The organism is Paenibacillus sp. EKM10P, assembly GCF_011800655.1.
Lineage (GTDB): Bacteria > Bacillota > Bacilli > Paenibacillales > Paenibacillaceae > Paenibacillus > Paenibacillus polymyxa.
Genome location: NZ_JAALET010000001.1, coordinates 57,672 through 115,342, shown reverse-complemented (window position 1 = coordinate 115,342; position 57,671 = coordinate 57,672). Strand labels below are relative to the sequence as shown.

At 47.4% G+C, this 57,671-nt stretch carries 39 protein-coding genes and 1 pseudogene (2 of these 40 cut by a window edge); 8 read left to right on the top strand and 32 right to left on the bottom strand.

The genetic code is table 11. The features are described from left to right. From HFE01_RS00415 to melA, 8 genes are all read right to left on the bottom strand, one after another. A protein-coding gene (locus HFE01_RS00415) for a PstS family phosphate ABC transporter substrate-binding protein (protein ID WP_107734095.1) crosses the window boundary here: on the bottom strand, positions 1-76 show its beginning. It extends 1,379 nt beyond the left edge of the window; the window shows 76 of its 1,455 coding nt (coding positions 1-76); the start codon lies at positions 74-76; its stop codon lies beyond the left edge, outside the window. 151 nt (positions 77-227) lie between these two features. After that, positions 228-992, bottom strand: a complete 765-nt coding sequence (locus tag HFE01_RS00410; protein ID WP_107734096.1) for a class I SAM-dependent methyltransferase — start codon at positions 990-992, stop codon at positions 228-230. Positions 993-1,206: 214 nt separating this feature from the next. Next, positions 1,207-3,303, bottom strand: coding sequence for a DUF6449 domain-containing protein (locus HFE01_RS00405; protein ID WP_025364177.1), 2,097 nt, complete (start codon positions 3,301-3,303; stop codon positions 1,207-1,209). Then, entirely contained in the window at positions 3,278-4,180 is a 903-nt protein-coding gene (locus tag HFE01_RS00400; protein WP_090888269.1) for an ABC transporter ATP-binding protein, read from the bottom strand. The genes HFE01_RS00405 and HFE01_RS00400 overlap by 26 nt, the downstream gene beginning before the upstream one ends. Beyond that, positions 4,173-4,562, bottom strand: a complete 390-nt coding sequence (locus HFE01_RS00395) for a GntR family transcriptional regulator (protein WP_107734097.1) — start codon at positions 4,560-4,562, stop codon at positions 4,173-4,175. The genes HFE01_RS00400 and HFE01_RS00395 overlap by 8 nt, the downstream gene beginning before the upstream one ends. Positions 4,563-4,724: 162 nt before the next feature. Beyond that, a complete protein-coding gene (locus HFE01_RS00390; RefSeq protein ID WP_107734098.1) occupies positions 4,725-7,400 on the bottom strand; it encodes a PAS domain S-box protein in 2,676 nt (891 codons plus the stop codon). A gap of 352 nt (positions 7,401-7,752) precedes the next feature. Beyond that, complete coding sequence (locus tag HFE01_RS00385) at positions 7,753-9,906, bottom strand: glycoside hydrolase family 6 protein (protein ID WP_103042238.1); 2,154 nt, start codon at positions 9,904-9,906, stop codon at positions 7,753-7,755. Between the two features lie 586 nt (positions 9,907-10,492). Next, positions 10,493-12,007, bottom strand: coding sequence for an alpha-glucosidase/alpha-galactosidase (gene melA / locus HFE01_RS00380; protein ID WP_016821399.1), 1,515 nt, complete (start codon positions 12,005-12,007; stop codon positions 10,493-10,495). A gap of 218 nt (positions 12,008-12,225) precedes the next feature. Between melA and HFE01_RS00375 the strand changes: the two genes are divergently transcribed. From HFE01_RS00375 to HFE01_RS00360, 4 genes are all read left to right on the top strand, one after another. Further along, on the top strand, positions 12,226-13,224 hold the full coding sequence (locus tag HFE01_RS00375) for a substrate-binding domain-containing protein (RefSeq protein ID WP_167438316.1): 999 nt from the start codon (positions 12,226-12,228) through the stop codon (positions 13,222-13,224). Further along, entirely contained in the window at positions 13,221-14,666 is a 1,446-nt protein-coding gene (locus HFE01_RS00370; RefSeq protein ID WP_167438317.1) for a sensor histidine kinase, read from the top strand. The genes HFE01_RS00375 and HFE01_RS00370 overlap by 4 nt, the downstream gene beginning before the upstream one ends. Then, positions 14,641-15,981: an AraC family transcriptional regulator gene (locus tag HFE01_RS00365; RefSeq protein WP_016821402.1), complete on the top strand. Its 1,341-nt coding sequence runs from the start codon at positions 14,641-14,643 to the stop codon at positions 15,979-15,981. Before HFE01_RS00370 ends, HFE01_RS00365 begins: the two co-directional genes overlap by 26 nt. Positions 15,982-16,205: 224 nt before the next feature. Then, positions 16,206-17,606: a sugar porter family MFS transporter gene (locus HFE01_RS00360; RefSeq protein ID WP_167438318.1), complete on the top strand. Its 1,401-nt coding sequence runs from the start codon at positions 16,206-16,208 to the stop codon at positions 17,604-17,606. Positions 17,607-17,712: 106 nt separating this feature from the next. Here HFE01_RS00360 and HFE01_RS00355 read toward each other — a convergent pair whose 3' ends face one another. The 11 genes from HFE01_RS00355 to HFE01_RS00305 form a co-directional block, all read right to left on the bottom strand. After that, positions 17,713-18,624, bottom strand: coding sequence for an AraC family transcriptional regulator (locus HFE01_RS00355; RefSeq protein WP_107734101.1), 912 nt, complete (start codon positions 18,622-18,624; stop codon positions 17,713-17,715). Between the two features lie 109 nt (positions 18,625-18,733). Next, positions 18,734-19,390 (bottom strand): TetR/AcrR family transcriptional regulator, encoded by a 657-nt coding sequence (locus HFE01_RS00350; protein ID WP_107734102.1) that lies wholly within the window; start codon positions 19,388-19,390, stop codon positions 18,734-18,736. Next, the gene (locus HFE01_RS00345; RefSeq protein WP_107734103.1) at positions 19,383-20,582 is read right to left on the bottom strand and encodes an MFS transporter; all 1,200 of its coding nucleotides are present in this window, start codon (positions 20,580-20,582) and stop codon (positions 19,383-19,385) included. Before HFE01_RS00345 ends, HFE01_RS00350 begins: the two co-directional genes overlap by 8 nt. A 110-nt stretch (positions 20,583-20,692) precedes the next feature. Then, a complete protein-coding gene (locus HFE01_RS00340; protein WP_167438319.1) occupies positions 20,693-21,349 on the bottom strand; it encodes a DJ-1/PfpI family protein in 657 nt (218 codons plus the stop codon). Positions 21,350-21,602: 253 nt separating this feature from the next. After that, positions 21,603-23,441, bottom strand: a complete 1,839-nt coding sequence (locus HFE01_RS00335; protein ID WP_031463012.1) for an ABC transporter ATP-binding protein — start codon at positions 23,439-23,441, stop codon at positions 21,603-21,605. Next, a complete protein-coding gene (locus HFE01_RS00330; protein ID WP_181955912.1) occupies positions 23,422-25,158 on the bottom strand; it encodes an ABC transporter ATP-binding protein in 1,737 nt (578 codons plus the stop codon). Before HFE01_RS00330 ends, HFE01_RS00335 begins: the two co-directional genes overlap by 20 nt. 233 nt (positions 25,159-25,391) lie before the next feature. Next, entirely contained in the window at positions 25,392-28,649 is a 3,258-nt protein-coding gene (locus HFE01_RS00325) for a GH32 C-terminal domain-containing protein (RefSeq protein WP_167438321.1), read from the bottom strand. A 41-nt stretch (positions 28,650-28,690) separates the two neighbouring features. After that, positions 28,691-30,148, bottom strand: coding sequence for a glycoside hydrolase family 32 protein (locus tag HFE01_RS00320; protein WP_167438322.1), 1,458 nt, complete (start codon positions 30,146-30,148; stop codon positions 28,691-28,693). A 25-nt stretch (positions 30,149-30,173) separates the two neighbouring features. Continuing rightward, on the bottom strand, positions 30,174-31,763 hold the full coding sequence (locus HFE01_RS00315) for an ABC transporter substrate-binding protein (RefSeq protein ID WP_167438323.1): 1,590 nt from the start codon (positions 31,761-31,763) through the stop codon (positions 30,174-30,176). A 63-nt stretch (positions 31,764-31,826) separates the two neighbouring features. Continuing rightward, complete coding sequence (locus HFE01_RS00310) at positions 31,827-32,708, bottom strand: carbohydrate ABC transporter permease (protein WP_013369666.1); 882 nt, start codon at positions 32,706-32,708, stop codon at positions 31,827-31,829. 15 nt (positions 32,709-32,723) lie between these two features. Further along, positions 32,724-33,686, bottom strand: coding sequence for an ABC transporter permease (locus HFE01_RS00305; RefSeq protein ID WP_016821412.1), 963 nt, complete (start codon positions 33,684-33,686; stop codon positions 32,724-32,726). A 512-nt stretch (positions 33,687-34,198) separates the two neighbouring features. Between HFE01_RS00305 and HFE01_RS00300 the strand changes: the two genes are divergently transcribed. Continuing rightward, positions 34,199-35,245, top strand: coding sequence for a substrate-binding domain-containing protein (locus HFE01_RS00300; RefSeq protein WP_167438324.1), 1,047 nt, complete (start codon positions 34,199-34,201; stop codon positions 35,243-35,245). A 568-nt stretch (positions 35,246-35,813) separates the two neighbouring features. Then, the gene (locus HFE01_RS00295; RefSeq protein WP_107734106.1) at positions 35,814-36,314 is read left to right on the top strand and encodes a hypothetical protein; all 501 of its coding nucleotides are present in this window, start codon (positions 35,814-35,816) and stop codon (positions 36,312-36,314) included. 470 nt (positions 36,315-36,784) lie between these two features. Here the strand turns inward: HFE01_RS00295 and HFE01_RS00290 are convergent, their stop codons facing one another. Next, on the bottom strand, positions 36,785-39,301 hold the full coding sequence (locus HFE01_RS00290; RefSeq protein WP_107734107.1) for a rhamnogalacturonan lyase: 2,517 nt from the start codon (positions 39,299-39,301) through the stop codon (positions 36,785-36,787). Between the two features lie 368 nt (positions 39,302-39,669). Between HFE01_RS00290 and HFE01_RS00285 the strand changes: the two are divergent. Both HFE01_RS00285 and HFE01_RS00280 read left to right on the top strand, forming a co-directional pair. Continuing rightward, a pseudogene (locus HFE01_RS00285) lies at positions 39,670-40,247 on the top strand (RNA polymerase sigma factor). After that, entirely contained in the window at positions 40,219-41,421 is a 1,203-nt protein-coding gene (locus HFE01_RS00280) for a DUF4179 domain-containing protein (RefSeq protein WP_107734108.1), read from the top strand. Before HFE01_RS00285 ends, HFE01_RS00280 begins: the two are co-directional and overlap by 29 nt. A gap of 159 nt (positions 41,422-41,580) precedes the next feature. On the opposite strand, the gene HFE01_RS00275 is transcribed toward HFE01_RS00280, so the two are convergent. The 12 genes from HFE01_RS00275 to HFE01_RS00220 form a co-directional block, all read right to left on the bottom strand. Next, complete coding sequence (locus HFE01_RS00275; protein ID WP_107734109.1) at positions 41,581-44,862, bottom strand: DUF5704 domain-containing protein; 3,282 nt, start codon at positions 44,860-44,862, stop codon at positions 41,581-41,583. Positions 44,863-44,867: 5 nt separating this feature from the next. After that, positions 44,868-45,812, bottom strand: coding sequence for a copper amine oxidase N-terminal domain-containing protein (locus HFE01_RS00270; protein WP_107734110.1), 945 nt, complete (start codon positions 45,810-45,812; stop codon positions 44,868-44,870). 429 nt (positions 45,813-46,241) lie between these two features. After that, the gene (locus HFE01_RS00265; protein WP_102998671.1) at positions 46,242-48,566 is read right to left on the bottom strand and encodes a glycoside hydrolase family 127 protein; all 2,325 of its coding nucleotides are present in this window, start codon (positions 48,564-48,566) and stop codon (positions 46,242-46,244) included. 61 nt (positions 48,567-48,627) lie between these two features. After that, complete coding sequence (locus HFE01_RS00260) at positions 48,628-49,854, bottom strand: NAD(P)/FAD-dependent oxidoreductase (protein WP_107734111.1); 1,227 nt, start codon at positions 49,852-49,854, stop codon at positions 48,628-48,630. Next, complete coding sequence (locus HFE01_RS00255; RefSeq protein WP_017426336.1) at positions 49,851-50,186, bottom strand: (2Fe-2S)-binding protein; 336 nt, start codon at positions 50,184-50,186, stop codon at positions 49,851-49,853. Before HFE01_RS00255 ends, HFE01_RS00260 begins: the two co-directional genes overlap by 4 nt. Next, positions 50,183-50,590 carry a (2Fe-2S)-binding protein gene (locus HFE01_RS00250; RefSeq protein WP_167438325.1) on the bottom strand — a complete coding sequence of 136 codons (408 nt, stop codon included), beginning with the start codon at positions 50,588-50,590 and terminating at the stop codon, positions 50,183-50,185. The genes HFE01_RS00255 and HFE01_RS00250 overlap by 4 nt, the downstream gene beginning before the upstream one ends. Further along, positions 50,583-52,019 carry an aldehyde dehydrogenase family protein gene (locus HFE01_RS00245; protein WP_107734112.1) on the bottom strand — a complete coding sequence of 479 codons (1,437 nt, stop codon included), beginning with the start codon at positions 52,017-52,019 and terminating at the stop codon, positions 50,583-50,585. Before HFE01_RS00245 ends, HFE01_RS00250 begins: the two co-directional genes overlap by 8 nt. A gap of 15 nt (positions 52,020-52,034) precedes the next feature. Further along, positions 52,035-52,922 carry a dihydrodipicolinate synthase family protein gene (locus HFE01_RS00240; RefSeq protein ID WP_102998675.1) on the bottom strand — a complete coding sequence of 296 codons (888 nt, stop codon included), beginning with the start codon at positions 52,920-52,922 and terminating at the stop codon, positions 52,035-52,037. Between the two features lie 54 nt (positions 52,923-52,976). After that, a complete protein-coding gene (locus HFE01_RS00235) occupies positions 52,977-53,978 on the bottom strand; it encodes a proline racemase family protein (protein ID WP_107734113.1) in 1,002 nt (333 codons plus the stop codon). After that, positions 53,975-55,183, bottom strand: coding sequence for an NAD(P)/FAD-dependent oxidoreductase (locus HFE01_RS00230; RefSeq protein WP_107734114.1), 1,209 nt, complete (start codon positions 55,181-55,183; stop codon positions 53,975-53,977). The genes HFE01_RS00235 and HFE01_RS00230 overlap by 4 nt, the downstream gene beginning before the upstream one ends. A 152-nt stretch (positions 55,184-55,335) precedes the next feature. Beyond that, on the bottom strand, positions 55,336-56,859 hold the full coding sequence (locus HFE01_RS00225; RefSeq protein ID WP_107734115.1) for an Ig domain-containing protein: 1,524 nt from the start codon (positions 56,857-56,859) through the stop codon (positions 55,336-55,338). 69 nt (positions 56,860-56,928) lie between these two features. Further along, positions 56,929-57,671: the 3' portion of a M24 family metallopeptidase gene (locus tag HFE01_RS00220; protein WP_107734116.1), read on the bottom strand. It continues 364 nt past the right edge of the window; only the last 743 of its 1,107 coding nucleotides appear in the window; its start codon lies beyond the right edge, outside the window; its stop codon occupies positions 56,929-56,931.

Sequence of the window (57,671 nt, the reverse complement as noted above, 5' to 3'; positions counted from 1 at the left end):
GCCATGGCCAAAACCATGCTATCCGCACAGAATTGCCCTCTTTCGGCTTGCTTATAACTTCCTTTGGTTCAGACATGTACATCCCCCTATATCTTATAAATGAAATGAGTCTGTAAGCTATTGCTTCTTCATTGTACAATTATGGTAAAGATTAGTATACGAAAGGGTAGTGAAAATGGCAAAAAGGCCTCCCCTATGGGGAAGGCCTCTTTCGTATCGAATCTTCTCTATATCGCTCTGGCATGGATCAAAAAACGATGCTGCTTCACGTCCCAATAACCATCACGTTTAATATCCAAATACAGACTATACAGCTGTTCTATATATTTCTCTGGCTGGAAGTCTGCAATTTGCCATTCAATAACTTTTAAGTAATAGACAATCGCTCCAATATCGTAAAAGCGCTGGATCGGAAACTGTTCCCGCTGCTCTACGATTTCAAAACCATTACTTTTCAAACCTGCAATTGCTTGAGGAAGAGTCCAGTCCGCATACACGTAATCAGGTGCTCCCAAGCGGGCGTTAAGGCCTGCACAATCCAAGCCTCCTGCCTGTTGAGTCAAAAACGTACCTCCTGAACGCAAAATACGGTGCACTTCCGCTGGCGAAAATGACTCATGCTTGTTCAGCACAAGGTCGAACCCAGCATCGTCAAACGGAAGGGAATCGTCATCATGAATAGCCATCACGCGTACACCCAGCGGCTCCAATCTTTGCTTGGCGATAGGTACGTTCGGTGCATATGCCTCTGTCGCACATATGATCTCTGGAAAAGGGCACAACTGCGACAAGAACTCTCCCCCGCCTGTTCCCATATCCAGCATCGCCTTCGAGGCATGCATCAACGCCAAAGCCTTGCTGGCATAAGACCAGTCCAAAGGTTCGCTCGCCACTCGTCCCGTGTCCGAAATGAATGAAAAATCCCATCCGGAAAATGACTGTTTATGATGATCCAACAACTGTAGAAATTCACGATCTTCTGTATATTTCATATTTTTTTGCTCCTCCACTATTGGACTGTACAATATTGAACTCTTCTCTCTGTATGTTCTACGTTGTATCACTCTGGTCTCTATTTATGTCCGTTCTAATGTGGAGGAGCTCTTGCCCGTCGATGAGGTTGTTATATGTCGTGTCCGAACCATCCCATGTTCATCTACCTCCGTCCATATTCCCTCTAAACCAGATACTGTCCCTCGTAGGAGCTTAAGGAACTGCCGGTAATGCCTTGGCAAGCTCCGGTGTCATATCGTTCGGAGTAAAATAGTAATAGCGTGTATGGGGATCTGAACTAAATAAAGGTTTGATCTTGACTTGAACCAAGTAAGTGCCTTTCGCCATATCTGGAGTATAGCTATTAGATCTACGCTTTTCCAGTACAGTGCTCCACAGCTTCGGATCTTCAATCGTTATTGCTTTGTGCTTTTGTTGAATGCTTCTAAATATTTTATAGTCTTCAATATATTGATTGGGTTGATAAGGCTCCATTTCCTGAGAAATAATAGGAACAGCCCGTATCGAAAAAATATCCTTGGAATCAATGATGACCTTATCCGCATACCCTTTTTGCTCTAGCCAATCTGTAAGCTTGTGATATGAAGCCGGCCAATTAAATGAAATTTCACGATGCCAGCTCGGTTCGTTATTGGTAGAGGATGACTCTTTATTTGTAATAGAAACATTCCCCAGAGGGTATCGATGTGATTGCATTTCGCTATAACTCATATTTAATACTTCTTCTCTGAGTACAGCTTCAAATTCACGAGTTTCTTTGGGATTGGTTAAAACCACTCGTCTTTCATTATCATCTACGGATTCGATATTGATCGTCTCTGCTTTTCCTTGCAGCTTATCCAGCTTGTATCTTACCGTTTTATAAGGCTCTGCTTCCATCACTTTAGTCAGTTCTGTCCGGAAAGGCTTCTCCGGGAATGTATAGCGGCGAGTCATGGTGGAACCATCATCCAAACGGTAGACTATGAATGCCGATTCGACGGCCAGGTTTTTAGACAACATTTTCTCGCCAGCTGCATGTGCACGTACGAGTTCTCGATGTAAATTCAGTACAGAGGCGATATAGGCCCTATCTTGGGAGTAATAAGCTTCTTTTTCTGCATCTCCCCCTAGAGGCTCCTCTTGCCCGACATAAACTTTTTCTACGGAGTGTGCTGTTGGAATCCGTCCCTCATAACCCAACCAACCTGAAATCGGGATATACAGTACCAGCCCCATGATCACACCGTAAACGACCATTTCCACCAAAGCACGAACACGCACAATTTGCCACGTCTTGCGGACGACCATTTCTACAACGATATAGCCTAAAATAGCTCCAAGTGCATACCCGAAAATCGACCAATTAGCTCCTCTTGTACCTGCATTATAAAAATAATCGCCTAGTACAAGCATGGCGCATAGTATAACCCCTGCCTTGAACAAAGGTTGAAAGAAAGAAAACGCTATAGCCTGAGTCGCCTTTTCGACCAAGCGTTTACGATACAAACCATAACTCAAGGCGACAAATAGCACAGAGATACCTAGATAGGCGAGTAGCTCCATGTAAGAAAAGGCGCGCTGTGGCAAGTTGTCCATAATGCGTACAAACGGCGATAAGTTTTCCCAAACATTATTATTGCTGCGAAACTCCGAGCCATTAATATATTGAACAATGGTTTCTCGCACCCGCACATATCCGTATAAATTACGTTCCAGAAAACGCCCTATCATCATGAATAGAAACTGAGGCAATAGCAGCAAAACATACACTACTACGGTCTGTAGCAACGATTGTCCCACACAAATCCCTACAAACACAGTAAAAGTAAACAAGAAAATCGTAAGGACGGACACAACCAAAGCCCACGATCCAACGTCATTAATTTGAAAAATATAAGGCAGTTCGACTGACGTGTTAACCCAAGCAGTTACTCCCGCAGTCAGCCATACAGGTACAAGTAAAAGAACAAGACCGCTAATTAAATGTGACGTTAATAGATGCTCTCTACGCAAAGGTAGGCTATGATACAAATCGGATGGCCCCTGTCGCTGAACAAAACGAAGCAGCATCACACCTGCCAGCACGGGTACGGTCATTAAAATTAATTTTTGCAATTCATTACCCGAGTTTGTGCTATCGAACAAGCTTTTTAAAACCACTCGCGGTTGTTCATCACCAGTGCTCATAAACAATGGCAGCGGTACTGTAAACAGCAATCCTGCCAAGTACAATAGACCGATCCAGCCATGCTGTCTCAGGCATTGGCGAATTACGCCGCCGCTACAGAAGAATCGGTTGGATGTCATAACCTGCGTCCTCCATTTCATAAATGAAAATTTCTTCAAGCGTCAACGGCAGCAAATCGAACACATGCGGCTCATACGCTTCAATCGTTTCTGCAATCCGCTCTCGCTCACCCCGGATGATAAGCAGCAGAACACTGCCCCTCCGCTCCTTATGTACAACCGAAAGTTGGCCACAGACAGCTTCCTCATGCATGCTGTCCCGAAAGGCAACCTGCACCTTATGCGTATCGGATTTAAGGTCATCCACCTCTTTTTCCAACAGCATCCGACCTTGGTGCATAATGCCGACATGATCACACATGTCTTCAATCTCACGCAAATTATGAGATGAGATCACGACGGTCATCTCACGTGCTGCGGTTTCCTGGAACAAGAGATTTTTGATCATTCTACGCATCACGGGGTCCAGACCATCAATGGGTTCATCCAAAACCAGCAGTTCTGGCATGCAGCTCAAGGCAAGCAAAAAAGCGGCTTGGCGCTTCATCCCCTTGGAAAAACGGTGAAGTTTGCGCTTCGGGTCCAGCTTGAAAATCTCCGTAAGCTGTGTGTAGCGTTCTTCACTCCAACTTGGATAAATGGAGCGGTAAAACCGGGCCATCTGACGAATTGTCGCTTGCGGGAAAAAATAAGGGGTATCCGGCAAAAACAGAATGTGCTGCTTGACTTCAGGCTGCTCATACACCGGCTGTCCACCGATTAGCACCTTACCAGTATCCGGCCGGTAAATCCCGGCAATGATTTTGAGCAAGGTCGTTTTCCCTGCCCCGTTCGAGCCCAGCAGTCCAAAAATGGAGCCCTTCTTTACCGTCAGGGCGAGCTGATCGACAGCCTTTTCTTCCGTAAATGTCTTTGTGACTTCCCTTAATTCAATCAAGGGACACCCCCCTTTCCTTTGTTTGCATAGCTTCCACGTATATGTCGTCCACTTCCTGCTGTGTAAAACCGAAATGGACAGCTTCGATCATCAGTTTTAACAATGCCGCCCGAATCTCATCCCGCTTTATTTGTTGCGGCTGCTGCTGGGTAGGCGTGACAAAGCTGCCTTTGCCCTGGACGGAATAAATATATCCTTCGCGTTCCAGCTCGCGATACGCTTTCTGAATCGTATTCGGATTCACCGTAAGTTGAGCGGACAATGCCCGTACAGAAGGCAATTGCTCATCCGGCTGAAGCGATCCGTACACGATCATTTCCTTAACCTTCTCCATAAGCTGTTCGTAGATCGGCTTACGGCTGCGGATATCCAGCTCGAACATGGACTTCCTCCTTTCAACACTGGCTCAAATTCATGTATACATGTTCAACTGTTCTAACTGTACTATCATTAATAGTACAGTTAGAACAGTTTGTCAATCTTTTCTTTGGACATTTCTTACAAAAAATAGCCGCGATGCAGAATGCATCACGGCTATTTCTTTTTAGCCTTCCTTTGAATCATAAGGCTGATCACGGCTTATATTCGCAAGTGTGTGCCCTTCCGGCAGTTTTAGATCCAGTTGGAACCGGAATGTTGCTCCTCTGGCCTCGTCACTATCTACACCAATGGAACCCCCCATTAGCTTGACCAGGTTTTTGCAGATGGACAAGCCAAGACCTGTCCCTCCATATTTCCGGTTCAGTGCCGGATGAAGCTGGGAAAAAGGCTGAAACAACAAATGCTGACGGTCTGTCGGGATGCCGATTCCAGTATCCGTTACACTAAACTCAATCAGGCATTTCTTTTTACGGCGGCTGTAAGCCTTTCTCTCCACAAAAATATTTACACGCCCTCGCTCCGTAAATTTGATCGCATTGCTCACCAAGTTCACCAATATCTGTCGGATACGCACATGATCACCGACTAGCATCCCTGGCATTTCCTGATCTATATGCCATTCTAGCTGGATGCCTTTTTCCATAGCCTGCGTCATAAATAGGTCAGCTACACTGCCAACCACATCCTCCAGCACAAAAGACTCATGCAGCAACGACATTTTGCCAGCTTCGATTTTGCTCAAATCCAGTATCTCATTCAATATCTGCATCAAAGCGTTGCTACTGCTGGTAATAATATCGATATAGCTACGCTGCTCCTCATCTAATTCCGTATCTGCCAGTAACCCTGCCATGCCTATAATGCCGTTCATCGGTGTACGGAGCTCATGACTCATCACAGACAGGAATTCTGACTTGGCTCGGTCGGCGCGTTCGGCAGACTCCTTGGCCCGAATAATCTCCTTTTCATTCGTCCTGTCTACAAAAACCATCACCGCTCCTTTTCGCTCGCCGTTATCCATCAAAGGGCTGATTCGATAAGAGGCCAGAAAACTGGACCCGTCTTTTTTCCAAAATACAGCTTCCTCTGCCTGATAAGAAGCGCCGCTGCGAATCGCTTGGAGAATAGAAGCCTGCTCGTCCGGAAAATGGCTGCCTATTTCGTCAGCATGGCGAATGACGTCTATACATGAACCGTTCAGCGGGTTGGCTGATCCTATGCCGAACATCTCAACAGCTGCCGGGTTCATAAAGCGGACATGTCCTTCGGTATTCAAACCCACAATTCCTTCGGATACTGCATTTAAAATCAGCGAATGCTCGTTACTGAGCTTTTCAATCTGAGCAATGTAGTTTTTAAGAGGGGTAACATTCTCTATAATCCCGTAACAGCCTACAATTTCTTCTTGCACGAAAATCGGGATATTCGTCATCTTGATGAATAGACGCTCCCCCTCCTTATGTATGAATTCCGATTCATAGGTTTGTGTCTCCCCCTGTTTGGCCATTTCGATATGTCGTTTGATTTTGTCCTGTTCCTCAGAGGAAGCCATGACAAGTATTTCAGCTCCAAGAAGCTCATCCCTCGTATAACCCGTAAGCTTCTCCAAACTCGGATTCACGCTCAAAATATGACCTTCCATATTCATGGCGCATATCCCGAGTGGATTATGCTGAAATAGTGACTTATAACGGTTTTCACTTTCACGAAGACGTTGCTCGATTTCCCGGTGCTCTGTAACGTCCTGTATCATCCCGACTACTTGAACAGGCTTGCCTGCATGCTCGTCCATCTCAGCTTCCCAGATCGAGCGCAGTACCTTCTGTTCCCCATTGGGCAATACAATCCGGTAAAAGGTTTCTTCGTGAATTCCCTTTAAGATCACGTTGTTGATAATTTGCTTCATCCGTTCAGTATCTTCGGGATGAACTGCCTTCATGAAAGCGTCAATACTTGTTTCAACCGGCTTGACACGATAGCCAAATATGCTGCGAAATTCCTTGGAAAAATGCATAACATTGTTGACCAGATCCCAGTCCCATGAGCCGAACATCGCCAACTGTTGAGCTTTTGCCAGGTTCTCCTCGCTCTTCTGGCGCTCTGTGATATTTCGTCCGATGGATAGAACTCGCTTGATCTTGCCCTGTTCATCCCGAATAATACGGTACGATACTTCCAGCCACAAATAATGCCCGTCCTTATGACGTACACGCCGCTTCATGATGCCTGTTTCCTTGAACATTCCATGTACACGCATGTAATCGGCATCTTCGATATGGTAAAATTGAAGCCGTTTTTTGCCGAGCATTTCCTGCTTCGTATAGCCAAGGAGTTTTTCCACCGAAGGGGAAATATATTGAAGTATGCCGTCTGCCGTGCTGTAAGAGATGACATCCGGCGTATTTTCGGTAATCAACATGTACAAATCCTCATTGTCCGAAAGTACCTGCTCCATGTCCTTTTTCTCCGTGACATCCATTGCATACGCAATCAAATAAGATTGTTCGGTAGCCTCATCATCAAATATGGTTAATTCCAGCGATAGCCAGACAGTTGTTCCCCGTTTATGCTTTAAACGCAGCTCTGTCTTGTAGACTTGATCCGTAGCCTTTAGCCAACCTGCATAGGCCTCCCTCAGCCCTTGCTGATCCTGAGCCTCATTATACAAGAGATGGTAATATCGGATATCCAGTAATTCCTCCTGCTCATATCCGACCATTTTGCAAAAGGCGGGATTGACATAAAGACACTTCCCCTCCCTCGACAAAATCACGATTCCTGTCGGGGCATGATTATACATATGTTCCAGCAAAGGCAGTCGTTGAGCAGCAGAAAACAAATGAATCTCCTCCTCTATATGAAAGACATTAAAATATGTATGCACAAAAGATTGCCGATGCAGGTTCATCGGCAATCTCTAGATTATTTTTTTATACCACCCGGCTAAGAAAATGACGCAAAAATCGCTCAGCAGTGAGTTGCAATTGCCTTCTCTACCGAGATGTTGCCAAAAGTGGTTGTTGACCCCCACAGTAGATCAGTATTCTTTCTTCATTATACACAATTTGAATGCTTATTCCCTTGGTCATCGAATTCTTTATTTGAAGACGTTAAAAAAAGGCTACAGCAGTTGTGCCGCAGCCCTTTTTCAAACAATTATCAGTTATTCAAGTGTATATATTCACCTATTCCTAAGGCTCGATTCCCCATACCAGCTTATCGTTGTGGAACAATGTTACTTTGTTCCATTCAGCATAAGAGGTTTTGGTTGGATCGAAGGAATAGTCATTGGATTCGTTCAGATTAGACCAGTCGCTATTGTTCATGCGGATCTGAATATCACCTGTTTGCGCCCCAGCAGCAAGCGTGCCGGCAGCAGCACTGAATCCAATTTCAATATAGTTGTCTTTAATGGTACGCAGCACGTTATCATTACCTACTTGCGCCCAGTCTACCGCAGATTGCAGCTCTTGGCTGCCATCTTTCGTGAAGTAATAGCGGATTTTGAGCTCGCTCAGCTTCACTGGTGTTGTACCTTTATTTTTCAGGTTAAAGAACGGCTTGGCAGCGTTATTCGCTGGATCCGTGTCCCCAGCACGATACATTACAACCAGATCGCCCGTTGGATCTGTAGGATTCGTTGGATCTGTCGGTGTACCTTTTGGCGCAGCGCTTACCGTTGCGGAATCCTTACTTGTTCCTTTCGCATTCGTAGCACTTACAACATAGAAGTATGTTGTTCCGTTCGTCAGCCCCTTATCCGTGTACTCTCTTGCAGTTACAAGAGGCGCCACGGCTGTAAAAGGACCTGCTTCGCTAGTAGCACGTTTTACGGTGTAGCTGTCAGCACCAGTAGACGCATCCCAAGTCAGCGTCACTTGTGCATTACCCACAACAGCCTTTAAGCCTGAAGGTACAGCTGGAGCTGTAGGCGCCGGGTCCACACCACCACTGGAAGGCACGATTGCAGGGTACGCATTTTGTACCAGCATTACAAACTGATCATGGAACCAAGCTCCTGAAATAGGCGCATTCGGCAAAGCATCTGTTAATGTGCCATCCTTGGTTGTATAGGTAGGATCACACATACGGTCAAAGCCTTTACCCTCATCGTTCGGAATGAGTGAGCTGGAACCATCGGAATCCCCTGGAGGTTTCGCCCAGACATAGGCATCGATATGACCAGCTGGAGCCGTTTGTGGCGGCGTTCCCATACCCGCTCCGCTGCTATTACACCAGTTACCACGGTGCAAACGTTTGTCCACACGACCTGAGTTTACATAGGAGTTAATATCATTGCCGACTGCGGAAGTCGGACGGTTAGGTCCTCCCCATCCATTACGGCCTGTATCAATTAACATACCGAGCGAGCTCGGCCAGCCTGCGCTGACAAAATCTCTATGCAAGGACTCTGCAAAATCCGATTCATCAAAATTAGGATTCCATTCGTAGAATTTGGACGATTTGATCGGCTGTCCGCCGATATTCAGGTTTGGATCAGGCAGATTCGGTTCTGTCAGCGGTGAAGTATTGGCTGTATTCGTGATAAAGCCATCCACACTGGACAGACCTTTGCTAGTATCTTTGAAAATAGTTGTAAACAGAGATACCGTCGCTGAACGGTTGTTATCCCAGCCTAACCAACCGGAGTGACCGATATCTACGTATTTGTACACGTTAGGAATCTCGTTCAGCTTATTCATTGTGTATTTAACGCCAGCCTCATAAATTCCTGTAGATTTGGCTTGTCCACATTGGGGGGTATCAAGATTGGTTACCAGATTTGGCAAACTATCTGGTTCAATGATCGCTACGATACGAATATCCTTATATTTGGGATTTGCAAAAATAGAAGCTATTTTGTCAATATAATCCTTTTTATACGTTTCCAGACCTGCCTGGGTCAGCGGCAATTCACCATTGGAGGCCAAGGCATGACAATCCCGTCCGGGCAAATCATACACAATGAACTCCGCCGTAATCGGTGTGTTGCCTTTCTTTTGCGCCAATACCTGGTCCAAATGTGCTTCCAAGCCAAGCTTACCTCCACCGCCGTTAATAGCGGCGATACGATCAAGCCATACGGCTGTCGGGAACGTTTTGACCGTTTGCATTTTTGCCTTCAGGTTCGCATCCGTAACCTTGGCAATTGATGTGTCGACACTAGCCGCATAATCAGGGTTAACGTATTTTGTCGCTCCTGAGTAAGGATTATCGACATGGGACTCTGCATGTATTTTATCCGTAAATCCTGCACCTGGTAGAAAGCTGCTTGCGACGAGTGATAGCGCAAAAGCATACTTCATTCCTTTACGAAGCACTTGCTTTGTTTTCAATTGCTTCACCTATCTTTCCGTAGATTTTGTTGAATCTTCCTATGTCGGCACCTGATTGTTATATGATTAAATGTGTGTTACGCCTACTCTCTCCCTAGAAAAAGTAGCGTTCATAGTTGCGAAAGGTAAGCGCTTTCTATTTGTTCATGCGCTCACATTTTCCCCTTTTTGTCACCTCCTATGTTAGATTATAGTGAGCTGGAAATCTGCTGTAAATTGAATAAATTAAGGACTACAATTATTAATTAGGCATATGAATTGCCACACCGACGGTTCGGGATGGTCTCTCTTTTTTTGAGATTGGTTCTATCATTTGTTGAACTTCCCTACTATGACAAGCTCTCAGGAGATTCAAAGTCGACAGTAAAAGAGCGGATGCATAAAAAACAAGACTGTATTCTTTAATTTCCGTCAGCCCAAATCGACAAGAATAAACTTTAGGCTGCTATCTATGTCAATCGTTGAACCTATCGACAGCAAAAAAGGATGTTTCAGGCCTACGACCATGAAAACACCCTTTTATTGTTGTTCAATCCCCCTCTGCTCATTAGCAGGTCCATGGAATGAGCGTTACTGCAATTGTACCAAGTAGCTGTTACGCATTGCTGTTCTGTACTTTTTCGCGATCCTTGCCTTTGTCAGATTGTCCTGCGTTTTTATTGGCGGCATCCCGATCCAGCTGCATTTCTTCAACTGTCTTCACCTTAAGCCGTGCTGCTCCCTCATAAGGTCGGGTTGGAATCAGATCGTCTGTAGCCAAGCGTTGGCGCGCCTCGGCAATCGCTGCCCCGTATTGCGGCAACCATGCTTCCTGTGCCACCAGCATCTCATCGACCAGCTGCCAAATTTCTTTCGGATTACACACAGCGCCCACTAACGGGTCCATCATAAACGCTTGGCGCAGCAGCTTATCGTCTCCATGTACAGCCGCTTCAACAGCCAAACGCTGAACGGAAATACTAACATTGCACACGGCAGCAGGACCCAGCGGCAGTTCTCCAACTTGCGGCATAGAAATACCGTTCCGATCCACATATCCAGGAGCTTCAATAATCGCATCGTCCGGCAAGTTGGAAATTACACCGTTATTCACGACATTAAAGTGCCCCCGGTACACACGCCCGGTTTCCAGGCTTTCAATAATGTATGAGCCGTGCTCTTCACCTCGATGCTCTGCCTTGTACTCCAGTGGATCTTCCTTCATCCAGTTAGGGAAATCTGTTTCAAACCAGTTACGTCCTTCCGTACATACACGCAAATAGCCGCCTGTTTCTCCGTTGATCCAGTTGCCCAGATCAATCCAGTCCAGAATTTCATTCGGACGCTTCCGATACCAAGGCACATATTCACTGAGATGACCATTCGACTCTGTGCTGTAATAGCCAAAACGACGAAGCATATCGATGCGTACCTTTTCGGTGCGGCTAAATTCAGGATGTTGTTCAAAAGCCTCCAGCAGTCCGGCTGTCAGATCCTTACCCTTATGCGAGGCCTGAATGTACCATGTTTGGTGATTGATTCCGGCGCATACAATGTCCACATCCTGCTTCTCCAGACCGTACGCCTCGGCAATTTGGTGATGCCCATTCTGGACGCCGTGACATAGACCAACCGTACGCACGCCACCGTACTTGTTGCAGGCCCAGGTCATCATCGCCATTGGGTTCGAGTAGTTCAGCAGCAGCACATCCGGTGCACTTAGCTCACGGATATCTTTGCAAATCTCCAGCATTTCAGCGATACCACGCTGGCCATACATGATGCCTCCTGCACATAATGTATCGCCCACGCATTGATCCACACCGTATTTTAGCGGAATATCCACATCGGTCGCAAAGGCTTCCAGACCGCCGACACGGATTGTACAAATGACGTATTTGGCATCCTTTAGAGCTACCTTTCGATCCGTAGAGGACTGTATTTGTATGGACAACCCATTCTCACGAATATCCCTCTGACACAGTTCAGTAACCATATCCAGATTGTGCTGACTGATGTCCGTAAAAGCCACTTCAATATCGTTAAACTCCGGTACTGATAACAGATCTCGCAAAATTCCACGGGTAAAACCGATGCTTCCTGCTCCAATAAAAGCTACTTTAAATGACACGGCATTCAACCTCCGGTAATTAGAATTGTAATATACCGTCATTGTAGCAATATGCCTGTAGAAAGCGTTATCAAAATCATGACCAGATTCGAACTTAGGTGTCAAAAATCCTAACTTTCGCATCAACAGATGCTACTTGCCGTTGACGAAGCTGCGTGTGCTTCTCTTGTTTACTGTATAATGATTTGTGTCTTTAAATATTCCCAAAGGAGCAAGACATGTCAAACCGTAAATGGACATTGATCCTTATTCCCGTCTTCCTGCTATTTGCCTGGCTGTTGTTTCAGTTCACTCTGTCTTCTCTTCAAATTCACCAATTTTCAGAACAATTGAAGACGGTTTCACCAAACGACGGGGGTTCCGATACAAAAGTGGTATTGATATCACAAGAGCTGGACAATTATTATTGGCGGTCCATTGAACAAGGAGCTCGAAAGGAAGCGGAGCTGTACGGTATGAGACTCGATTATATCGGACCGGACCGCATTAATCCGTCCGAGCAGATCAAACTGCTGGATAAAGCGATCGCCGCCAAGGCAGATGCGATTCTGGTTCAAGGGATAAATGATCCAGAGTATCGACGATTAATCAACAAGGCTGCCGCACTTGGCATACCTGTCATCACGATCGATACGGATGAGCCGGACTCCCGAAGGCTGGCTTACGTCGGAACGGATAACGAAGGAGCAGGAAAACAGATGGGCATGCTGTTGGCGAAGGCCTCTGGGGAGCATGGCGATATTGGAGTTATGATCAGCAGCGAGCGCGTCGAGAATCAGCGGCTCAGGCTTGCGGGATTTCGTTCTGTGATCAGCCACTATCCCAAGCTCCGCATTGTGGAGATTCGCTCCTCAAATATTTCACGGCTTCAGGCAGCCCAGCAAGCTCAGAACATGCTCACCCATTATCCGCAGATTCACTACATGGTCGGATTCAGTGCGCTGGACGGCCTTGGCATTCTGGAAGCCTCGGAGCGGCGCGGCGTGCGGAATTTGCAGATTTTCGCTTTTGACGATATGGCCGAGACGTTGAAAGCTATCAAACATCGCAAAATCGAGCTCACCCTTGTTCAACAGCCAATGGAAATGGGGGCTAAGGCTATAAAATTGCTGAATGTTTATCTAAAGGGACATGATCCCCAGGAATTAACATACACCAGGGTATATGAAGTGCATGCGGACACTCCCGACAACATGTCTGGAGATGACAGACGATGACGATCAGAACGAAGTTGCTTCTGTTCATCCCTCTTCTAGTTGTGTTCGCCAATATCATCGCTTACTTTGTATTCCAAAGCGGGAAGGTCGTCCAACAGAGCTACGATGAAATGCTTGGCCGAATTCTTCTCATCGAGCAAACCTCCGAATCGGCGGAGAGCAACTTAAATCTCCTCTATACCTATCTGCTCAATCCAAGAGACGATACGGGTGTGCAGGGCCCGACGGAATACCAATTGAAACAGCTGAAAGGCAGAATCCAAGAAGTCTCTGACTCGACCGATCCTTCTTTTGCCGAGGAGGACTACATGAATCTGTTAGCCACATTTCTTGAACAGAAGCAAGCTGCAGTTCTGGATGCAAAGGCACAAGATCCTCAATCGGCTTTTGAGCATTACATTGAAGCGGAGAAAACCGTCGGCTATATTCATGAGGAGGGCCAGCGACTGATCGATGCTGAACTGGCTTATTACCGGCCGCTCATCGAGAACATTCGGAACAAGAATGAGCAAATGAACGGATTGGGAGTGGCGTTGTTCGGCATGAACGCGCTGATGGGGGTTTTGCTTGCCATCTGGGTCTCGCGCAGCATTACGGGCCCTGTCGGCAGACTGGTCGGACTGGCGAAGCGAATCGCCACAGGTGATCTGAATATCGAGCCCCAACCGCGGCGAGATGACGAGTTAGGCGTATTGGCAGACGCCATTTTGCAAATGTCTGCTGACTTGAGCATCCTCATTGAAAAGGATAAACAAAGTCTGGAAATGCGGCGACTTGTGAAGGAGCTAGAGCTTTTGGCCCTGCAAAATCAAATTAACCCGCACTTTTTGTTCAATACCTTAAATGTGCTCTCCAAATTGGCGATCCTGGAAGGAGCGGAGAAGACCAGCGACCTGATCGTTTCGCTGTCCAATCTACTACGGTACAGCCTGCAAAAGCTGGACAAACCTGTAACGCTCCAGGAAGAACTAGACCATATAAGCGAATACGTAACCATCCAGCAGGCGCGTTTCCGGGACAGAATTCGCTTTGATCTTCACTTTGACGCTTCCGTACTTCAGCAGCAAATTCCAGCCTTGACGATCCAGCCATTTATTGAAAACGCCTTTCTTCATGGTGTAGCTGATTTGGAAAACGGAGCCATTATCACATTGACGCTGTCGAGAGCGGGCGAAGATGTGCAAATTGAAATTTCAGACAACGGAAAGGGTATGACGGAGGAAACCCGACTGTCCGTGCTCCGTTTAGAAGGTGGAGCTGAAAGCAGCAGTTCAACAGGACTTGGAATGCAAAACGTGTTTAGGCGGCTGCAATTGTTCTACGAAAAGGAAGGAATGGTTGAAATCCGAAGCCATATCGGATTAGGTACTACCATAACAATACGAATTCCAGTCAAGAAGGAGAGTGAGCAGACGAATGTATCGGTTGTTGATCGCGGATGACGAAGCTTTGGAGAGGGAAGGACTGGAATTGATAGTGGAACGGGCAATGCCGGGGGTATTTCGGTTTATTCATGCCGACAACGGCCGCATGGCGATCGAATGTGCGGAAGAGCACCGGCCTCATATTGCCATTCTGGATATCAACATGCCCGGAATCGACGGGCTTGGGGCGCTTCGTGAATTAAAGGAGCGTCTTCCTGATACCCGTTTCGTGCTCGTCACCGCCTATGATTATTTTGCTTATGCACGTGAAGCGCTCTCTTTGGGCGTAAAAGAATATATTCTGAAGCCAGCGAAGCGAGAACTAATCATCAGTACACTGAAACGACTGATTGAAGAAATTGAATGCGAGAAGCGAGCACGCACGGAAGAATTGGAGCTTAGGCACAAAATCTCACAGCTGATGCCGCTCGCAGAAAATGAGCTGGCTTTAATGCTTATGGTCGACCAGACGGTGGATTCGAGCGCTTCTCAACTGTCGGAATGGCTGGACTTTCCTCTTGATCAGGGAAGCGCCATCATTGCTGCCTTTGAAGGATATGCAGACGAGCAGGACAAAAAGAAAATTTACGATCATTTCCGAAGCTATGTAAAAACACATGGCCCCAATTCCATTGTGAGCTCCCTGATCGACCATCATGTGGCCACTTTTTTACAAAAGCCGCCTGCCACCAGCGAAAACGACTGGCAACAGCGGATTAAGCATCTTGTTCAACAGCTCTCCGAGCTGGCCCAGCAGCAATTTGGCATAAAGACAGCTATTGGAATCGGCTCGCTTCATAGCGGCGAGGAAGGACTTCGCAAGTCCTATTTCGAAGCCGTCTTTGCCTCCACCCTACGCAAGCGCGATGGAGGTTACTGCCACTTTGATGAACTGAAGTCGTCAGAGGCTGGAAACGCCTCTGTGCTTGCCGTCAAAGAGGAGAATGGAATGCTTCAGCAGACGTACGTCATGTCAGCATTACAACGGATACGCGAACAGCGGGAGGTTCAAACACTGACTATGCTGGGCAGAGCAAAGATGTATATCGAGGAACGGTTCAACGATGACCTTTCACTGGAAGAAGTGGCTGATTTCGTCCACTTGAATCCTCACTACTTCAGTAAAATTTTCAAACAGGAATATGGAGAAACGTTCATCGACTTCGTAACCAGGTTAAGGATTGATAAAGCTATTTCTTTGATTAAGGAGGGCAACCTTGCCCTGAAGGAAATCAGCTTTGAAGTGGGTTATAAGGACCCAAACTATTTTAGCCGTGTCTTTAAGAAGATAACGGGCGTTCCTCCCACGGAGTTCAAAGGTCAAAAATCGTAGAGCTTCGTCCATGCCGACCATCGGCATGGATTTTTTTAAGCTCGAATGACAAGGTAATGCTAGATTTAGCCCCTCCGTCTCCAATTCGGGAAGCGAAGCCAAAATCGTGCGTGAAAAGGTCCGTTTATTGAAGACGATCACCGGCCTTTCTTTTATAAGCGCATGTTATACTTCTCCTCGAAGAACGGAATGAGGTTCTAGGAATCTGGAGGGGAGATGATCATATGGGAGTAATCATCCATAATGAAAGCGCTCAACAGAAAGCGCTTCAATCAGAAAAACCCAATATGCTTTTTGTGACGTTGGTATCCATCGTAGCTGCGCATGGAGGCATACTGTTCGGTTTTGATATCGCGGTAGTTTCGGGAGCAGTTGAATTCCTACAGCAGCGTTTTTCGCTGAGCGAATTTCAGGTCGGTTGGGCAGTGTCGAGTCTGATTGTAGGGAGCATCACGGGTGCGGCTCTCTCCGGCTACATGAGTGAAAGGATCGGCAGAAAAAAGGTATTGCTGGCCGCCGGATTTTTATTTGTCGTCGGCTCGATCTGCTCTGCAATTCAAGATACGTTCACCGGGTATGTTATCTTTCGTATGATCGGCGGCGTCGGCATAGGAATCACTTCCACTATTTGTCCGGTGTATAACGCGGAGATCGCTCCCGCCAAATACCGTGGCCGTTTGGTTGCTTTAAATCAGCTGGCGATCGTAACGGGTATTTTCCTTGTTTATTTTCAGAATTCGTGGATCGTCAGCCTGGGGGATGAAGCCTGGGGTGTCTCAACAGCCTGGCGCTGGATGTTCGGAGTGGGAGCTGTTCCGGGACTGATCTTTATGCTCCTGATGCTCTTCATACCCGAAAGCCCGAGATGGCTTATCAAAAAGAATCGGCCTTATGAAGCGCTGCCAATTCTGCTGAAAATCCACGGTGAAGAAGCCGCTAAACAGGAAGTACTTGATATCAAGGAATCGTTCAAAAATGAGAATGACTCATTGAAACAATTGTTCGCTCCCGGTATTCGGGTCGCTCTCTTTATCGGTATCATGCTCGCCATTATGCAGCATATTACCGGCATCAATGCCATTTTGTATTATGCACCGGTTATCTTTAAAGGAATGGGGCTCGGTACGGACGCTTCTTTGACCCAGACCATCTGGATCGGGTTGATCAATGTGTTGTTTACCATCGTATCCGTATGGCTGATCGACAAAGCGGGACGAAAAGTTCTACTAATGATCGGTACCTCGTTGATGACCCTCTGCTTGATCATTATTGGAGCCGCATTCAAAATGGGTCTAACCACTGGACCGCTCGTGCTCATCATGATATTGATCTACGTGGCCTCCTACGCTATATCACTTGGGCCAATCGTATGGGTCATGATCTCGGAGATCTTTCCGAACCGCATTCGCGGCAAAGCTGTCGCCATTGCTTCGATGGCATTATGGGCCGGCGATTATCTGGTCTCCCAGGCATTCCCCCCTCTGCTGAGTTCAGCTGGTCCGTCCAATACCTTCTGGATATTCGGAGCCATCTCGCTGTTCGTCGTAGTCTTTATATGGCGCAAGGTTCCCGAAACCAAGGGGAGATCACTTGAACAGATGGAAAATATGTGGCTCGAAAAATGATCCAAACTCTAGCTCTCAAGAAGCCCGATACGTTTTATAATGCTTGAAATCACACGACCTCTGAATTCATACCGACCTAAATCGGTAATGGTTCAGAGGTTTCTTTTTAGCTTCCACCCTCCTCCGCATAATTCCTCACATCGCGCTCGACGGCGGTGCGGTATTCAACAGGAGTTTTGCCTGTGTGCTTTTTAAACAACATGTGGAAATACTGTCTGCTGGCGACGCCAACATAATCGGCAATTTCCTGAATGGGAATGTTCGTTTGCTGAAGCAGCATACAGGCCTTGTCCATTCGCAGCATCGTTAAATACGCTGTAAGCGTTAGCCCCGTATGTTTTTTGAAAATTCGATGCAAATACCCCGGGTGCAGATTGACGGCTGCGGCCATGTCCTTGACTGCAATATCCCGGTCATAGTTCAGATGGAGAAATTCAATGCATCGCTTGACGTACATATCCGTTTGCTGCGTATTGCTGCGCTCTGCCTCTTCCCGTAAACGTGCAATTCGTACAAGCAATTGCATAAAAAGCATTTCTGCCATGGCACCCGGCTGTTCTTTACGTTGATCCAGCTCCAGCACGAGACTTTTGAGCGCATAATATACCTCTTCCGGGTCTGATAGCACCAGATATGGGAATGGACGCGACATAAAGGCTGTGACTTCCTGCTCCTCCGCTGCTATTTGTTGGATAGATGGTCCTACCCTCACCCCTTCCTTAAAACCAAACTCTACATTCAGCATCCGGCACGGTTGTTCTCCTTCCACCACCAACCGATGTGGGACGCCTGCATCCAGCATAATAAACTCGCCTTTGCGCAGCGTAATGCTTTCTTCCGTATTCTTTCCGGTTTGTACATCTATCCTGCACAAGCCAGAAATCATATACATAATTTCAGTGGAATGATGATCGTGGTAAGACATCGTATAGTCACGCCATTGCTTGTAATAGTAAGCAAAAAAACGGGGAATATAATCCCCGTCCCGCAGTCCTGGCTCAAACAGACTTCCGTTCATCCCCGCACCTCCGCAAAAAAAATCAGGCTAATATGGCAAAGTATATGTACCCGTTCTATTTTCACAGTTTAGCAGACTGAGCCTTGTTATTCTATGGCGTCCACCTGTCTTAAATAGAGGATTCATCACTTTCTGAACTTAGATACTGAACCAGCATCCCTACAAATCGGTTAGCAACGTTTATATCCTGAATTTTGTTATTCGATTCGTCATTGGAAGTTAGACTCATTTTCTGGAGTAAACCCATCATAGAGGTAAAGACAAAATGAGCAGTCTGTAAAGGTTCAGCATCCGACTTTAAGGATCCATCTTGGATTCCAGCTTCCAGAGCATCTATCAGGAAATGTCGTTCCTTTCCTTGGTTAACAAAATGTTTATATCGTTCTTTGAGTTCTTCATTTGAATCATAACCTTCGTAATGCAGGTCGAATAACAGAATAAACTTGATATATTCCGGGTGTCGCCCCGCATAATCAATCCATGCATCAAGCATCGAAGTAAGCATCTGCTTACCATTCATTTCGGCTGTAGGTGCTCTTCTAACAAATTCAGTCATGCTTTCAAGGATCTCCATTTGGACCTCAAAAACCATTTCATTCATGGACTGAAAATGCTTATAGAATGTAACCCGGCTTACACCAGCCACATGGCATACATCCTTAATATTCACTTTGAGAAAGCTCTGCTTCATAAAAAGTTCCTTCGCAGCCGCAATGAGTTCTTCCCGATTTTTGTTTTTCAAGTTCTGGTGCCAGTTCTCAGTCATTAGCAACCATCCGTTTCTCATTTTTTGATGTTTGAAAGGTTAAGAAAAGGGCAGATGCAAGGATTAATGCACCAAAAATATAAGGAATATGAATGTGTTTGTCAAACAACAAACCCGCTAAAATAGGCCCCAATATACTGCCTAGGCTGGTATACGTCGTATTCAGTCCGGCGGCATATCCTTGACGATCTCCAGCCGAGTTGGCAATCATTGTACTTACTGTGGGCCTTAAGAAGGCATTAAAAGCAAAGAACAGAGCCGATACCAACAGCAGATAACCTAAATTGATCTTAATAAGCATGAACAGTAAAGCAATGGCTGTCATGATCAAAGAGAGGCGTATAAGCTTCATCTCGCCAAGTCTCTTGATGAGGTAATCAAGCAGCCATACCTGCACCACGATGCCTATGATGGCACCAACCGTAATGATCATTGAGATTTTAGTGGCATCAAAACCGTATTTTCGTTCCACAAAAAGAGCATACACCGTTTCGTAATTCATCAAGCCTAATGTCATGATCAATATGAGGAGAAGATAACGAAAATAGGACGTTCGAAATGAATTCAGAATTTGCTTTCGAATCGGCTCCCTACGGACCCGTTGGCCAACGGGTTTTCGTTGTTCCTTGGGCAGTGTCTCTGGCATATATAAGCTAAGCAGCGTTGCTACAAGTCCAAGTCCACCAGCAAAAAAATAAGGCACCCTAATGCCCAACTCAGCGATCATACCGCCTAACCCCGGACCAAGTACCATCCCCAAATTCATGGAAGCACCCAAGTACCCCATTCCTTTAGCGCGAGTTTCAGGAGTGGTAATATCAGCGACATAGGCCATATTGGAAGGAACCATTAATCCAATACCTATCCCTCCAATAAACCGAGCAATATATAGAAGGGGCAATGTCGTAGATACAGCAAACATGAGATCCGAAATGACGGTTAAAAACAGACCGGTGATGATCATTGATTTACGCCCGTATCTATCCGAAAGTTGCCCACCCAGAGGTGAAAAAATAAACTGTGCTGCTCCAAAAGCGGCAATAAGATACCCCGCAGCAGCTCCTGCCGCATTAAATTGTTTCAAATATTCAGGCAGAATGGGAATCACCATGCCTTGACCCAATAAAGCAATAAACAGATTCAGCATCAAAATGAAAAGCGGAAATGTAGCAGACTTAGGTAAGCTGCTCATGTTTGTAACCCCCTCCAATGGTTTACACTTTGTAATCCTTTTCTATGTGTAAACCATATTAGTTGAATTAGGGGGCTTTGTAAATAAAAATACAGAACCTAATGCAGGACTTACACATAAGGCTCCCGTTTTGCAAACTCTTGCAGCATACCTCTTATTTGTTCTACCAATATAGCAGGTGCTTTCTGGGGTGAACCCGTGTCAAACGGAGGCTGAGGATCATATTCCAAAATCAATTGGACTCCCTTACTCATATCTTCTCCCAGTTCCCATGCGATGAGCTGGAGTGCCATGTCAATACCAGAGGAGACACCAGCTGCTGTAACGATTTTGCCCTGACGGACCACTCGCTCATCTGTTGGAATGGCTCCAAGAGATTGGAGCAGGTCTAAGGAACCCCAATGACTTGTGGCTATGGTTCCATTTAACAAGCCTGCGGCGCTTAAAATCAGAGAGCCATTACAAACCGATGTGGTCCATTTTGTAGTTTCATGTATTTGGCGAATCCAATTTAATGTTTCTTCGTCATTCATTAGAGTTTTATAATTTGGCGGACTGCAACCTGGAATAACAAGAATGTCAGCTGAAGGTACTTCAGAAAAACTATAATCGGCATGCAAATAGCCCATGTTTGAGTCCAGTTTGACTAACCCTTTTTTCTTAGCGACAAACTTCACTTCACATTTCAGTGTAGCAGCAAATACATCATATGGACCTATGGCATCTAATGCTGTGATTCCATCGAAAAGCATGATGGCGACTTTCATGAGGATCTCTCTCCTTTGAGGCGAAATTTTATTGTTGCACGCCCATGTTAACATACATATACGGGGTATGGGTATACTAATTAAATGTGAAATCAGTAAGTATCTCAATTTCAAACGTCTCTGATCACAAATACGGATTGTGCAATATCTATGTAAAGTCTTTAATTATACATACCTATAAAAAGGCATACTTAAAGGCCACCCCACGGTAGCCCTTTTTAAGTATGCCTGTAAGTCTGTTGATCAAGCCAGCTTATGAGCTTTGTTTTCTCAACTGACCATAATATAAATTACTGTAAAAGCCTTTGTGAGCCAGCAACTCCTCATGAGAACCTTGCTCCTCCAAACGACCGTCCTTTAAGACCAAAATCCGGTCAGCCTGACGAATGGTATTCAACCGATGTGCAATAACGAAACTTGTTCGCCCCTGCATGAGCCGTTCCAGTCCTTCTTGAATTTTCATCTCGGTGATGGTGTCAATGCTGCTGGTCGCCTCGTCGAGCACCAGGATAGAAGGGTTGGCCAAAATCGCACGAGCAATCGCCAGCAACTGCTTTTGCCCTTGACTGATGCCGCTACCGTTCGCTTCCAGCACCTTGTCGTACCCGTCCTTCATCCGCATGATAAAGGAGTGGGCGTTGGCCAGTTTCGATGCTTGTTCAACCTCCTCATCAGTGGCATCCAGCCTGCCGAAGCGGATATTTTCACGAATGGTCCCCTGAAACAGGAAGGTGTCCTGTAGCACAAACGCCATACGGGAGCGCAAGCTTTCACGCTCTATGGTCGTAATGTCACGCCCGTCCAGCGTAATCGTTCCCTTGTCTGGGCTATAGAATCTGGAAAGGAGCTGGATCAGTGTCGTTTTTCCTGCCCCGGTCGGGCCGACGAGCGCGATCATTTCACCAGGTTTAGCTTCAAAAGAGATGGCTTCCAGCGTAGCGTTTCCCTCATCATAACCGAAGAAAACATCCGTAAACTGTACAGCTCCCTCCACATGCTTCACCTTTACTGCGCCGCGTTCATCCTTGGACTCTTCGTCTTCGTCCAATATTTCAAATACGCGCTCAGCTCCGGCAATGGCGGACAACAGTGTATTCCACTGGTTAGCCAAATCGTTCAGCGGTCTAGTGAACTGACGAGCATATTCTACAAATACGATAATCGTCCCTATCGTAATCGAGCCGCGAATGGCTAAAATCCCGCCGATCCCTGCTACAATAGCAAAGCTGAGATTATTCAGTCCGTTCATCAGCTTGGGGATAAAGCCTGAAATCGTTTGTGCCCAGAAACCCGACAGCCGAATACGGTCATTACGCTCACGAAAACCACGGATGACTCTCTTCTCCTGTGAAAATGCCTTGATAATCTGCTGACCGGACAGCGTTTCTTCAATGTATCCGTTCAGTTCGCCCAAGTTCTTCTGCCGTTCCTTATATAAAGGCCCGGTGCGGCGTGTAATCCAGCGCATCCCGGCTGCCATTAACGGCACCACGATAAAGGTTAGCAGGGTCATCAGCGGGCTTAACCACAGCATCACAGTGAGTGTACCGATTAGCGTCAATATGCTCGAAAAAATCTGAATGGCCGAGCTGTTCAGCGTAGAACTGACATTTTCGATATCATTGGTCAGACGACTCATAATTTCTCCCTGCTGACGTTTGCCGTAGAAAGGAATGGGGAGTCGATGCAAATGTGAAAACAGATCGAAACGCATGCGGTACACCGTCTCTTGGGCAATCTCGATCATCCAGATATTTTGCAGCCAGGAGGTCAGCGAGTTCAGTAGATACACAGCCCCTAAACCTATGAGAAAATAAATCCACGTGCGTCCACCCGGCCCTTCGAGAAAATCATCCACCGCTACACCGACCAGATATGGAGCCAACAGCGACAGCCCGGAGCTGAGCAACACCATGAACAGGACCAGCATTAGCTTGGCCTTGCGACGGGCCAGATAAGCCCATATTCGCCCTACCGTGCCAGACCAGTTCTTCGCTTTGGCCTTGCGTCGTCCTTCAGCGCCAGCCGGGTTTCGCAGCACACCGGACGGCGGTGTAGGCTGACGGAACGGTTCAATGAGTTCCTTGAACATGCGACTCCTCCTTTCCGTATTGTGATTCAAAGATTCGTCGATACAAATCCGAGCTATCCATGAGATGATCATGGTTTCCACTAGCTATCAGGCGCCCTTCATCCAGCAGTAAAATCTGATCTGCTGATGCAGTTGAACTAATCTTCTGCGTGATGAGAAATGTCGTACAGGACAGGCCATCGAGTGCATTCAGCAATGCGGTTTCCGTCCCCACATCCAGCGCACTTGTGCTGTCGTCCAGAATCAGCACTGCCGGCTGGCGCACCAGTGCGCGGGCAATCGACAGCCGCTGCTTCTGTCCGCCGGACAGATTAACACCACGCTGTCCGAGCATGGTGTCATAGCCTTGCGGCAAGCGTTCAATCATAGGATGGATTTGTGCTATGCGCGCGGCTTCCTGAATCTGCTCCAGACTGGCATGCTCCAGCCCCCAGGCAATATTATCCCGAATCGAGCCGGTATATAGCAGCACCTCTTGGGGGACATAGCCAATCGCCTCACGTAGTATGGAGCCATCCAGTTCACGAGCGTCCTTTCCGTCAAAGCGCACATGACCTTCATCTTCTTCATATAGACGTGTAATCAACTGTACAAGTGAGGATTTGCCCGAACCAGTAGCTCCCATAATAGCGATTCGCTCACCCGGTCGTGCCTTAAAGGATATGTCCTTTAATACAGCCAAATCACTGCCCGGATAATGAAAGCTCACCCGATCCATTTCCACCTGTCCCTCAATACGTATATCCTGTGTTGGAACACCCTTCAGCTCTCTCCCCTCTTCATTAGGTGTTTCCAAAACCTCTCGAATCCGCCCTGTAGATGCAGTAGCCCGGGAAAATACCACAACGATACCGGATAAAGCAGACAAAGCTCCAATTGTCCGCAGGGAATAATTAACGACTGCAACCACCTGTCCTACACTGGCATCTCCAGTGGAAATTTGACCGCGCCCAAACCAAAGTACTGCAATAATCCCTGCATTCATCGTAAACAAAATGAACGGCATCGTCGTTTCTGTCCAGCGTAGAGCGGACACCGTCCCTTTCATCAATTCACTTCCGTAATGAGCAAAACGTTCAATTTCATGTCGCATCCGCACAAAAACCCGGATAAGCCGCATGCCTGTCAGATTCTCCTGAATTACTCCATTAACGTCATCCAAGCGCCGCTGGACACTTTTAAACAAAGTGACAGTCCTCCGCATCATTACCAGCACAAATACGAACAGCACTGGGGCCATAACCGCCAGTAGCAGCCCAAGCCTAAAATGGACAACCAGAGCCATCACAATACTGCCGATCACCACCAGCGGAACTCGTGTCATAAATCGCAGGCTCATAAACACCGTATCTTGTACTTGCGTAACATCTCCCGTCAGGCGCGTAATCAGCGACGAAGTAGCAAACCGTTTGAACACCGGATAAGAAAAGGATTGCACCTTTTGATATAGCTTTTCCCGCACATCATAGCCAAAACCCTGACTTGCATGTGAAGCAAAAAAGGAGCTGGATATCCCTGCCATAAAAGCGATAACGGCACTGCCCACCAGTACACCGCCCCATAACCAGACGACGGGCAAATCCTGCTGTCGAATGCCCTCATCTATGATTTTGGAGATCAAATACGGCTGCGATAACTCTACCGTCAATTCCAGCAACATCATCACGAGCGCCGCGATAGCTGGAACCCGATATTTTCTTAGAAAAGTGAACATCATCCTCACAAGCATTCCTCCAATGGCCCATAGCCGTCCTTCCAGATCAGCATCTAATGGTTGTATGAATCCAAATCTGCTGTAACACCATGTATACGCACTTGATATAGCACTATATTTTATTATACCCCCCTGAAGGTTTTCGTTTAACCAGCAAATTGCAGGCTCCGGCTAAAAAAGACGCAAAAAAGAGAGCTCGTAAAATACAGCTCTCCTTCTGACATAAGAAATTCATATCACATTTTCTCGATCCTTACATGTTGGTAAAAAGCCTGCCCTCCAAATACATTGATACCAAAATGCCCTTCGGCAAATGTATCATCTTCCAAGTCCATTACCTGTTCGTTATCAATCTCTATACGAAGGCGTAATCCCTCTGCTTGGATTTTAATATGATAGGTTACTCCCGGCAGTACAAATCTTGGAACCTTGGCCAGCACTTGTTGTTCCTCGAATCGCCCTTCTTTTTTATAAAAAAGGCGAATGGATTTCATGTTCGGATCCAAATTGAAATAATAGCCACTCGACCCGTCCGCGTTGGCACGGAAAATCATGGAGCCAGCACTCCCATTTCCATACAGCTTCATATCAGCCTCATACGTAAAATCTTCCGCCTGCTCAGAAGCCATATAATTCGCATCGCTAATATAGCTTCCGCGCATACCATCCGTCGTCACCATCCAGCGGGATGCGGAGACATCCGGCACCCAACCTGAAAGGTTGGTATAAAACTTCCCGCCATGCACAGTGACAGAGGTACTTGCTCTTACCGTATCTCCTGGGATGGAGGCTGTAACAATGGCTTCTCCAGGGGAAAGTGCCTCCGTGATCGCGTAGCCTTCATTTGACGAGATCACCTTGACGACTGCGGGGTTGCTGGATTCCCAATTCAGCAAATGTTCTTTTCTCCCGGAATGATCCTCCACACTCGCATACAGACGTTTCGACTGTCCTTCCGCAAGCTCCAGCTGTGTGTAATCCATGATCAGTCTGATGGATGAAACCTCTGTAACCCTCCAGCGATTGTGTAGCGCATACACATGAAGAGAAACAATTTTCACCTCACCACCTTGAGCATAGAAGCTCATCCCTCTACGCGCCGAATCTGGAAAAATGATATCAGAAAATACGACTTCTCCATGGTTACCAAACACCTCGACTGAGGATTCGTCCACAAATATACGCATTTGAATTCGATTCCCGACCGGTGCCAGCGATTCTTCATGAAGCGTTGAAAATAGAGGAGAGAAATCAGTAAGCCCTGATTCAGCACGGTTTACAAACATGTGTTGTACATCTGTTTTATAGCCGACTACCGTTCTTTGCTCACCGCCTTCCCGTACGCAAAACCCAAAAGTCGATGCCATCCCAACGGAAGGAAATTCGAACTCCGCCTCAATCTCATAGGCACCCGCCTTTAAACCTTCCAGTATATTCGGAGAAGATTCCGTGATACTTGCATGTTCTAGCGAAAATAAATGAGAACGTAGCGAAGTCAGTTCGGATATCGGATGCTGTATCAAGCGTATGCCTTCATGGGTTGTTTTTAACGATAACTCTCTCGGGATGCTGAACTGCCCCTTCCAGGGTGAAGTTGGGAAGCTGAACGGGTAGTCCCAATTTGTCATCCATGCCAGCATGATACGCCGCCCGCAGGGCATATTGGAGAAAGACATCGAGGCATAGAATTCCTTGCCCCAATCGGTTTTCAACACCTTCCCCGGCGGAAGATCATTTTGAAATTTGCCATCAGATGTCAGTTCACCGATAAAATATTCCGCATCCGAGCCTTGAGTGTTCGTGCTGGCTCCAGTACTAATCATTAGCACCCATTTAGAGGTGTTGCTCTTGTCTACCGCGAGCGGGAATAGATCTGGGCACTCCCATACCCCGCCCCGTATATAATCACCATAGCCAAAGTTATCCGTCCAGCTCCAATCTAATAGGTTGGCGGAGGTAAAGAAGCGGATATGGTCACCTCCCGACACGACCATAATCCAGCGCTGATGCGCTTCATCCCATACCACTTTCGGATCACGAAAATCCCAGTTGCCAGGATCGTTTTCATTTTGGCCCGGATTCTCAATTACAATTGAATTGTTTTCGGGGTATTGCCATGTCCGTCCCCGGTCTGTGCTGTAAGCAAGGCCAATTCTCTGGTTTCCCTTGGGCTGATCGGGATTATAGGAGGTGTAATATGCAATCAGCCCTTTTCCGCCATAGTCGCTGAACAAGCCGGAAGTATTGGTGAGATCAGCTACAGCCGAGCCGGACCAGATATGGCCCAAATCATTCCACTTTAATGCCAAGGGAAGCCTTTTCCAATCCAGCAAATCCAGACTGACCGCATGTGCCCATTGTCCACCATCCTGATGAAACAGGTGATATTCTCCCTCGAAATATACCAATCCGTTCGGATCGCTGGCCGAGCCTCTGGCAGGGGAATAATGATACTGCGGGCGATATTTTTCTGTATAGTAATTCGAGACGGAGGTAAGGTAGATATCCTGAAAATAAGCCGTACCCCCAGTTGCCTTCATACCTATAAAACCACTGGAATAACTGTTATCCACAATGTCAATCGCCGCAGGCGTGTAGCCATCTATAAACACGCGAATTCGCTCTTCATATGTGATGATTTCCAGACTATATTTACTGCCCGATGTATTCGGATACACCATGACAGAGCTTGTAACCAACGCTCCATTCGCCTTTCTCAGATGTACCCGAACCTGCTGATCCTCACGTTGCACAGAAGCAACATATCCCTCTGTACCCTTCGGATTCCCTCTGAAAAATAGCCCTGCTTCCATTCCCGGTTCAGAAGGATTCAGCGTCACACTACCTTCCATGACCAGATCGGCAGCTGTCGTACTAAATATTTTCAATGCTCCTTCAGAACTTGTTCCCTCAGCTTTTTGCCCTTTGAGGTCCGGTTGCCATTTTCCACGGATCAAGAACGGTTCATCTACATTCGTATCCATATCACTGACTTGAATGTTCTGAAATAATGCCGACCCATTCCAGACATTCAGTCCCAAATATCCTGATGCATACGTCGTATCGACCACATCTATAATCGGGCGATATCCTTCATCCCAGTACACTTTAAGCTGCGAGCCTTCTACCTTTACCTTGAGATGATAAATATCTCCTTTTTGTAATTTTACCTGCCGTTCCTCTTTGAGTCTTTTGATATCTCCAGCAGCATCGCGCAACCGTAATAATCCAGCAGCTGGCACGATTTGAAGCATATAGGAAGAACATCCGTCCTCACTGGAACGGAAAACTAGGGTAGCATCTGCCTGTATGTCTGTGACCATCACATCCGCTTCAAAAGTAAAATCCTGTGATGTGGTTCCAGACATAGCCATCACGTCTTCCTGTGGCTCCGATCTTAGCAAAAGTCCCTGAACGTTATCTTCTATGCGTCCCTTCCCTTTAATCTGCCAATCCGTCAGGTTCGTTCGCGTGTTTGTGAGCTCTATCCTCATCGCCAATTTCCTACCTTCCAGTACGGATTATGAAGAAAACCTCATTTTAGCGCATAAAGCTCCAGCGAAAATAACGTAACCCGCTCTTCTGCTGCGAATATTTCAAGACCCTTAGCTTCTGCATCAGGAAATATTAAATCGGTAATGGCTACCTGTCCGCGATCGAAAAACACTTCGATAGACGAGCGATCTACATAGATACGGATGTCCATGCGATCCGGTAAGATTGTTAATGAGGCTCCATGTTTTCCTGCAAAGTCTTCATGAAAATCCGAGCGACCAGACCGTGTCCGGTCCACGTATACCTCCTGCGTGGCAGAAGTGTAACCGACGAGTGTTTCTTGTTCATCCGATACCCGCACTTTAAAGCCAAAGTCTCCAGTGGTTGCAAATTCAGCCACAAGTTCGTAGCAATCCAGCTGCAAGGAAGACAATGCGTTTCGCACTTCCTCCCAAGATGGTTCTGTGAGTGAGAGGACAGGGGTTCTTAATCCCTCCAGCTCCCGAACAGGGCGCTGAACAAGCGCAACTGTGCCCTTTCTCGTTTCCAGTACGAGTTCTCGCGGAATGGACATGGCACCTCTCCAGCGCTCCGTCGGTGTCTGATTGGCATATCTCCAGTTGCTCATCCAGCCCATAAACAGGCGTCGTCCGTCCTCTGCCGGGATATCCGACCAACACACACCTGCGTAGTTATCTCTGCCATAATCGAGCCAGCGGACTTTTTCACTTTCCGCATCTGCCACAAATGTTGTCCCATCAAATTCACCCGTAAAATACTGTGTTCTAGACCCTTCCCGAATCCCCGGGGTATCGCCAATGCTTACGAGCATGACCCACTTCACCTGTTCGCGTTTCTCATCAACATATAGCGGAAATAAATCCGGGCATTCCCACACCGCATCATGACTACCGATGCCGTGTCCAAATTCACTGGCAAAAGTCCATTCCTTCAGATTCGGAGAATGATAGATTCGAATCGTCTGACCGCAGGCCAGCACCATCACCCACTGCTCTGTAGGTTTGTGCCAAAACACTTTCGGGTCCCGAAAATCAATGTATTCCTTATCCTCCAGCACCGGGTTGCCTGTGTATTTAATCCAAGTTTTCCCTGAATCGGTACTATAGGCAAGGCTTTGGCACTGCCGCACCTGTTCCGTCCCCGGAAGCGAATGATGATGGGTGAAAATGGCTACCAAGCCCGGCTTGCCGCCAAAAAATCCGGATGTATCCTGTTCATCCACTACAGCGCTCCCGGAAAAAATCGTTCCTAGCTCATCCGGCTCCAAGGCAATTGGCTGCTCCTCCCAATTCATCAAATCAGTGCTGACAGCATGCCCCCAATGCATAGGTCCCCATGTGGTGCCAAACGGATGATGCTGATAAAACAAATGATAGCGCCCTTCATAATAAACCATTCCATTCGGATCATTCATCCATCCGCTTTTTGGTGAAAAGTGATAGGATGGGCGGTATTTCTCTTGCCTAATCACGTTCATATACTCATCTCCCTCGAAAAAAGATTCATTTACTTGTGCTTCTGTCATAGCCCGCTTGCTTGATTTGCAACCATTCCTGTAATCCCAGACTGTTCAGCTCCTGCAAATATTCCGGCCACTCCTCTTCGACCTTACCGTTCTGATACCATTCCGTACGTTTACGGAGAACATAGGCGAATAGATCGGTTTCAATAGTCGACAAACGATCCAGCTCATCGATAGAGAAGAATACTTTAGGATAATTATGATCCGCTTGCATATGCGGAACCATCACCTTTTTGAGCAAACCCAATCGCCATGTCGCATCTTCTGGCTGGGTTGTGTATTTTCCGTAGTATTCATCCAATACAGCTAACGGTCCACCAATGTTCGTCTTTTGTCTGATTTCCACCGGAGCCGAGCCTTCCAGCGGCAGATGCTTCAGCATTCCCTTTGCCGTATCATACTCAAAAATATTCTTCTGCTTGGTATCCCCGTAAGTTCCCCAGTTGTTCTGTATAGACTGGATCGGATCATACAGCTGGTCAATCCACTTGGCGGTCGCTTCCAGCTTCTTATTAGCACTGGTGATCACCATGCGCCCGCGATCGAAGCCGATGCCATTCGTCCGTGTAACATTCACATGTCCATCCGGTCCAGCCAGCGGCGGCATGAGATCGTATTTTTTATTCGGGCCTGTAATATTGGCCTTATCCCATGTAAAGTACAGACCATAGCGGTGATCCTTCCCTTTGGCCAGATAAGTGTTCCAATCCTGCTGGGAGGACTCTATGTCCACCAGCCCTTCCTTGTATAAATCATGAATATATTTGACTGCTTCCTTATATCCGTTATCCGCTGCTGTAAATACGACTTTCCCATCGTTCGTCACTACTGTATGATCCCAGTTCTCTCCAAGCCCAAAGGACCCGTATAAAAAGGCCAAATCCTCGCCGCCAGGCTTATCGATAAACGATAATGGAATCTCATCCGCCTGCCCGTTGCCGTTGGGGTCCTTTGTTTTAAAGGCAATTAGGACCTGCTTCAGCTCTTCGGTCGTTGTTGGCATGGACAAGCCCAGCTTGCTCAGCCACTCCACATTAATCCACGGCAAATCATCCACGGACTGGATCGCTTCTTTTCCTGTCCCCAATTCTTCAATCCACGGAAAGGAATAAATATGTCCATCCGGCGCAGTCAACATCGCTTTATATTCCGGGGATTGCTCCAATACCTTTTTAAAATTCGGCATATGCTGTTCAATCAAATCCTCCACCGGAATAATGACACCGTCTTTGGCTAGCTTGAGCAAGTCATAATCCGAGTAGCCCGCGTCGAACACTGCATCCGGCAAATCGCCGCTGGCAATGGCCAGATTCCTTTTTTCTACAAACTGGTCACTGGTAAAGTTCTTCCAACGAATATGAATGCCCGTTTTTTCTTCCAGCCGTTTGTTAATCAGCTTGTCGTTCGGATCTGCCGGAGCGAGTGGAGAGCTTTGGGTTATAAAGTTGAGCGTCACTTTTCCATTCACATCTGTTGCATCGCTCTCATTAGAAGAATTGCTGCTGCCGCAGCCGGAAAGAACTAAGATCGCCGCCAGTGCGGCAAATGAGGCAGTTTTGACTGTTTTCATCTGGATGACCTCCATCGGATAATGGTAAAAAGCACATATAGCAAATGAAGTGTGCGGCATCTGTTATTTTAAAGAGCCGACCATAACGCCCTTTTCAAAATACTTTTGGAAAAAAGGATACATCACAAGCAGTGGAAGACTGGATATGACAATCGATGAATATTTGATCATTTCCGAAAGACGCTTCAGTTCCGCCATTGCTAATTGATCACTAATCATGCCAGGCATCGTCTGGTTTTGGATCAGGATCGATCTCAGCACCAATTGAAGCGGATGCAGCTGTGCATTATCCAGATAAATCATGGCATCAAAATAAGAATTCCACTGACCAACAAAGGCATATAGCGCAATGACAAAAATAATGGGTTTGGACAGCGGCAGGACAATTCTAAAAAATATCGTCCAGTCCGAGGCTCCGTCCACGTTGGCGGCCTCTTTTAATTCATTAGGTACACCTTTAAAGAACGTTCGTGCCAAAATCAGATCCCACACATTGATTGCACCGGGAAGAAGAATAGCCCATACGGTATCCAGCATCCCTAAATTTTTGACCAGCAGGTAAGTCGGAATCAGACCTCCACTAAAAAACATGGTGATAATAAACAATGTCATAAAGAAATTTCGTCCCACCAGGCTGTTCACCGATAAGGCATAGCCAGCACAAATCGAAACGGTCACAGAGATCAAGGCAAAGCATGAAGAATAGAACACCGAATTGGCAAATCCACGGAGCATGGCTGGGTTGGACAAAATTTTCCGATATCCCTCCACACTCCAATCCGAAATACGGAAGGATAGCCCTTTGCTTAACAAAACGGTCGGGTCCATAAACGAAGCAATCACGATATAACCCAAGGGAACTACAATAATCAAAACAGCTAAAGTGAGCACAATGTAATTCACACCTAGGATGAAGCGGTCCAGATTGGAATGTTTGACATGCATAAAGAGGCTCCTTTCCTAATAAAGCCCTTCTCCCTCATTGAGCTTCTTGACGATAAAGTTAACGGTCAGCAGCAAAACCACATTAATCACCGAATTAAACAGCCCGACCGCCGCAGAATAAGCATAATTGCCGGATTGCAAGCCGACTTTATACACATAGGTAGGAATAATTTCAGAAGTAGGCAAATTCATGGATGTCTGCATAAGATACGCCTTCTCAAATCCAATCGACATAATTCCTCCTGCTGCCAGGATAAAAACAATCGCCATAATCGGTTTAATCGTCGGCAAATCAATATGCCATATGCGCTGAAGCAGGTTGGCTCCGTCCAGACTTGCCGCATTATGCAGTTCGGGATCAACATTAGCGAGCGCAGCTACATAAATGATTGAAGACCACCCCGCCCCCTGCCAAATTCCAGACAGGATATAAATCCAGCGAAAATATTCAGGCTCTGTCATAAAGATCACAGGGTTGCCGGTCACCGATGCAATGATTTGATTCAAAGGTCCGGTCGGAGACAAGAAAATAAACAGCATTCCCACAATGACAACGACCGAAATAAAATTAGGGGCGTACAACACAAGCTGGATATTCTTTTTCAATCCCGCCTTGCGGATTTGATTCAGCATGACCGCTAACAGGATTGGTACAGGAAACCCGAGTACAAGTCCATAGAAGCTCAGTTTCAGCGTATTAAAGAAGATATCTGTAAAATTGGGTGATTCTAAAAATTTAGTGAAGTACTTTAGTCCAACCCAGTCACTTCCCCATATCCCTTTAAGCGGGCTAAAATCCTTGAATGCAATAATGGCCCCATACATCGGAACATACTTAAAAAGAATCGTAAGAATCAGTGCAGGCGCCAGCAGTACGTAAAGAAAATAGTTTTTGCGAATATAGTCTAGCTTGCTGCGAATGGACCTTTGCTCCCCCAGTGCGGCATGTCTCTGAGCTGCCTTAGCCAAGTTTGCCATGTGCGTTCCCCCCATCTGTAATAACCGTCTGTACAAGACAACTGAAAAGGCTTACATTTTTCATCTTCAATTTACCAAATCAAATTATCATTCGTCAATAACTTTTGTAAAATATTTTATTTACATTTGACCAAAATATTATTGTCATTCTGAGCTTTTGTAACAAAAACAAAAATAATCATCCCCTATGATCCAAATCTGAAAGTTCCCCATTAACAATGACCGCTTCACTTATTCGACCCTAATGTACGCTCTCTGTTTCAATGAGCATTTTTTTATCCAGCTTATAAAAATTTGAATTTCAGTTCATTTTTCGATCTGATAAAGATAAATACAGGCTATTAAATAAACTTTACAAATGTAAAAATATTTTATACATTTGTAATCTCAACATTGCTATTTTATGCGAACTATTATACATTTAGGATACATTTTAGGTCTGAACGGAGAGCTGGCAGAGGCAACTGTACCTCTCAGGCAATCCATTTATTAAGTGAAGGTGGAACCAGTCTATGAAGAAAGAAAAAGTCACCATTCAAGACATTGCTGACGCTTTGGGAATCTCCCGAAATACCGCCTCCAAAGCGATTAACGGTAGTGACAGCATCCCGGTTGATACTCGGAACAAGGTCATTAAAAAAGCGATCGAGCTCAAATATAAGCAATTTGCCTATGTGGAAACAGACAGCATCATCCCTAGGAACCAAGGTAACATTGCCCTGTTTACATGCAATCTGCCGAACAGCTCGCATTTTGGCTCCTTTCTGATCAGTGGGCTGGAAAAAAGAATAAGTGCAGAAGGGTATAATTTGTCGATTCATATTGTGCGGGAAAACGAAATCCAAGCGGGAACACTTCCTAATAATTTTGAAGCCTCCAAGGTTGACGGAATCATTTGCATTGAAATGTTCGATCCACAGTATAGTGAGCTCGTTACGAGTTTGGGATTGCCCACAATCTTTATTGATTGCTCGGTGGACATTTTTTATCCTGATTTGAAAGCGGATTTATTGTTGATGGAAAATGAACATAGCGTTTATTCTGTTACCAAAAGCCTGATTGATCGTGGATTTGCGCGGATTGGTTTTGCTGGGGATTATAAACATTGCAAAAGCTTCAACGAGCGGTGGGTTGGATATAACCGTGCTTTAATCGAAGCAGGCCTAAGTGTGGATTTATCTTGCTGCATCGTTGATCAGGACCGAAATTTTTTCTCCGAATCGGATTGGATGGATAAACAATTGGAAGGTATGAGCGCGCTTCCGTCCGCGTTCGTATGCGCCAATGATTTTATCGCCGTCAGTGTCATGAAAGCGCTCAAAAATAAAAACTTGAAAATTCCTGAAGATATTGCTGTGTTTGGGTTTGATAACGCTCCTGAATCCCGGATTGTAGAGCCTCATTTATCCACCGTGCATATTTACAACAACGAAATGGGGATTATGGCGGCTGAGATGCTATTGGCGCGGGTCAAAGATCCTTCCAGGCCTTATCAGATTACGCATATCAGAACTGAGCCGATATTTAGAGAATCGACTCCTTTACAAATAGAAAAGTAAAAGAGGGGGTCTGGCGACGCTCCGCGAACGGAACGTTGCTCCAATCGCTGTTGTATCCGGATATTATTTAACGGCATGCCAGCCGCACTCACTGCATATTACAGTTCTGCCTGGAAACCTGGTCCGTGATTCGGTCTCTTCAGGCAGCTGTTGGCAAGTACTCAGTCACGCTGAGAACAGAAGAGGCAGTCGTTTACATGACTGTCTCTTTCTTATGAAAATATACAAACGATTTTTACATTCTGCCCCTAATGCCGCACCCGCTGCAGCACCCCAAAGACCACTTGCAGCTCCTATTTCAGCTCCCACTCAACTATCGTGACGCAATCATCAAAATTTGGATTAGGATGACTCGATTTGTTCGGATTTTCGGCGTAGTAAGAGTGAAGTGAATCCAGTGGAACTTGACAGATTTTTGAGTAAATCCGAATATTAAATACAGGATTAATATAGAAATAAATAATATAATTGATAATATATTAATATTTTTTGTCGAAATATTACATTCGATGGAATCTTTTGGTATAACGATGTAGCAGTTTTATACAATTACAAGGAGGATTATTCTGTGAAGAAAAAACATTTAATTGCATCAGCCTTATCTTTAGGTTTATTAGGAGGAGCTATTGCCGTGCCCAGTGCGATCTTTGCGGATTCAGATGCTGTAACTGATTCTGCAAATACATCCACTACGGCGACCCAAGATGCTGGTAATACAACTACTGGTGACCATGTAATAACTCCTCAAAGCGTGGGAAATTCTTTTAACTTTACTGTAGGGGGAAGTGCAACTGCATCAGGCAGCTTCGAGGTTCCTAAGGGTTTCGGGTATGTTAAATTGCGCATTAGAAACTACGCTAATACCCCCGTTGACTTTACTGTAGAGCACAACGATTCTGGGAAATCGTATGTTGACGGCCAGACAATCAGCAAAAACAGTGAAACTGTTTGGAGAAGTTCTGATGCTATGCGTTCCGGGCGATATACAATTCAATTCCGTGGTGCTTCAAACAAAGTAAATGTGGAATTATGGGGCGTAGCCGGTTCACTTCCATCGGATGCCAAATAATAGCTAAACAAAACAAAGAAAGCTCCGACCTTGACCCGGTTTGGAGTTTTCTTTTTTTGTATTTCATGTGTACCCCTAAGTGCCTTTACAAGCGGCAGTACTGGATCAATGACAATATTTTCACCATCTAATCACGGGGAATTAATATGTGATCAGATGTAATAAGAACCATCAGTGTTGGAGAATTACTCCTAACACCGATGGTTCTTCTATATTTGGGGTCATATGCTCAAATTGTTGGATGAAGTGATTGAGCATGCGCCTGTTCCGAGCCTTTATACGTAAATATAAGAGACCTCATCTGTAAAAATAAAGGCGACCGCTGATGCTTACTCGCAAGAAAAAACGTCTATACTCTTAAACTTTAAGAATGTAAAATGGCAAGCCTCTGATGATTTAGAGGCTTGCCATTTTACTAAGTCTATTAACTAATGGATGGGGTGCTACAGTTTTAGTCTCCGGCTAATCGTTTATAGATCCTCTGCTGGAACTACAGGAACTACAGGGACCGCTGACTCTCCCTCTATTTCCTTCTCATCTATTTCTGCCCCATCGACTTTTGTTCCATCAACTTTCGTTTCATCGACTTCTTTTTCATCTACCTCCGTTGCCTCTACCTCATCCGCTTCGTCACTGCTCTCTTCATTCATCAAGGCTCTTGGTGTATAGAGCTTGGGAATCGGCACGTTCGCCCAATTCATATCGGATGCAAAGTAAAAGCTCGTGTAGGACGGCTGGTTATAGCCAGTATTTTGACGCGCCACATCCGCACGATACTGCGGGTCATGCATCAATGTGTACAATTTATGCGTTGTAGACTCGGTACTCAAATAGATACGGATCGCCGAGCTATCCGCTGTACGGACAAGCATTTCCTCGCGCCAATCTCCGAAAATATCAGCGACCAACGATGGCGTTCCTTTGGTATAATTGTTCGTTTTGGTACCTGCTGCGGTGAGTAATGTGCCTCGTTTCCAATCTTCAATGGTTGGGGTTACGTCGATCGCCCCGTTCACGATTTGTGTGGTCATATCAGCCGCCCATTTGATACTCATATTGGTACCCGGCATCTTGGTATCCAATTGTTTGCCCGCAGCGGTCCACAAGCCTATGGCCCAAGTCTCCAGTCCTCGCTGATCCGGGTCTATGTCACCGACCATCCCCCGACCTGTATCCTTACCGGAATACCCACCGTAGATGACTTCACCCGTTTTGGCATCCCGCAGCGAATAACCATAAGGGGCATAGGTGCCGCCTTCATGCACCATAAAGATTTCTTTTCCTGGCCGATCAGGGTCAATATCAGTCACATGCAGCGCGTCACCGTGTCCCAATCTGGCGGTTTGGCCCGGAATTGCGCTTTCAGGAGGCATAACATCAAACGAGCTGTACAACAGGCTGCCATCATGGTCGATCGTGGCGGAGCCATATACAATTTCGTCTTTGCCGTCTCCATCCACATCTGCGGCACTCAGCGAATGCGCTCCTTGTGTAGTCAAGGTGCCAAATTTCGGGTCCGTTCCATCCCGTCCGTGCGGGCTATCATTAAACGGATTGGTCATCGGTGCCCAACCACTGTCCACCATCCAATGTTTTTGGAGATGACGACCATCCCACGTGTAAGTGGCTAAGGTGGAGCGCGTATAATAGCCGCGTGCAAATACGGCGTATGGTTTGCGTCCATCCAGATATGCTACTCCTGCCAGAAAACGATCCACACGGTTAGCAGGTTCAATCCGGGCCATAGCGTAGTCTCCCCACATAAGACCGTCATCATGGCGCTCTGGCTCATAGCGAATCGTCTCCAGCTCAGTCCCCGTTTTTCCTTTGAAAATGGTCAAATACTCCGGTCCATCCACAATGAAACCTTCATATTCTCTCAGCTTGTTTTTGTCGCTCCGCGCAGGAGCATACACATCCATAAAGTAATCCGTCAGGCTTTCTGCATCCTTTCGGGATAACGGGTAGCTATACTTTGGAGCAATACCAAAGCATTCCTCCAGCGTAGCAGGCCACTGCCCCTTCACCACTTCTTCATGCTTCGTCCAGTTCATGAACATATTCACTACATGCTCATAATAATCCGTACGACTCAAACGATAATCGTCCTTATGTGTAATTCCAGCTTTGCGATCCTCACGGGGCAGGGTAATATATTTTTCTTTTTTGGGCTTGCCCTTCTTGTCAAAAGTAATCGTTTTGGTCCCCGGAGCGGTCTTGAACATCAGCTCGGCTTTGCCATCGCCGTCAAAATCATACACCATCATCTGTGTATAATGGGCACCTGAGCGAATATTCACACCGAGGTCAATCCGATACAGCAGCTTGCCCTCGAACGTATACGCATCGACATACGTATTTCCGGTATACCCCTTCTGAGATACATCTTTGGAGTTGGATGGGTCCCATTTTACAAAAAATTCATATTGTCCGTCTCCGTCCACATCCCCCACACTCATATCGTTGGCCGAATAAGTATAGGATTCACCTGCGGGTGTTACGCTATCAGCAGGCTTTTGCAGAGGAAGCTCATAATAACCCTGCTGCCATGGCTTCACTTTGGCACTGCGATCCTTTTCTTTCCCTTTAACGACTGAAGCGACCCTGTACACCGCATTTCCGTTTCCTTCCTTATCCAGATAATTGGTGCTATCCGTCACCGTCGCGATTTTCTTGCCATCACGGTATACGTTAAAGTCCGCTCCTGTCAGCCCTGTTGAACTGTAGCCATTCACTTCCTGGGCCAATAACCGCCAGCTTAAAAATACACCCTCTTGCGTCGCCGCAGCTACCAGACCGCGATCCAGCTTTTCCAGCTGAATGCTGCCACTACGGTTTTGTTCTACTGCGATTGCTGATTCTGCCTGCAGCGTGGGTTCGGATAAGTCTTCCGCAGCCACTCCTCCAGTCGTGCCCGTCATCGCCAGCATTGCTGCCAACGCGGCGGTCAAAGTTCCCTTTTGCCATGCGCCTTTCCTTTGAGCCATCCAATTCGTCCTCCTCAATTGTATTGTGATGACAAGCAAATACAGAAAATGATTGCGCTTACATAATTTAAATTCCTTATTATTATAGTTTTGCTGTTCCCCCAAACGCGTTTAAATATCCGAGTATTTCTCTACACAAATCCGTGTTGTTGCCCGTTTCTATTGAAATGACCCCATTAGCCCGTTTAAAACGGTCCATTTTGTGAGTCGACCATGTTAGTTGAAGTGAGAATATCCGAATATCATAAAATGATAAAATGAACGAGCTGTGATCAAACATACAATACCTATCAAGGTTCCACAAAAATAATGTCACAAAATGACCCGTTGCGATTGTTATATAGACATAAATACAAGGAGGTGAGCTCTTGCAGGCAACCATCCCCGGGGATACACAGGACAAATACAGCCAGATTGAGCTGGCCATAGAACGTATCAAGGCTGGTGAACAGCAGGCTTATGAAATCATTATTCGGCGCGTCAGATGTACACCTACTGCTTTTATATTTTGAAGAATCATGAAGCCACAGAGGACGCGGTTCAGGACATTTTTATCAGAGCTTATGAGCATCTTCATCAATACAGCAGACAGACCAGCTTCTCGGCATGGCTATACAAGATAGCCTATCATCACTTAATGAATATCAAAAGGAAACACAGCCGCTGGCTCAAACTGGTTCAGCAGGTCAAGGAACAAGAGTCCATCGCCCAAGTATCACCTTATATAAGTGTGATTGAAGAGCTGCTGACTTATCTTACCCCAGAAGAACGTCATATTCTGCTACTGAAGGCTGTCGAGCAATACAGCTTTGAGGAAATTAGCAGCATCATGGGCTTAAAGTCGGCAACCATCCGCAAAAAATATGAGCGGCTTCGGCGCAAGCTGCTGGACCACAGAAGCAAAGGAGGACTTGTTAATGGACAAACATCTAACACCACCTTATGAGCGTGAAATGGACCCGTTGGAAAATTGGATCCATGAATCTGTCATGCCCAGAGGCAGTATGAGTGATCAAATTATGAAGGAGATTGAAAATAGAGCCATACAAAGAAAGACGACGAAACCAAAGTTTGCAAAACGGGCTGTCCTGGCGGCATCCGTAGTTGGCATATTAGGGGCAGGAGTGGTAGGCGCCGGGTTTGTATCACCCACGATGGCGGCCACACTCAAGCAAATTCCCGGAATTGGCAGTATTTTTTATGGATTGAGCTCGGATGAAATTCAGACTGCTGTAGATAAGGGCATTCTCAGTCATCCTAATGAAAGTGTGACGCATGACGGAATTACGCTGACATTAAGCGATGTTCTGTATGACGGTACACGCCTGTCCTTTTCCATTGAGCGTCAAGGCGAGAATATGCCGGAAGGCTCTATAAGTCCTTATGTACCTATGGATGCTGAAAGTAGTGGTAATGATGAATGGTTAAAAGCCCATCAAGTGCCCGAGAAGGATCAGCCTAAGGGCTACTTTAAACATCCTGAAGTACAGATTAACGGAAAAAAAGTTGACTCTCAACAATTTATATACGGTGATGATCCGCACAAAAAAAATTCTGTCGTTGGGGAATTCATGCAGCTAGGCTCTCTGCCGGACGAGTTTGAGTTGACGGTTAAAACCTCGATGACAGGTGTTGATGTGCCCTATGAATTCAAGGTCCCGGTGAAAATAGATAACACCATGATTGCTGTCCAGCCGAGTGAGACAAAGACCAGCGGTAGCTTCAGCTACACCGTGAAGGAGCTGAAAGCCACCTCAACAACGACTCGTCTAGTGCTGGACAGTACAGGTGAAGTGCCTGCTTCTCAGGAGCAGACGGGAGAGTATGCGCCAACGATGATGTATTACGATATTGCAGATGATCAGGGCAACATTCTAGAGCAGCGCAAATTCGGTTATTTCCACAGCAAGCCTAAGACAAAATATCATGTGGATGAGCTGTACGATGCTCTCAAACCGGGCACGAAATACGTGACGATTAAGCCGTTCACTTTGACCGTCAAGCCTACCGACTGGAGCATTGTGGGACAAGTGAATGACAAGGTTGGCAACGAAGTGAAGAAAGGCGACAAAACGTATATCAAAGAACTGGAAATGAAAATCCCTGTGCCAGCCCAATAACATCAATGCAAGAGTAAGCAAGCCTGGATGAGAATCCAGGCTTGCTCATTTGGCTCGATTTACATTAACCCGTCCCTTCTCCTGCTTATTCAACTGTTTTTTACTGGTTATACAAGCAAAGGATAAATTTGGGTTATCTTTAATTTGTATATTTCCCAATTAGTGAGGGACAAATGAACGAAAATCATCCCGACTGGACTGGTCTGCATGATAAAACACGACATCTCCATCCTGTAAATGAAAGGTGTGTCCGTACGGGTCCTTTATCTCTCTACGATATCCCTCCAGTTGCCATTGGTTCAAAAGCGGGCCATTAATATATTGCAAATGTGGATGCTTGGTGTCCCCCTGACGGAGTGATTCCAAATTAAAGTGAACCACTATAAAGCCTGTCTTCTTGAATATATCTGTATGCTCGTTTAGCTCCTGACGGTGACTGACCTCGTGCAAATCCGTCCCTTTGGTAACGGCGTACACATCAGCAGGCAGACTATATTCGCCATACCAGCGCTGAATCGCCGCATTCGCACGATCGGCATCAACCCCCTCCGGCAGGTCCGTCTTTGGACCGATCAAGGTACGCACAGCAGCAGGCAGTACTAGCCAGTCGTAGCGTCCAACCCAGGTCTTGCTGCGTGTAATACGCTGGACATACAGCGCCACATAATGTTCCAGCATTAACTGACTTCGCTCTGCTTCACTCAGTCCATGTTGATATTGGTAGGCTGCTGTATCCTGCATTTCCTCCATAGGGACATTGCGTAGCCGTTCATTCAAAATAACATATCGCTTTTCCCGGTCCTCTGCCGATCCTACACGGATAAATTTTCGGCTACCTGCATGTGTATACAAATCCACCTCTTCCCGCTGTCGCCCATCTTTGCTCACCCAATAAAATGAAGGGGTAATGCGAATTCCATCCTGTGCGCCGAACATATTGCCTTTGGTTTTGAGGTCAAACTTGAAATGGTAGCCTGTCTTGACCGCCACATTTGCGTAACCTTCATGTGGGTGACTACCTAGGCGAACAGGCAATGTGAAGGGCTGCGTGTTCCCTCTGGGCAACCCGTCAATATTGCCAAGCCCTGTCCAATAGGACAGGCCGCTATGCATTGGGCTTCCTTTTTGCTGCCGAAATACTCGCTCCCAATGGTAATCAGCAATATCCGTGATATGAAAATCATACATCCGTCCGATGACTTCAATATTCACCACATCATTGGCAACATGATGGGCGATATCCGTGTTGGCATGGCGCTGTTCGGTAAATCCATCCGGTGCATTTTCGGCAATGGTGCGGAACTCAACTGTATAATTGCCTTCATCGACCCATACGGGTAAATAAAAGTCTGTGTCCAACTGCAGCATCGGAATGTCGATCCAGGTACCTCGCGGATAAAAATGTGTCTTCCCTTTGTCGTACACATCGAACGGAAAGCGCACCTGCTTGGTTCGTACATATTTGGCATACTCCCGATCACCATAGCCGGGAATATTCAAATGCGGACCTGCTGTCGAAATCGTCACTCGAAAAGGACGCTCCAAAATAAGTGCGGATCGCCCCTTCGTAGGTTGGGTTTTCTGATTATGAGCAGCATCATCCGACACTTTAGACAGATTCACTACGGGAGTGTGGACAGTCACAGTATTGATTCCCTGTATCGGCAACGTTTTATCCGCACCTCCATTGATATTTCCTTTGAGAATAGCGTAAATGATGTCACCACTGCTGGGCGTGTTGGTCTTATTGATCTTATGCTTATCAATCACATGATTTGGACTGTACAGCACATCGGCCCCAATCGCTCCGGAAGAGGGAATCACACCTGGTTTAGGGCCATTTACCTTGACGCGCTCTGGATTCATAATGATCTTGTTTTCAAAGGTCAAAGTATCGTTCTCCACTTCGATTTCCTTAACTGCCTCCTCTGCCTTAGATTTCAGTACACTGCGATCATCAGGCACACTGGGCTTGCTGCTGCCGCCATTTTTGCTGCGACTACCTCCGTCCACTGTGCCTGGTGCAGGGGGCGGATAAAAGTTACCCTGGGTCGCCGCAATATAAGAAGGGGGAGTATAGGATTGCGGACGCAGGGTGATTGCTTCATTGGGTAACGCATAATTTCGGAGCTTAGCCTCTTTAATGCCATATACCTCCAAATTGTCTATCTTCCAATAGGAGTACGGACGGACGATTTGGTAAGTATAAGTTCGCTTCACAGTCTCATTCCGCCGAGATTTTTTCTTAGGCCGCCAGGTCAACCGATATTCCCGTTTTACGTTCACCGTATATGTACACTGACCCGTCATGTTCACAAACTTATGTTGAAAAAGGTATCTCTTGGCTTGTACATGACCGTACAGGCTTTCAGAGGTAGGAATACCTTTGGATACGTCAAATCGTTCCCGACCACGCTGGTCCGCTTTGATCACAGCAGATACTACTGGGTCCAGTTCGGCAGTTTCCAAGCGCAGGCCTGGAACGGGACGGGAGCAGACAACACCATTCGTTGGCTGTTCATGATCTTGGCAATCTGAGGGCGCTCCCTCTTGGCTTTCTCCAGGCTTAGGACAGCCCTGAGCTTCTTTGTAATACAAGTAAGCGGTAAACTGCTCAAAAGAACCGTCATAGGTAAACCCAGGTACAATTCCCGGCAAAATATCTCCGCTTGGCGGTTTACCTGTCGTGCTTTTCTTGTAACCCACATACTCATATTTCGGATTGGTCGGCGGGGTGAAATCATACGGTTGATTAGGTTTTAGCTCATCTTCTATTGGTGTAAATACGTTGTTAAGTGACTTTCCGTCAGTTGTAAAATGCTTGACAATGAGCGCGCTCTCTAGTTCGATTTTGAATAGAATTGGTTGGTAGATGCGGTACGCTTCTACTTCCTTAGCACAGGTAGGACATAACTCATCCTTTATATTCTCGGGTCTATCAGCATTCAACATCATGTTAACAACGATTGGAATGACTGTAGTATCAGTACCAATACCTTGAATTTGAAGCGGTCGGATATCTGAATTGAGAGTGCCTTGACTAATATGTGCGAAATAACGGGAGTATTTATCCGGCCTAGATTTCTCAAAATATTTGATGTAATCCCTGCTTTCTTTATTTTTAATAGGATCGTATAAAAAAGCTTCGACTTTTTTTATACTTCTGCCTGGAAATTGGAACTTATAAGTAAAATTTGCTTCTCCGTGCAGTCCCTTATTTGGCTCCTTCTTTTGAGTTACCCATTCACCATTAGTGTTTCGCCACATGTCAAAGTACATCATACCAACAAAGTAGCGGTCACTCTTATCTGCAAAATAGGACAGCGGTGTAACTTCTGTTTCGGCTTCCGCCTTGTTTGTAGGGAAAGAAAAAGGTGGGAGTTGCAATAGTAGCAGTACCCCCACCAGAAATACGGCCAGAATGCGTTGCATCTTTTTCATGTGCTTTAATTAACCCTCCACGGATTGACCATTATCGGTATATAGTCATCTGCCGCGTAAGCAAAGCCTATGTATTGGATATCTTGAAGTTTCAAGGATCTGTAATTCTGCACACCTTGAAACGTCTCATCTGACGTAGAATAGATCGGATAATACAGCAATTTCGTTCCGTCTCCGTTATCTATCGTCAATTGACTAACTTCATTACGAAAACGAGTATCGTTAAACTTTGTGATATAGAATATATCACCTGCCGTTGATTTAGTTTTAGCTCTGACCTTAAGGTAAGGCGTACCTTTTGCGTTAGTGTACGGTTCAATAGAGTATATATCCTCAAGAAGCTTGACTGGTAGGTCTGAATGTTTAAAAAGCATTGCCTTATCGTAAGTTCCACCAAAAGGCTTTTTGAGTATGTAAGAATTAGATGCAATCGCCTTTTTATACGGCTCAATACTAACTGCCTGATGCCCCGTATCCTCTAACGCAGCGATTTCCTTCTTCCCAATCCAGACCCAGCGGCTGACCTTATCCCATTCTACCGTCTGTCCCAAACCCTCACTCACTAACCGCAGCGGCACAAAAGTACGGTTTTGCTTCAAGATAATCTTCGTTTCATACGTTTTCGTTTGCCCATCCACGGTAGCGGTGTTTTGTCCCACTGTCATGTTAACGGCATGTGCATCATTTTTAATCGACACGGCTAATTGGCCGCCTGTTTTCTCCCAGCCCACCTTAGCACCCAATGCCTCGGATACAAACCGGATTGGAACCATCACATAATCGTTACTATCCTGAAAAGGTTTGGCATCCGGGAATTGTATTTTTTTCGCATTTAATAAGACTTCAATTGGTTTGGTGCTACTTGCCGCCTCCGTCATTGGAATCGCACTTGCCCCGCCCCATAGCAACGTGACTGCGGTCAAACTCAACAACCATTTTTTCATACTCATCTCTCGATCCCCTTTGTCTGCTTAAACTTATAAACTATGTATATCAACTCTAATCTCATAAACTCATCGCATCCCCACTTTCGGAAAATACTGGATACAACTTATATATTATAGGGTTTCCCAATTACAAAATCTATAAGAAAAATAACTAATATAACTACTCTAAAAATCATTTCCTATGAGAAATCTCCCGCTCTAAATCATAGAATTGCCTCCTTATATAACTTATATTTCTGCAAAATCTCATCAAAAAAGGGCTGCCTCTTCCCTCTGAAGGAAGAAACAGCCCGTGTGCTTCACGCGCAAAAACTATGAATATATCAGTTCATATCCTATGGATTGTTCCAGCATCATCCAATATTTCTTACATTTTAAATCATTACTGATTAAAAATCAAACGTTAATTTTCTCACGAAACAGCTCAAAAAATCATTCATGTGCACCTGGACTCCCAGCTTGATATAGCCGCTCATACACATCCTTGTTGACCATCCTCAGCCCAAACAATCTGCGGATACGCTGTCCAGGCTTGGCTTTGAAGGTCACTGTGGCTATATCCTTACCCTCCAGATATGCAGCCGGAATAGCGGCATTCACGTTGTAAAACTTGTCAGCCTCATCAAAGCCTTCACTAAAATGCTCAAGCAGATGACCGTTAATCCAAATATCAAAATCACAGTTTGGCATTTCCAGCGTAGCCGTATAGGTGATAACCAGCAGCATTGGAGCAATCGGATCTGTCTTCAAATCGAAAGAGAACCAGCCGTCAATTCCCGCATTCCGGTAAGGTCGGTTATTCACATATCCGGTGCGAGTCGAAGCATCTCCCTGAAAGTTGTGATCCCGCTCCGGCTGCATTTCTCCGGGTTGGGCAAAGTCAATCGTGCACTGCTCCAGAATCGCCAGCTTTTCGCGTGCTGCTGTGTATTCCTTTTCCGCCTCCTGCCATGCTTCCTTCGTAAAAATGTCCCAATAGACTGAATAGGTACGGTCATGCATTTTATACAGCGGAGACAGTTCCACATCTCGGGGATGCCCTGCTTTTAAGGTACGGAATGTATTCGTTTTGCCCTCCACGGGCTGTATCCAATGATCCAGTTCTTCTGTTGGAGGGATGAATACCGGGGTATAGAGGAACTCTTTGGCTTTAGGATCTTCTAAGGGTCCCAGATCACCTGCCAGCACCAGCGGTCCATACATGACAGCCGCCCGATCCGGGTTATCTGGCATCTGCTCCAGTCTGAGCGACATCGGAATTGTCACCTCAACAACATCACCATCAAGCCAGGTTCTAGCGATAGAGACAAAGCTGCCCGGTTCTGATTCAACCGACTGTTCCTTGCCGTTTACACAGATAGTGATCCCTTTTTCAGCCCAATAAGGATAGCGGATGAGCAGCATAAATGGTGCAGGTTGATCACATTGAATTTCCAGCGTGGTATGATCCGTGTCTGGATAGGACGTAGTTTGTTTTAGCGTAACACCTGTGTCCTTCCATGCCAGCGTAGAAGCAATGAACTGATTGACATACAACTTATCGTGATCGTGAAAATATATGCCGCTACCGTAGCTCGCATGGTTTTCCATCCCTGTGCCCACACAGCATGTAAAATCATCAAATTTACTTTCAAAATGCTTGTGCCCGCCCATGGCCAGCGACAGAAAATACGTAACACCCCCGTGAACCGGGTCCTGAGAAGCCAAAATATGATTGAATAAACCTCGCTCATAAAAGTCCGCTTCCTTGGCAGAAACATTCCACTGAAACAGGTGATTAGTCAGCTTGAGCATGTTATAGGTGTTGCATGTCTCCGTCGTATGCGGTCCGATGCGATCATTCAAGCCATCCGGCGCTCCAAAATATTCTCCAAAGCTATTGCCGCCAATGACATACGAATGGTGATCCACCACCCGCTCCCAAAAAAATTCTACCGTCTTCCGACGCTTCGTGTCATTCGTGAGCTCATATTCCTTGGCAAGCCCGATTAGTTTCGGTATCTGTGTATTGGCGTGAATGCCCTGTAAGCAATCCTCCTGTGAGCTAAGCGGGTCCAGCACCAGCTTGTGCCAGAAGCACTCAGCCAGCCGCAAGTAGCGCTCTTCCCCGGTATCCGCATACAAATCCGCCAATACCTCATTCATGCCTCCATATTCGCAAAACATCATCTGCTGCATCTGCTCATCGCTCATCGGCTTCAAAATTCCTTCGAGCCAGTCCGCCAGTTTGCGCTCTACACCTAATGCCTTGTCACAGTCTGTCAAATGATACGCATCACGCAAACCAGCGAATAACTTGTGTAGTGTATACAAAGGAGCCCAGGCACCGTTCAGGTCAAAGCCCTTCGAACGAATATTTCCGGCAGATACCTCTTCAAAAAGTTCCTTTCCCCCAGGAATACCAGATACATATCCGTCACCATGCGCCGCCTGGCAAACATCCAGTTCATCCGTAATGTAATGTGCGATCTCCTTAAAACGTTCATCGCCTGTTGAAGCAAACATCATGGAGCAAGCGGACAAATAATGTCCCAGCATATGACCGGAAATAGTCATCGCTTCCCAGCCTTCATATTGAGGCGCTTTGGGCGCAAGCCCGGCATATTCCCGAAAACGCGCCAGCAGACGATCAGGCTCAAGCTCCAACAGGTAAGATCGGTTTAGCTCCATCGCCTGCTTGAAGGGACCTTCAGCCAATACCACCTCGTTCAGTGCGAACGGTGCTGCTTTCATATGGGCCTTTGCTTTAAGAGTCATCTTCCGTTCCTCCTTTAAGGCAAATTTGGAGTAAAAAACGTATATTCAACCTAACGAGCCGTTACGCGCCGCTCCCAGAAAAGATTTGCCCCCACTGCTGGTACAGCTGTGTTCTCGCTTCTGTAATGCCGGGGTGAAATTGAATTAGCGCATGTTTCCGTGCAAAATGAACCTCACGGATTGCCTCCTGCACCCGTTGTTCCCCGCCTGCTCCACCAAGTCCAGCAGCATGGAGCATGGAAGCGGCTGCTAATCGCCCTTGAGCCATGGCGACCAGCCCGCTTTCGATGCCGGTAATATTGCCGGCAACGTACAGTCCTTTGAGCGAGGTTTCCATTCGCTCACCATGTAGTGGAACATGCCCACCCAGTTCAGGGCTGTACACGAATTTGCACCCGGCTACCGCCGCCAGCTCAGCGAGCGGATACAAGCCGCCGCTCAACGCCACGAAGTCGGCGGGTTCGACGCGCTCGCTGCCAGCAATCGGCGAGCCGTCCGGTTTAACGTGGACCAGGGTCACGGATTCGACCCGGTCCTGCCCGTTGACGGACTGCACTGCTGTCCGCAAACGGATCGGGATATCCCACAGACGGAAGCCTCTGTGGGGATAGCAGCGCGCGATGAGCTTCTCCATCCGCATCGTCGCTGCCAGCTTGCCGCCGGCGCGCATCCAGGCGGCAGGCGCCAACCCCGACAGCTGAAGCAGCAGCTTCGCGGAGGCTGTCGGATCTGCCGCTGCACCAGCCAGCGGACCCGCGCACGGCAGTGTAATCGCCGCCACCTTCACCCCGGCGACGGACAGCTCGCGGGCAATCGCCATCGACAATACGTTCATGCCTACGATGATGCCGCGCTCTCCCGGCTTGACGTAATGAACATTGGTCAGCACCTGCGCAGCCCCGATGGACATTACACCCGGTAACGTCCAGCCATCCAGCGGAACGGGAATCTCAGCCGCTCCAGTCGCCAGCAATACGTACTCAGCCGTGAGCAATCCACAGGAAGTGGAAATTTCCCACGTTGTCGTATATTCCATGCCATGTACGGAAACGCCACAGCGAATGTCCACCCCAAGCTCCGCGCAGCGGGTAATCAGCTCATCCGAAACATGCTTTCCGATCCACCAGCCTTGACTGCCTTCCTCATGATATTGCCCGGGCATACGTCCACCCGGCTGAGTAAACTCATCCAGTACCGTGACTGGCAATCCTTGTTCAGCAGCCGATGCCGCTGCAGACAGTCCGGCCGGACCTGCGCCAATGACGATGAGATGTGCCATTTTATTCATGTCACAATTCTCCCTGTGATTTCATTCGAAAGCTGCCGTCCGGTTTCCACCACCATACCTTCTTCCAGCTTGGTCAGACAGGAACGAACCGTACCAAACGGATGAACCGTCAGACGGCATTCGTTGCAGTGCCCAATAGCACAGTATACGCCCCTGGCCGTACCGGATTCCTCATGCCTTCTCAGCAAACGGACACCGCTGGCGAGGAGCGCTGCCGCTAGTGGTTCTCCAGCCAATCCCTGCATGGGACGACCATCAAACATGAAAGATACTTGCCGCCGCTCTGGCTTGGGTCCCAAAATCGGATGATTTACGATACGTGCACGGCTCATAGGGAACCTCCTTCTGCCAGCTGACCGAACGTTACGGGACGCACCGGGGGCCTTTGAGATAACAACTCCGCCTCCCGGCGGGCAGCAGGAACCTGATTGTAAAACCATGATTCCACTAATTGTCGGCATACCCTGCCCTGGCATGCCCCCATAGTCACCCGCGTAGCCATTTTAAGCTGGCGAACAGTATCCACACCCATGAGGCAGGCCTGCTCCATCTGTGCAATACTCACTTCTTCACATCGACACACAAGCACATGGCCTGACGCACCAAACGTTTTTGATTGCACACCCGGAGATTCAGCATACTGGTTTTCTGCGTACTGATTTTCTGCATACTGGGTCTTTTCCCCCTGCACTTCCGTCCCAACCGTATCACTTCGTTCCGTCGCGCGTTTACGCATAGCTGATCGCACAGGTTTTAATCGCTGAATAAAAATCCAGCGCCGCCTGACCCTGTTCCCGGGTATGTGAGCTTGACTGCTTCAGACCACCGAACGGAGACTGATACTCAACTCCCGCCGTCTCCTGATTAACCCGTACCATTCCCGCGTCCGCTTCATCCAGAAACCGATGAGCAAGCCGCAAATCGCGGGTGAACAGGGAAGCGCTTAACCCATAAATAGAATCATTGCACAGCCGAATCGCATCCTCAAAGTCGTCGGCCTGTATGACACTGATGACTGGGCCAAAAACCTCCTCCTGAATCAAGGTGTGGGACGAATCCAGACCAGCCGCCAGCAGTGGACGCACATAATAACCGTTATCTGTCCCGGCGGCGGTTCCACCTTCCGCCAAAATATCAGCGTCCCGGCGAGCTAGCGATACATAGGACATGACCTTCTCGTACTGACTCTTGGATGCCACAGGTCCGAGATACGCACCGGGGTCAAGCGCTGGAGCGATCTGGATTTTTTCCACCACTTGGCGTAAAGCTTCTGTGAACATCTCATAGGCAGACCGTTCTACAATCACCCGGCTGGTGGCCGTGCATTTTTGTCCGGCTGATCGAAAGGCACCGCTGGCAATCATCGCCACCGCCTGCGACACATCCGCGTCCTTCAGCACCACGGCAGCATTTTTGCCGCCCATCTCAGTCTGGTATTTGATGTTCCGACGTGCGCACCGTTCAGCAATGCCCAAACCTGTAGCGGTAGAACCCGTGAAGCTGACCGCCTCCAATGCTGGATGCTCCAGTAGGGCATCGCCTATACGACTCCCCTGCCCAATGACGAGATTCAGTACGCCGGGTGGAAGCTGCACCGCCTCGAATAGCTCAGCGATCCGTACTGCGGTTAATGAAGCATGTTCGGCAGGCTTCCAAATGACCGTATTGCCACACAAGAGTGCAGGAGCGATTTTCCACAGCGGAATCGCTACCGGAAAATTCCACGGCGTTATGACAGCCGTTACCCCCAGCGGGATACGCTTCGTGTATTGGAGTACTCCCAACTCATTCGAAGGAATGACTGTACCGATGGAACGTACACCCTCTGCCGCATAATATCGAAGCAGGTGGACACCTCGCATCACCTCTCCTCGCATCTCGGTAATCGGCTTGCCCATTTCTCTGCTGGCCAGCTCAGCCAATTCTAGTGCGGCTGTCTCCAACAACCCGGCTGCTTTGAACAAGTAAGCTCCCCGTGCTGCCGGGCTTAATGCTGCCCATCCTGCCTGTGCCAGTCGTGCTGCTTCCCCGGCCTGGGCAATATCACGCTCATTGGAGAAATGGACGACCCCCACTTCTTCCTGCAACGCCGAAGGATTACGAACCACCATCTCCTCGCCGGAAGGGCTCAGCCACTCACCGCCAATCCAATTTCGGCTCTCCATCGTCTTCACCCCCATTCAAGATGAAACCCCGCTCGGACGAACTGCCACCTCAAAAGCTTCACGAATCCGGTCATAATCCGCCTGTGGCAACGCAAGTCTGGGCGGCCGTGTCGGACCGACCGGGAATCCAGCCAGCTCCATCATATATTTGATGGACTGCACCAATTGCGGACTGGCATCGTAGTGGAACAGCGGTAATAGTCTGCGATACAACGCGGACGCTTCCGCCAAATTTCCCGCCTGCGCAAGCCGGAACAGCTCTACTCCTTCTTTTGGTAACGCATTAGGTACCCCCGAAATCCAGCCTGTCGCGCCGAACAATGCTCCCTCCATCGCCAGATTATCTACTCCGACCATGACCTCCAGCTCTGTCTGGTCCAAAATAGCGTGAATACGCCGTACATCCCCGGAAAATTCCTTGACTGCTACAATATTCTCAATATGTGACAAGTCCGCAAGAATATCCGGGGTCAGGTCAACCTTGTAATCATGGGGGTTGTTATACGCAATGATCGGCAGGCCCACCTCTGACAATGCTTCATAGTGAGTCGTTACCTCATGGGGCAATGGATTATAATTAATGGGCGGCAACGCCATGACACCCGCTGCCCCGGCATCCTTGGCATGCTGCACCCAATGTACCGCCTGTTTAGTGGATGGAGCGGCCGAGCCGACTACAACAGGAACACGTCCCGCCGCAGCGTCAATGACCGTATGCACCACCTGCGATCGTTCCTCTGGAGACAAGGCAGCATACTCTCCCAGCGATCCCGTAGGTACCAGTCCGCTAATACCGCTTGCAATCAGATGCTCGCACAGCTCGGTCAGACGCTTGTAGTCGACCTCCATCTCTGCCGTGAACGGTGTAACCAAGGCCACATATACACCTTCAAAACGTGACATATGCTCACCTACCCTCTCCCATTTTTATTTTCTTATTTAAATGATGCAAAATGCTCACATCAGCAAAAATCCTTCTCTCAGCGGGTCGTCAGGGTCCAGCACAAATTGATGATGTCCCGTCACCCAAGCCGAGCCTGTAATTTGCGGAATCACGGCCGGATAAGGACCTACCTGCGTCTCGCCCACAATTTCAGCCCGAAACATGGAGCCTGTGATGCTTTCATGCACAAACGGCTCGTGCAAGCCCAGCTTTCCCTTGGCGTGCAGCACCGCTACCTTGGCCGAGGTTCCTGTGCCACAAGGGGAGCGATCGATACCGCCTGGCGGAATGACGACAACATTGCGACAATCGGCCTGTGAAGCCACGGGTTCTCCGTAAAATTCAATATGCGTCAATCCTTGAATAACCGGATTTTCAGGATGTACTACCTCAACAGCAGCATTCACTGCCTCCCGAATCTGTACCGCTGTTCGTACAATTTTTGCTCCATTGCTCTGATCCAGGACAAGACCGATGGAGGCCGCCTCTATAATGCCGTAAAAGTTGCCTCCATAGGCAATATCAAGAGTAACTCGACCGATGTCCTCTACCTGAACCTCCACCTCACGGCGGTACACAAAGGAAGGAATATTGGTGAACGTTACTTGTTTCACCTTGCCCTCATCTATATCCAGCCGTACTTGAACCGGGCCTGCCGGAGTGTCCAGCAATATAGATTTTTTATCCGCAGCAATCAGGCCACCTTCCACCAGTGCCGTGCAGACGCCAATCGTATCGTGACCACACATCGGCAAATAGCCGCCTGTTTCTATAAAGACCACACCCATATCTGCAGTTGGATGACAAGGCTCTGTTAAAATGCAGCCTGACATCACCTCATGACCACGCGGCTCAAACATCAGCAGACGGCGAAAATCATCATGGTGCGCTGCCATATAAGTCATCTTTTCCAGCATGGTATGCCCTACCAGCTTAGGCGCGCCGTGGATGACTGTCCGCGTCGGATTGCCTCCCGTATGAGTATCAATCGTAGTAATTCTGCCCGCTGCACTCATCCAGTTACCTCCCCGTGAATATCGTGGCTGGTAAAAGCCTCTCCGAATCGGTCATAACGCAGCGGCTCTACCGGAATACAAGTGGGTTCGCCGCGTACCATTTCGGTCACCAGCTTACCCGTAACCGCCGCCAGGCTAATACCATCTCCTTCATGGCCTGAAGCGATAAATAGCCCCGGTACTTCATCCACTGCGGATATGATGGGCAAATGATCAGGGGTCCATGGACGCAAACCCGTATACGCTCTCATCAGCGGCACATTGGCTAAGGCAGGAAAGAAGCGAATGGCTCTGCGGGCGATTAAGCGAATCACCTGCTGATCGACACCTGTATCCATACCGACAAACTGACGGCTGCTGCCAATCAAAATGTTCTGGGATGCGGTGGGCTCAAATACCAGCGCTACACCGTATTTTTCATAAACCTCATCTACACTCCGCTGACCTCCGAACTTGCTCATCAGATAACCGAACTCCATCACCTTGCGGTTTCCGATCGAAGGCATTCGGGCAGACACCAGTATATGTCCTTTGCGCGGTATAATCGGAAGGTCCAAACCTAGCGAATGACCGATGCTGCGTGTCCATACACCTGCGGCCAACACTACTGCATCAGCATGGATCACACCGTTTGGCGTCTCCACTCCGCAGGCGTTTCCCCTTTCGTCCTTGAGAATCGACTGTATCGGCATGCGCGGTAATAATCTGGCTCCCATCCGACGCGCGGCCCTGGCCAGTGCATACGTCATCTGCACCGGATTTACAGTAGAATCTGTCTTACACTCCAGTCCGCCCGGCAAATCTTTGGCTAGATACGGCCATTCCTCTCGTAAATCCTGCTGATCCAGCATGCGAAACGGAAGCCCTTCCTGCTGCTGGCGGGTAACCCATAGCTCTGCGGCCTGCATCTCCTGGTCATTTTCACAGACCAGAATACTTCCAGGCGCACGATACTCAAATTCATCTTCCAGTTCCTTAGCCATCTCTGCCACCAGCTTCTGTGATAACAGTGACATCCGACTGTCAAATCCGGGCTCTTTGTCGATTGCCAATATATTTCCATCACATCGGGAAGAAGTACCTCCAGCAATTTCCCCTCGTTCAGCCAGCACGACCTTCATACCAGATTTAGCTGCATAATAAGCGATAGCTGTACCGATGATTCCACCGCCTACAATGACCAGATCCCCCGCATCGTGTTTCATTCGTTTTCCCTCCCTTCAACCGTTTCCATATGAATGGAAAACAATCCGGCGGCTTGCCCCAAAGCTCTATTTTGGCAAGTTGCTTTATAGTCATTCAGCCCCATCCAAGTTCAGTCAAGACATTCGGGACAGCCACCTCTTGGGGGCATTCATTACAGCTTGAGCGTAAAGGTTTGTGTGACAGGCTTGCTCAGCTCGTCATAATCCCGCAGCTGTATGGTGAACGTATACGTCTTGTTGGCTGCTCCGCTGTCTGCATTTCCGCTAATCGTTCCTGTAAAGCGGTCCAGTGTAAAGCCTGTGGGCAGTTGACCGCCGGTCACCGTCCAATCGTAAAATGGTACGCCTCCCTTGGCTTCCAGCTTGGCCGTGTATGTCTTTCCTTTGACGGGTGCTGGCAGTTGCTTTGTTATGATTTCTGGCGCGAGGAAAGGAGTCAGGTCCTTGCGCAGCGGCCAGCCTGCCTTTTCTGCTACAAGCAGCGAAAGCTTCGTGTTCATCCAGCGCCGGGTTGGGAATAGATGGCGCCAGCCTCCATTTTGTCCGCTCAATCTATCGACCTCTGCAAGCTCTCCAGAGAGATGATAGCTGTCGTCCAATGCAGCCGGTCTGTGCTGATAGGCCATAATATCCGGGTCATTGCCAGCCGCTTCCTTCAGCGCCTTGACGCCTGGGAACGTGTCGCTGAATACAATTGCATGACCGAATTCGTGCATGATCAGCCCATGCACATCCGTCACCTTGGACAGATCGGATTGATACCATTCTTCATCGTCCACCGATGTGAATGGAATGGCATCATCATAGAAATCCAGGATCAGACTATAGGAACGGTTTAAGTTCCCCGGAAAGGTCACACCGTTACGTGTATGGTAATTACCGTTGGCTGCCGGAAAGCCCGTAGAATACGGCCCATTTAGCCCTCTCATAAATACCCACATGCCTTTGTAGGGTTTGTCATTCGTCACCTGTATTTCATTTTGCCAATCATCTCCTGGCAGATGGTTTACTTCCGCATTGGCAGGAACCTCATCAAATGGCTTCAGATCAAAGAAATAGAACCAGTCCTTCACTGCCAGCTCTGCGGCTTTTTTGGTAGCCGCGTCATTGAAATAAGGCTTGATCGTATCGAATCTGTAGTCAAAATGGAGGGGGATTGTGGGTTCTTCATTATCGTCCTGATCCAGCACACGAATCGGAATAGACTGAGTGGTTGTGTGACCGTTATTTTCGGCAACGGACATAGACAATGTATAGTTCTCTATTTCACCGTTTCCTCCAATCCGGTCAGGATGAATAGCCAGCCGGAAATCCTTTTCCTCCTGTGCATTGGCAAAAGTCAGCGTTTTGCTTGCTCCTTGCGCCGACAGCGTACTTGGCAAATCCATCATCAGTCGGGATGTGCCTTGCGCTTTTAACGTAACGGTTAACGGAAAAGCGGCATTGGCAGGCGGCTTCACTTTTAGCTTCACATATGGGTTCGCCAGATACCCTTGCCAATCGACCAGATCTATACCATAGTCGTTCACCGTCCGGCTAAAGATGTCGATGACTTTTACATCCGATTCTGCCTCGGCATAAGCCTGTTGAGCCGGAAGAGCTGGTGTCAAAGCCACAATGAGAGAAGTTGCCAGTGTGATCAGCCATACTTTGGTTTTCCTTTTACGCGTGTTCATTTGATCCCTCCATCTCGTTTTTTGGGATGATTTTAAAACTATGGATAGTTACCTATAATGCACTGCGTTTTATAACAAAAGCAGCTCCTTGGGCGAGGCAGTCAGCACCTGGGCACCGTCATCTGTGATCAGTACATCGTCCTCAATCCGAACTCCGCCGAAGCTTGGAATATAAATGCCCGGTTCCACGGTAATGACATGTCCTGGTACAAGCACAGATTGGCTCTCACGGGACAGTCGCACCTGCTCATGAATCTCCAAGCCAAAGCCGTGGCCCAATCCGTGACCAAACTGTTCTCCATAGCCATAGGAGGCAATCACATTCCGCCCCAGACTGTCTCCCTCCCGACCGCTCATGCCAGGGCGAAGTCCTGCAATCGTCGTCATATTCGCTTCCAGCACAATAGCATACAGTTCCTCGTGCCGTTCTGATGGATTGCCGACGAATACGGTACGCGTAATATCAGACAGATAACCACGCACATTTGCGCCAAAATCCATCGTGACAAACTCGTTCTGACCAATTTCCTTGTCACTGGCCAGTCCGTGGGGCAGTGCCGAGCGTTCACCTGAAGCAACAATGAACGCAAAACCGCCTGATTCCGCGCCTGCGAGCCGGAGCTGATATTCCAGTTCCGCCGCAATCCGCCGCTCTGTAACTCCAGGCTGAATATAATTCAGCACTTCCGTAAAGGCGGCATCGGTAATGCGCGCAGCTTCACGGATGGTGTGAATCTCTTCTTCGTCCTTCACATCACGCAGCCGTTCAATTACATCTTCCGTGTGCACGTACTCCAACGAGCCCAGTGCGG

Coding starts and splice junctions, on each gene's coding strand:
- HFE01_RS00355 (WP_107734101.1), bottom strand. CDS start 18,624: ATGAACGGAAGTCTGTTTGAGCCAGGACTGCGGGACGGGGATTATATT.
- HFE01_RS00270 (WP_107734110.1), bottom strand. CDS start 45,812: ATGAGTATGAAAAAATGGTTGTTGAGTTTGACCGCAGTCACGTTGCTA.
- HFE01_RS00410 (WP_107734096.1), bottom strand. CDS start 992: ATGAAATATACAGAAGATCGTGAATTTCTACAGTTGTTGGATCATCAT.
- HFE01_RS00315 (WP_167438323.1), bottom strand. CDS start 31,763: ATGAAAACAGTCAAAACTGCCTCATTTGCCGCACTGGCGGCGATCTTA.
- HFE01_RS00320 (WP_167438322.1), bottom strand. CDS start 30,148: ATGAACGTGATTAGGCAAGAGAAATACCGCCCATCCTATCACTTTTCA.
- HFE01_RS00340 (WP_167438319.1), bottom strand. CDS start 21,349: ATGAAAGTCGCCATCATGCTTTTCGATGGAATCACAGCATTAGATGCC.
- HFE01_RS00325 (WP_167438321.1), bottom strand. CDS start 28,649: ATGAGGATAGAGCTCACAAACACGCGAACGAACCTGACGGATTGGCAG.
- HFE01_RS00230 (WP_107734114.1), bottom strand. CDS start 55,183: ATGAAACACGATGCGGGGGATCTGGTCATTGTAGGCGGTGGAATCATC.
- HFE01_RS00250 (WP_167438325.1), bottom strand. CDS start 50,590: ATGCGTAAACGCGCGACGGAACGAAGTGATACGGTTGGGACGGAAGTG.
- HFE01_RS00280 (WP_107734108.1), top strand. CDS start 40,219: ATGGACAAACATCTAACACCACCTTATGAGCGTGAAATGGACCCGTTG.
- HFE01_RS00335 (WP_031463012.1), bottom strand. CDS start 23,441: ATGTTCAAGGAACTCATTGAACCGTTCCGTCAGCCTACACCGCCGTCC.
- HFE01_RS00345 (WP_107734103.1), bottom strand. CDS start 20,582: ATGAGCAGCTTACCTAAGTCTGCTACATTTCCGCTTTTCATTTTGATG.
- HFE01_RS00265 (WP_102998671.1), bottom strand. CDS start 48,566: ATGACTCTTAAAGCAAAGGCCCATATGAAAGCAGCACCGTTCGCACTG.
- HFE01_RS00405 (WP_025364177.1), bottom strand. CDS start 3,303: ATGACATCCAACCGATTCTTCTGTAGCGGCGGCGTAATTCGCCAATGC.
- HFE01_RS00360 (WP_167438318.1), top strand. CDS start 16,206: ATGGGAGTAATCATCCATAATGAAAGCGCTCAACAGAAAGCGCTTCAA.
- HFE01_RS00350 (WP_107734102.1), bottom strand. CDS start 19,390: ATGACTGAGAACTGGCACCAGAACTTGAAAAACAAAAATCGGGAAGAA.
- HFE01_RS00225 (WP_107734115.1), bottom strand. CDS start 56,859: ATGAACACGCGTAAAAGGAAAACCAAAGTATGGCTGATCACACTGGCA.
- HFE01_RS00255 (WP_017426336.1), bottom strand. CDS start 50,186: ATGAGCCGTGCACGTATCGTAAATCATCCGATTTTGGGACCCAAGCCA.
- HFE01_RS00330 (WP_181955912.1), bottom strand. CDS start 25,158: ATGATGTTCACTTTTCTAAGAAAATATCGGGTTCCAGCTATCGCGGCG.
- HFE01_RS00375 (WP_167438316.1), top strand. CDS start 12,226: ATGTCAAACCGTAAATGGACATTGATCCTTATTCCCGTCTTCCTGCTA.
- HFE01_RS00240 (WP_102998675.1), bottom strand. CDS start 52,922: ATGTCACGTTTTGAAGGTGTATATGTGGCCTTGGTTACACCGTTCACG.
- HFE01_RS00395 (WP_107734097.1), bottom strand. CDS start 4,562: ATGTTCGAGCTGGATATCCGCAGCCGTAAGCCGATCTACGAACAGCTT.
- HFE01_RS00305 (WP_016821412.1), bottom strand. CDS start 33,686: ATGGCAAACTTGGCTAAGGCAGCTCAGAGACATGCCGCACTGGGGGAG.
- HFE01_RS00245 (WP_107734112.1), bottom strand. CDS start 52,019: ATGGAGAGCCGAAATTGGATTGGCGGTGAGTGGCTGAGCCCTTCCGGC.
- HFE01_RS00275 (WP_107734109.1), bottom strand. CDS start 44,862: ATGAAAAAGATGCAACGCATTCTGGCCGTATTTCTGGTGGGGGTACTG.
- HFE01_RS00365 (WP_016821402.1), top strand. CDS start 14,641: ATGTATCGGTTGTTGATCGCGGATGACGAAGCTTTGGAGAGGGAAGGA.
- HFE01_RS00370 (WP_167438317.1), top strand. CDS start 13,221: ATGACGATCAGAACGAAGTTGCTTCTGTTCATCCCTCTTCTAGTTGTG.
- HFE01_RS00235 (WP_107734113.1), bottom strand. CDS start 53,978: ATGAGTGCAGCGGGCAGAATTACTACGATTGATACTCATACGGGAGGC.
- HFE01_RS00290 (WP_107734107.1), bottom strand. CDS start 39,301: ATGGCTCAAAGGAAAGGCGCATGGCAAAAGGGAACTTTGACCGCCGCG.
- HFE01_RS00260 (WP_107734111.1), bottom strand. CDS start 49,854: ATGAATAAAATGGCACATCTCATCGTCATTGGCGCAGGTCCGGCCGGA.
- HFE01_RS00310 (WP_013369666.1), bottom strand. CDS start 32,708: ATGCATGTCAAACATTCCAATCTGGACCGCTTCATCCTAGGTGTGAAT.
- HFE01_RS00300 (WP_167438324.1), top strand. CDS start 34,199: ATGAAGAAAGAAAAAGTCACCATTCAAGACATTGCTGACGCTTTGGGA.